The sequence below is a fragment of the Nitrosospira sp. Nsp18 genome, assembly GCF_900103145.1.
Lineage (GTDB): Bacteria > Pseudomonadota > Gammaproteobacteria > Burkholderiales > Nitrosomonadaceae > Nitrosospira.
Window position 1 is genome coordinate 57672 of the sequence record NZ_FMWY01000010.1, and the last position, 53130, is coordinate 110801.

Annotated in this window: 43 protein-coding genes (1 of these 43 cut by a window edge); 7 read left to right on the forward strand and 36 right to left on the reverse strand. The window is 52.4% G+C overall.

Annotated elements, in window-relative coordinates; all coding sequences use genetic code 11:
• The 19 genes from ftsA (BLS94_RS06520) to BLS94_RS06605 all read right to left on the reverse strand — a co-directional run.
• A protein-coding gene (gene ftsA, locus BLS94_RS06520) for a cell division protein FtsA (protein ID WP_090958732.1) crosses the window boundary here: on the reverse strand, positions 1–794 show its 5' portion. It extends 445 nt beyond the left edge of the window; the window shows 794 of its 1239 coding nt (coding positions 1–794); its start codon is at positions 792–794; its stop codon lies off the left edge, out of view.
• A 75-nt stretch (positions 795–869) separates the two neighbouring features.
• A complete protein-coding gene (locus BLS94_RS14840) occupies positions 870–1019 on the reverse strand; it encodes a cell division protein FtsQ/DivIB (protein WP_176767808.1) in 150 nt (49 codons plus the stop codon).
• Positions 1016–2209, reverse strand: coding sequence for a cell division protein FtsA (gene ftsA, locus BLS94_RS06525; protein ID WP_090958735.1), 1194 nt, complete (start codon positions 2207–2209; stop codon positions 1016–1018). Before ftsA (BLS94_RS06525) ends, BLS94_RS14840 begins: the two co-directional genes overlap by 4 nt.
• 75 nt (positions 2210–2284) lie before the next feature.
• Positions 2285–2980, reverse strand: coding sequence for a cell division protein FtsQ/DivIB (locus BLS94_RS06530; RefSeq protein ID WP_090958738.1), 696 nt, complete (start codon positions 2978–2980; stop codon positions 2285–2287).
• The gene (locus tag BLS94_RS06535) at positions 2970–3890 is read right to left on the reverse strand and encodes a D-alanine--D-alanine ligase (RefSeq protein WP_090958741.1); all 921 of its coding nucleotides are present in this window, start codon (positions 3888–3890) and stop codon (positions 2970–2972) included. Before BLS94_RS06535 ends, BLS94_RS06530 begins: the two co-directional genes overlap by 11 nt.
• Positions 3880–4920, reverse strand: a complete 1041-nt coding sequence (gene murB, locus BLS94_RS06540) for a UDP-N-acetylmuramate dehydrogenase (RefSeq protein ID WP_072767800.1) — start codon at positions 4918–4920, stop codon at positions 3880–3882. The genes BLS94_RS06535 and murB overlap by 11 nt, the downstream gene beginning before the upstream one ends.
• A gap of 47 nt (positions 4921–4967) precedes the next feature.
• Entirely contained in the window at positions 4968–6422 is a 1455-nt protein-coding gene (gene murC, locus BLS94_RS06545; protein WP_090958744.1) for a UDP-N-acetylmuramate--L-alanine ligase, read from the reverse strand.
• Positions 6423–6460: 38 nt separating this feature from the next.
• Complete coding sequence (gene murG, locus BLS94_RS06550; RefSeq protein WP_256325309.1) at positions 6461–7540, reverse strand: undecaprenyldiphospho-muramoylpentapeptide beta-N-acetylglucosaminyltransferase; 1080 nt, start codon at positions 7538–7540, stop codon at positions 6461–6463.
• Positions 7541–7631: 91 nt separating this feature from the next.
• On the reverse strand, positions 7632–8795 hold the full coding sequence (ftsW, locus tag BLS94_RS06555) for a putative lipid II flippase FtsW (protein WP_090958750.1): 1164 nt from the start codon (positions 8793–8795) through the stop codon (positions 7632–7634).
• Positions 8795–10225, reverse strand: coding sequence for a UDP-N-acetylmuramoyl-L-alanine--D-glutamate ligase (murD, locus tag BLS94_RS06560; protein ID WP_176767813.1), 1431 nt, complete (start codon positions 10223–10225; stop codon positions 8795–8797). The genes ftsW and murD overlap by 1 nt, the downstream gene beginning before the upstream one ends.
• Before the next feature lie 11 nt (positions 10226–10236).
• Positions 10237–11322, reverse strand: a complete 1086-nt coding sequence (mraY, locus tag BLS94_RS06565) for a phospho-N-acetylmuramoyl-pentapeptide-transferase (protein WP_072767796.1) — start codon at positions 11320–11322, stop codon at positions 10237–10239.
• Positions 11323–11428: 106 nt separating this feature from the next.
• Complete coding sequence (gene murF / locus BLS94_RS06570; protein WP_176767809.1) at positions 11429–12805, reverse strand: UDP-N-acetylmuramoyl-tripeptide--D-alanyl-D-alanine ligase; 1377 nt, start codon at positions 12803–12805, stop codon at positions 11429–11431.
• Positions 12802–14373 (reverse strand): UDP-N-acetylmuramoyl-L-alanyl-D-glutamate--2,6-diaminopimelate ligase, encoded by a 1572-nt coding sequence (locus BLS94_RS06575; protein WP_090958756.1) that lies wholly within the window; start codon positions 14371–14373, stop codon positions 12802–12804. Before BLS94_RS06575 ends, murF begins: the two co-directional genes overlap by 4 nt.
• Positions 14370–16100 carry a peptidoglycan D,D-transpeptidase FtsI family protein gene (locus tag BLS94_RS06580; RefSeq protein WP_090958759.1) on the reverse strand — a complete coding sequence of 577 codons (1731 nt, stop codon included), beginning with the start codon at positions 16098–16100 and terminating at the stop codon, positions 14370–14372. The genes BLS94_RS06575 and BLS94_RS06580 overlap by 4 nt, the downstream gene beginning before the upstream one ends.
• Positions 16097–16402, reverse strand: coding sequence for a cell division protein FtsL (gene ftsL, locus BLS94_RS06585; protein WP_090958762.1), 306 nt, complete (start codon positions 16400–16402; stop codon positions 16097–16099). Before ftsL ends, BLS94_RS06580 begins: the two co-directional genes overlap by 4 nt.
• 41 nt (positions 16403–16443) lie before the next feature.
• Positions 16444–17379: a 16S rRNA (cytosine(1402)-N(4))-methyltransferase RsmH gene (rsmH, locus tag BLS94_RS06590; protein WP_090958765.1), complete on the reverse strand. Its 936-nt coding sequence runs from the start codon at positions 17377–17379 to the stop codon at positions 16444–16446.
• 19 nt (positions 17380–17398) lie between these two features.
• Complete coding sequence (mraZ, locus tag BLS94_RS06595) at positions 17399–17842, reverse strand: division/cell wall cluster transcriptional repressor MraZ (protein WP_072767790.1); 444 nt, start codon at positions 17840–17842, stop codon at positions 17399–17401.
• 430 nt (positions 17843–18272) lie between these two features.
• Complete coding sequence (locus BLS94_RS06600; protein ID WP_256325310.1) at positions 18273–20564, reverse strand: RelA/SpoT family protein; 2292 nt, start codon at positions 20562–20564, stop codon at positions 18273–18275.
• A 56-nt stretch (positions 20565–20620) separates the two neighbouring features.
• Positions 20621–23017 carry a DNA internalization-related competence protein ComEC/Rec2 gene (locus BLS94_RS06605; RefSeq protein ID WP_090958771.1) on the reverse strand — a complete coding sequence of 799 codons (2397 nt, stop codon included), beginning with the start codon at positions 23015–23017 and terminating at the stop codon, positions 20621–20623.
• Between the two features lie 884 nt (positions 23018–23901).
• Here BLS94_RS06605 and BLS94_RS06610 point away from each other — a divergent pair.
• Positions 23902–24648: an N-acyl amino acid synthase FeeM domain-containing protein gene (locus BLS94_RS06610; RefSeq protein ID WP_072767787.1), complete on the forward strand. Its 747-nt coding sequence runs from the start codon at positions 23902–23904 to the stop codon at positions 24646–24648.
• A gap of 589 nt (positions 24649–25237) precedes the next feature.
• Positions 25238–26212 (forward strand): EDSAP-1 family PEP-CTERM protein, encoded by a 975-nt coding sequence (locus BLS94_RS06615; RefSeq protein ID WP_090958775.1) that lies wholly within the window; start codon positions 25238–25240, stop codon positions 26210–26212.
• 88 nt (positions 26213–26300) lie between these two features.
• Here the strand turns inward: BLS94_RS06615 and BLS94_RS06620 are convergent, their stop codons facing one another.
• The 4 genes from BLS94_RS06620 to BLS94_RS06640 form a co-directional block, all read right to left on the reverse strand.
• Complete coding sequence (locus tag BLS94_RS06620) at positions 26301–27092, reverse strand: class I SAM-dependent methyltransferase (RefSeq protein ID WP_176767810.1); 792 nt, start codon at positions 27090–27092, stop codon at positions 26301–26303.
• A 494-nt stretch (positions 27093–27586) separates the two neighbouring features.
• On the reverse strand, positions 27587–28630 hold the full coding sequence (locus tag BLS94_RS06630) for a methyltransferase (protein WP_176767811.1): 1044 nt from the start codon (positions 28628–28630) through the stop codon (positions 27587–27589).
• A 382-nt stretch (positions 28631–29012) separates the two neighbouring features.
• The gene (locus BLS94_RS06635; protein ID WP_090958784.1) at positions 29013–30689 is read right to left on the reverse strand and encodes an FAD-binding oxidoreductase; all 1677 of its coding nucleotides are present in this window, start codon (positions 30687–30689) and stop codon (positions 29013–29015) included.
• Between the two features lie 187 nt (positions 30690–30876).
• Complete coding sequence (locus BLS94_RS06640) at positions 30877–31092, reverse strand: hypothetical protein (RefSeq protein WP_090958787.1); 216 nt, start codon at positions 31090–31092, stop codon at positions 30877–30879.
• Between the two features lie 290 nt (positions 31093–31382).
• Here BLS94_RS06640 and BLS94_RS06645 point away from each other — a divergent pair, with 290 nt between their 5' ends.
• A complete protein-coding gene (locus BLS94_RS06645) occupies positions 31383–31961 on the forward strand; it encodes a DUF2062 domain-containing protein (RefSeq protein ID WP_090958791.1) in 579 nt (192 codons plus the stop codon).
• Positions 31962–32031: 70 nt separating this feature from the next.
• Here the strand turns inward: BLS94_RS06645 and lolD are convergent, their stop codons facing one another.
• The 3 genes from lolD to BLS94_RS06660 form a co-directional block, all read right to left on the reverse strand.
• Positions 32032–32709 (reverse strand): lipoprotein-releasing ABC transporter ATP-binding protein LolD, encoded by a 678-nt coding sequence (lolD, locus tag BLS94_RS06650; protein WP_090958795.1) that lies wholly within the window; start codon positions 32707–32709, stop codon positions 32032–32034.
• The gene (locus BLS94_RS06655) at positions 32702–33949 is read right to left on the reverse strand and encodes a lipoprotein-releasing ABC transporter permease subunit (protein ID WP_072767779.1); all 1248 of its coding nucleotides are present in this window, start codon (positions 33947–33949) and stop codon (positions 32702–32704) included. Before BLS94_RS06655 ends, lolD begins: the two co-directional genes overlap by 8 nt.
• 171 nt (positions 33950–34120) lie before the next feature.
• Complete coding sequence (locus tag BLS94_RS06660) at positions 34121–36256, reverse strand: TonB-dependent receptor (RefSeq protein WP_256325311.1); 2136 nt, start codon at positions 36254–36256, stop codon at positions 34121–34123.
• Positions 36257–36371: 115 nt separating this feature from the next.
• Here BLS94_RS06660 and BLS94_RS14845 point away from each other — a divergent pair, with 115 nt between their 5' ends.
• Positions 36372–36680, forward strand: a complete 309-nt coding sequence (locus BLS94_RS14845; protein WP_176767812.1) for a hypothetical protein — start codon at positions 36372–36374, stop codon at positions 36678–36680.
• Between the two features lie 102 nt (positions 36681–36782).
• Here the strand turns inward: BLS94_RS14845 and BLS94_RS06670 are convergent, their stop codons facing one another.
• On the reverse strand, positions 36783–37148 hold the full coding sequence (locus BLS94_RS06670; RefSeq protein ID WP_256325312.1) for a Fur family transcriptional regulator: 366 nt from the start codon (positions 37146–37148) through the stop codon (positions 36783–36785).
• Positions 37149–37348: 200 nt separating this feature from the next.
• Here BLS94_RS06670 and BLS94_RS06675 point away from each other — a divergent pair, with 200 nt between their 5' ends.
• From BLS94_RS06675 to BLS94_RS06685, 3 genes are all read left to right on the forward strand, one after another.
• Positions 37349–38698 carry a right-handed parallel beta-helix repeat-containing protein gene (locus BLS94_RS06675; RefSeq protein WP_256325313.1) on the forward strand — a complete coding sequence of 450 codons (1350 nt, stop codon included), beginning with the start codon at positions 37349–37351 and terminating at the stop codon, positions 38696–38698.
• Positions 38699–38752: 54 nt separating this feature from the next.
• Entirely contained in the window at positions 38753–40960 is a 2208-nt protein-coding gene (locus BLS94_RS06680) for a VanZ family protein (RefSeq protein ID WP_090958803.1), read from the forward strand.
• Positions 40961–41099: 139 nt separating this feature from the next.
• Entirely contained in the window at positions 41100–41690 is a 591-nt protein-coding gene (locus tag BLS94_RS06685; RefSeq protein WP_090958806.1) for an arsenate reductase/protein-tyrosine-phosphatase family protein, read from the forward strand.
• On the opposite strand, the gene BLS94_RS06690 is transcribed toward BLS94_RS06685, so the two are convergent.
• The 9 genes from BLS94_RS06690 to BLS94_RS06730 all read right to left on the reverse strand — a co-directional run.
• On the reverse strand, positions 41674–42903 hold the full coding sequence (locus BLS94_RS06690) for a carboxylate--amine ligase (protein WP_090958809.1): 1230 nt from the start codon (positions 42901–42903) through the stop codon (positions 41674–41676). The genes BLS94_RS06685 and BLS94_RS06690 overlap by 17 nt on opposite strands.
• 46 nt (positions 42904–42949) lie before the next feature.
• A complete protein-coding gene (locus BLS94_RS06695; protein ID WP_090958812.1) occupies positions 42950–44230 on the reverse strand; it encodes an acyltransferase family protein in 1281 nt (426 codons plus the stop codon).
• A gap of 42 nt (positions 44231–44272) precedes the next feature.
• On the reverse strand, positions 44273–45235 hold the full coding sequence (locus BLS94_RS06700; protein WP_090958815.1) for a polysaccharide deacetylase family protein: 963 nt from the start codon (positions 45233–45235) through the stop codon (positions 44273–44275).
• A gap of 205 nt (positions 45236–45440) precedes the next feature.
• Positions 45441–47354, reverse strand: a complete 1914-nt coding sequence (locus BLS94_RS06705) for an XrtA/PEP-CTERM system amidotransferase (protein ID WP_090958818.1) — start codon at positions 47352–47354, stop codon at positions 45441–45443.
• Positions 47355–47363: 9 nt separating this feature from the next.
• On the reverse strand, positions 47364–48578 hold the full coding sequence (locus tag BLS94_RS06710; protein ID WP_090958823.1) for a TIGR03088 family PEP-CTERM/XrtA system glycosyltransferase: 1215 nt from the start codon (positions 48576–48578) through the stop codon (positions 47364–47366).
• Positions 48562–50151: an exosortase A gene (gene xrtA, locus BLS94_RS06715; protein WP_090958826.1), complete on the reverse strand. Its 1590-nt coding sequence runs from the start codon at positions 50149–50151 to the stop codon at positions 48562–48564. The genes BLS94_RS06710 and xrtA overlap by 17 nt, the downstream gene beginning before the upstream one ends.
• A gap of 57 nt (positions 50152–50208) precedes the next feature.
• The gene (locus BLS94_RS06720; RefSeq protein WP_090958830.1) at positions 50209–51414 is read right to left on the reverse strand and encodes a TIGR03087 family PEP-CTERM/XrtA system glycosyltransferase; all 1206 of its coding nucleotides are present in this window, start codon (positions 51412–51414) and stop codon (positions 50209–50211) included.
• Positions 51415–51418: 4 nt separating this feature from the next.
• On the reverse strand, positions 51419–52504 hold the full coding sequence (locus tag BLS94_RS06725) for a FemAB family XrtA/PEP-CTERM system-associated protein (RefSeq protein ID WP_072767766.1): 1086 nt from the start codon (positions 52502–52504) through the stop codon (positions 51419–51421).
• Positions 52505–52508: 4 nt separating this feature from the next.
• The coding region (locus BLS94_RS06730) for an XrtA system polysaccharide deacetylase (RefSeq protein WP_143021658.1) at positions 52509–53130 on the reverse strand (622 nt) is incomplete at its 5' end.

Consider the following 53130-nt stretch of genomic DNA (forward strand, 5'->3'; position numbering starts at 1 on the left):
GCGCAACCGTAGCGGCACTTGATGTCTTCGGCATCCTTGGTAGGGGTGCGGAGCGCCATCGCAATATCATTCGTGATCTGGTCTCCGGCAATTGGAATCACCGCGGTATGGCGAATGGCGCCATGTGTGAATACCGCGATGTCGGTTGTACCCCCGCCGATATCCACCAGGCAGACGCCCAGATCTTTTTCGTCTTCCGATAGCACGGCCATGGCCGAGGCCAGCGGTTGCAGCACCAGGTCACGCACCTCCAGCCCGCAGCGCCGCACACACTTCATGATATTCTGTGCCGCGGATACCGCCCCGGTCACGATATGCACTCTGACCTCCAGCCGTATACCGCTCATGCCGATGGGCTCGCGCACATCCTCCTGGCCATCTATGATGAACTCCTGATTGAGTACGTGGAGAACTTGCTGGTCGTTAAGGATATTCACTGCCTTCGCGGTTTCCATCACACGTTCCACATCCAGTCGCGACACTTCCTTATCCTTGATGGCCACCATCCCATGCGAATTGAAACTTTTGATATGGCTACCGGCAATGCCGGTATAAACTTCCCGAATCCTGCAGTCGGCCATCAACTCGGCTTCTTCCAATGCCCGCTGAATCGCGTTGACGGTGGTCTCGATGTTCACTACGACCCCTTTCTTCAGGCCCCGTGAAGGATGACTGCCCATACCGATAACTTCATACCCGCCTTCGGGTTTCACCTCTGCGACAATAGCCACAATCTTCGATGTGCCGATATCGAGCCCCACAATCAGATTTTTTGTTTCGTTGCTTCTATTCATCTATCTTAAAAGCCCTAAATCTGCCAGCATTTCCATCAAATCAAATCCATTTTGTTTCAGCATCGCACCACGTGCTTAGCGGACAGCAAAGCCGCTCGGATAACGCAGGTCAACGTAAGTCAATTGCCGATCTAACCGGGCAATGGTGGTGTCGTGCACCTGCACGTAACGCTCCAGCCGCACCCCCATTTGCTCGCGTCCGAGCGCCAGTACGGTCCCATTCACGAGTTGCCCTGCGGCCGTATGTGCTGGTGTCGCTGGAGCTGTTCCATGCCGGCCAGTATCAAGCCAATGCCGGTAGAAGAGCATCGCGGCGTAAGCACCACTTCTTCCAGGCTGCCGCGATAGTGCGGAAGGCCTAGCCGTACCGGCATATGGAATATCTCTTCGCCGAGCTCGACCATACCTTGAAGGGAGCTGCTGCCGCCGGTAATGACGATACCGGATGACAGCAGTTCCTCGAAGCCACTGCGGCGCAGCTCAGCCTGTACCAGCGAATAGAGCTCTTCCACGCGAGGCTCGATGACTTCCGCTAGTGTTTGCCTGGAAAGCTGGCGTGCTCCACGGTCGCCTACGCCTGTCACTTCCACCATTTCGTGCGGGTCGGCCATACCGCGCAAGGCGCAACCGTAGCGGCACTTGATGTCTTCGGCATCCTTCGTAGGGGTGCGGAGTGCCATCGCGATATCATTCGTGATCTGGTCTCCGGCAATCGGAATCACCGCGGTATGGCGAATGGCGCCGTGTGTGAATACCGCGATGTCGGTTGTACCCCCGCCGATATCCACCAGGCAGACGCCCAAATCTTTTTCGTCTTCCGACAGGACCGCCATGGCCGAGGCCAGGGGCTGCAACACCAGATCACGCACCTCCAACCCGCAGCGCCGCACGCACTTCATGATATTCTGTGCCGCGGATACCGCACCGGTGACGATGTGCACTCTGACTTCCAGCCGTATGCCACTCATACCGATGGGCTCGCGCACGTCCTCCTGCCCATCTATGATGAATTCCTGGTTGAGTACATGTAGAACCTGCTGGTCGTTAAGGATATTCACTGCCTTGGCGGTTTCCATTACACGTTCCACGTCGAGCCGCGACACTTCCTTGTCCTTGATAGCCACCATCCCGTGCGAATTGAAACTCTTGATGTGACTACCGGCAATGCCGGTATAAACCTCCCGAATCCTGCAGTCGGCCATCAATTCCGCTTCTTCCAGCGCACGCTGAATCGCATTGACCGTGGTCTCGATGTTCACTACGACCCCTTTCTTCAGACCCCGTGAGGGATGGCTGCCCATGCCGATAACTTCATATCCGCCTTCGGGTTTCACCTCTGCGACAATAGCCACGATTTTCGATGTGCCGATATCGAGCCCCACGATCAGATTTTTTGTTTCGTTGCTTCTATTCATCTATCTTACTAGCCCTAAATCTGCCGGCATTTCCATCAAATCAAATCTATTTTGTTTCAACGTCGCAGCGCTTGCTTAGCGAACAGCAAAACCGCTCGGATAACGCAGGTCAACGTAAGTCAATTGCTGATTTAATTGCACCGTGCTGTGGTCGTGCACCTGTACGTAACGCTTCAGCCGCACGCCCACCTGCTCGCGCCCGAGCTCCAGTATGGTCCCGTTGTCCAGGTGAACCCGCCAGGCCCGACGGTCGGAAAGGCTCATCCGTGCGATGTTCTGATGCAGCGGCTGCAGCATTTTTTTAAACACCGTGTACTGTCTGGCCATTTCGTTTGAGCTTTCCTCCGGGCCTTCGAATTCAGGCAATGGTTCATCGGACGCAGCATTGAATATTTCCCCTTGAAAATTGACCAGTGCGCTGCTACCCCAGCGCGCCAGGGCTATATGTTCCTCTAGCGTTACCTCCAGGCCATGCGGCCAGATGCGGCGCACACTGGCGGTCCGTACCCAAGGCAGCTTGACGAAAGCTTTACGGGTCGCTTCCAGATCAACTGTAAAAAAATTTCCCGCGACAGCGTTGCGGACTACCCCATCGATCTGTTCTCGCGTCACGTGCTTCAGGCCGCCGTCATTGCCGCCAAGGCTCACCTCCTTCAACGGAAACAAGGGCGAATTGATCGTCAATTGAGTGATCAGGTAACTCACTATCAGCGCAGCCAGCGCAAACAGCCAATTCGCCAGCGAGGTGAGCGCCTGATGGTTATCCCACATGGGCCAGTTCCAGTATCCGCAGGACCAGATCGTCAAATGAAATTCCGACGGCTTTCGCTGCCATGGGTACAAGGCTGTGTGCGGTCATCCCAGGCGATGTGTTGGTTTCAAGAAAATATAGCTGGTGCGATGCATCCAGAATGGCGTCTACCCTTCCCCATCCCTCACAACCCAGAATCTTGTGTGCTTGCAATGCCTGTGCCTGAATCGCCTCCTCCTGAGCAGCGGATAAGCCGCTCGGGCAAAAATACCGGGTAGTATCGGACATATACTTGGCCTCATAATCGTACAAGCCGCTTTCCGCCTGAATGCGGACCAAGGGTAACGTCATCTCTCCGAGGATAGCGATGGTAAGCTCCATGCCTTCGATAAATTGCTCCGCCAGCACAGTAGTATCGTGCTCCGCCGCCAGCTGCAGTGCTGCCGGCAAGTCCGTTGCCTTGATCACCTTGCTCAAGCCGAGGGTCGACCCTTCTCGCGATGGCTTGACAATCAGCGGCAGCCCGAGCTCTCTGGAAACCAGATCAAAATCTGTTTGTTCATTAAGCACGACATAGCGGGGCGTGTTGATTCCAGCAGCTTGCCAAAGCAATTTGGTGCGCCATTTATCCATCGCCAACGCGCTCGCCAGGACACCGCTACCGGTATAAGGCAATCCCATCAGCTCCAGCGCGCCTTGGACGGTACCGTCTTCGCCGTAGCGCCCATGCAGGGCAATATGGACCCGGCTGAACCCCTGGTGCAGAAGCGCCTCCATTGGCTGTTCGGAGGGATCAAACGGATGTGCGTCAACACCTTGGCGCCGTAATGCCTCCAGCACGGCTTTGCCGCTCTGGAGCGAAATCTCGCGTTCAGCGGAACGGCCGCCCAGAAGAACAGCAACTTTCCCAAAATTATGGTTACTCACCATTTTGATCTTCCTTGACAGAATAATGAGTCGCGAAATCGGGAATCCCGCTGCGTTCGCTTACAGCACCGATAATTCGTACTTCTTGCACCAGCTCGACGCCAGTCTGCTCTTTTACCGTGTTACGCACCCGGTCTATCACCGCTTCGATATCCGCCGCTACGGCAGTGCCGGTGTTTACGATGAAGTTTGCGTGCGTCGACGAAACCATCGCGCCCCCAATACGAAAACCTTTCAGTCCGCATGACTCGATCAGTCGCGCGGCCCAGTCGCCCGGTGGATTACGAAACACTGATCCGGCATTGGGCAGATTCAAAGGCTGGCTATTGATTCGTCTTGTCAGTAATTCCTTGATCTTTTGCCGCGATACTGCCTCTTTCTCTGCCGACAATTGGAACCAGCCGCCTGTGAACCATTCCTCATCCGGGAAACTCCCCGATTTGTGCTCGCCCTGTTCCCCATCATTAATCCCAGGCTTCATGGCAACGTGCCGATAACTGATCTCGTAGTCTCCAGGCAGGCGTGCTTGCAATCGCCCGGCACGACCCAGTGTTTGAACCTTGTATACAATTTCCCAGGTCTCGGCACCGTAGCACCCAGCATTCATCGCCATCGCCCCGCCGACAGTACCGGGTATACCGGCTAAAAACTCTGCGCCGGCCAAACTGTGCAAGGCTGCAAACCGCGCCACTTTTGCGCAGGCTACGCCCGCGCCGGCGTATATCAGTGGGTCGCCTTTATCCCGCTGCTCCAGCCGCAGGTCGTTAAGCCGGCCATGCAACACCACTACGGTTCCCCGCACTCCTCCATCACGCACCAGAAGATTGCTGCCGAGCCCTATCACATGCACTGGCTCATCCTGCGGCAAGCCGCGCAAGAACTGCGCGAGATCAGCCAGATCTGCCGGCAGATACACGCGCTCCGCCACGCCCCCGGTACGCCATGAAGTATATTTTTTCATTGGCTGATTCACGCGCATCTCGCCCCGAAGTGCACTGGAGCCATGGTTCAAATTAATTTCCGACATATCCATTCGTGAAACCTGCGCATATTCATGTGCGACGAAAAGTGGCCTGATTTTTATCCTTCTCCTTCCACCGCCAGGTCGGCCTCCTGCTCAGCCGTCCATTGGTTCCTTGCAAGGTCAGGGGCCACCCTGCCCACCGATCCCGCTCCCATCACGAGTATCACGTCATTGTCCTGCACCACGCTATGAATGGCGGAAGGCAGCTCGTCCACGGCCTCGATAAAAATCGGTTCCACCTTGCCTAGGACCCTCAACGCGCGCGCGAGCGACTTGCTATCCGCCGCTATGAGCGCGGCTTCGCCCGCAGGATAGACTTCTGTCAACAGCAGCACATCGACGGTCGATAACACTTTAACGAAATCCTCGAACAGATCGCGCGTGCGCGTATAGCGGTGCGGCTGAAACGCCAGCACCAGCCTGCGGCCAGGAAATGCGCCGCGCGCAGCCGCGATGGTGGCTGCCATCTCGACGGGATGATGACCATAGTCGTCGACAAGCGTAAAGCTGCCGGCCCCCGCGTTTCCGTTGCCGGTCAGTTTGATTTCGCCATAACGTTGAAAACGCCGGTCTACGCCCCTGAAGCCGGCCAATGCCCCGATTATGGCAGCGTCCGGCAAACCCACTTCATTGCATACCGCGATTGCTGCAAGCGCATTCTGCACGTTATGCAATCCTGGGAGGTTAAGCATGCATTTGAGCTTGCGCGTCTTGCCGTTTGTTCCTACGAGCGCGGTAAAATGCATCCGACCTTCACTATGGCGGATATCGGAAGCACGAACTTGTGCGTTATCCGATAAGCCGTAAGTTGTAATGGGCTTGGTAATGGCAGCCATGATTTCGCGCACGCTTGCGTCATCCACGCACAATACCGCCATACCGTAAAAAGGCAGGTGTTCGATAAATTCCACGAATGCCTGCTTGAGCTTGTTGAAATCGTGACCGTAAGTCTCCATGTGATCGACATCTATATTGGTCACCACCGCCAGCACAGGCTGCAAATAAAGAAAGGAGGCATCGGATTCGTCGGCCTCGACCACGATGAATTCACCACGGCCCAGCTTCGCGTGGGACCCTGCCGCTTCCAGCCTGCCGCCGATAACGAATGTCGGGTCCATGCCCGCTTCGGCAAAAATGCTGGCAATCAGGCTGGTGGTAGTGGTCTTTCCATGGGTGCCCGCAATCGCGATCCCCTGGCGTAATCTCAGCAATTCCGCCAGCATGATGGCACGAGGAACCACCGGTACATTACTTTCTCGCGCTGCCAGAACTTCCGGGTTGTCCGCCATTATTGCCGTCGAAGTCACCACCGCATCAGCGGATGCCACATGACTTCTCGCATGGCCGACATGAACGACGGCACCCAGTTTTCTCAGGCGCCGAGTGGTTGCGCTGGCGGACAAATCCGAGCCGCTCACCTGATACCCCAGATTAAGCAACACTTCAGCGATTCCGCTCATACCCGAACCGCCGATGCCCACAAAATGGACATGCTTGACCTTATGCCTCATGATGGAAATACAGTAGTTTTATTCATTTCCTGACGCTTTCATTTTTGTGCTTTTATCATTCCCATGCATGCTTCCGCCACTAATCTGGTCGCATCCGGGTTTGCCAGTTCACGGGCTTTCATGGCCATTTCCATGAGTTTTTCGCGGCTGAATCCCATCAATAATTCGGCCAGGCCTTGCGGCGTCAAATCATCTTGCGGCACCAATACCGCCGCATTCCTGTCACTCAGAAATTTCGCATTGCATGTCTGATGATCGTCCACCGCGTAAGGAAATGGCACCAGAATGCTTGCAACACCCGCCGCACTCAATTCAGCGATAGTAAGCGCCCCGGCACGACAGATCACCAGGTCGCTATCGGCGTAGCGGACCGACATGTCGTCAATGAATGTGACCAACTCACCCTCCACCTCCGCCTCGGCATAGTTTTTTTTTAGCCCGTCCAGATGCCTTGCACCTGCCTGGTGCGTTACCAGCGGGCGCAACTTCTCGGGAATCCGCTTCAACGCCTGTGGCACGACACTATTCAGCGCTTGCGCACCCAGGCTGCCGCCAACCACCAGTAACTTCATTGGCCCGTCGCGCATGGCGTATCTTTTTTCCGGCGCTTCCAGCCGGCTAATTTCTTTACGAACAGGATTACCGAAAAATGCTACTTTTTTGCTTTTTTTGATCGCATCCGGAAAACCCAGCAGCACTCTGTCAGCAAGTTTCGCCAATATCCTGTTAGCGAGGCCGGGAATGGAATTCTGTTCGTGTATCAGCAGTGGCTTATCCAGCAATGAGGCCATCATGCCGCCGGGAAAGGCCGGATAGCCGCCCATACCCAGCACTACGTCCGGGCGCACCCGAAGTATCACTTTGGCGCTTTGCCAAAATGCGATCAACAGGCGCAGCGGTAACGTCAGCCAGGTTCGGACGCTCTTCCCGCGAAGGCCCGAAAAACGAATAGTTTCCAGGTGATACCCTTGCCGCGGCGCCAGCGTGGTTTCCATTCCACCTTCGGTTCCCAGCCACACCACACGCCATCCCGCGGTCTTCATATGCTCCGCGACCGCCAACCCTGGAAATACATGTCCGCCCGTTCCGCCGGCCATAATAAGAATGGTATGGATCAAGTCAGCTCCCGTTATCAGGAACCGCTCCATAAGCCCATGCTGGCCTCATGCAACAATTCTTCAGGTTTACGATTCGGGTTTTCGTCCGCTTTCATACTGTATAACCCTTCATCAACTGCCGATTTTCCCAGTCCACCCGCAGCAGGACCGCCAGCGTAATGCAACTGACGACAACACTGCTGCCGCCAAAACTCATCAGCGGCAGCGTTAATCCCTTGGTCGGCAGCACACCCATGTTCACACCCATGTTGATGAATGCCTGCACGCCCAGCCATACGCCAATACCTTGCGCCACCAGGGCCGGAAAGTGCCGCTCTCTCATCGCTGCCTGGCGGCCGATAATGAAGGCGCGTATTATCAGCCACGCAAACAGCGCCACTACCGTCACGACCCCGATAAAACCAAGTTCCTCCGCGATCACCGCAAGCAAAAAATCGGTATGCGCTTCAGGCAGATAAAAAAGCTTCTCGACGCTGCCACCCAGGCCGACACCCAGCCATTCACCCCGCCCGAACGCAATCAGGGCATGGCTCAACTGATATCCTTTTCCATAGGGATCGTCCCATGGGTCCATGAATCCAAAGAAACGCTGCATGCGATAAGGCTCGATCCAGACGAGCGCCAACAGGGCGACTATCAAAAAACCAATTAACCCGGTGAACAGCTTCAGGTTTATTCCTCCCAGGAACAATATCGCCATCATGATGGCGGTAATAACGACGAATGCGCCGAAATCAGGCTCGAGCAGCAGCAGCGTACCTATAACGAGCGTAACGATCAGCATGGGCAGAAAACCTTTACGAAAACTCCCGAGGTAAACCGCCTTGCGAACGGTATAGTTGGCGACATAAAACACCATGAACAGCTTCATGAACTCCGACGGTTGAAAATTCACGACCGCCAGCGATATCCACCGTCGGCTGCCATTGACTTCGTGGCCTATGCCGGGAATCAGCACCAGCAGCAGCAGCACTGCTCCGAGCAGAAACAGGTGGAAGGAATATTTCTGCCACATCTGCATCGGCACCTGAAATGCGATTAAACCCGCCAGCAAACCCACCACCAGATAAACACCATGCCGAACAAGGAAATAGGCAGGGTAGCCATCGGTGCCCCGCCCTGCCTCGGCGATCGAGATGGAAGCGGAATACACCATTACCAGCCCCAGGCCCAGCAATAATATGCCCGACCAGATCAAGGACTGATCAAAGTGGGGTAGTGCTTCCTGGTTCCCGATATGGCTCCGATAGATCATCAGCGAGTGACGTGATTATTCATGACTGGAGTCCTGGCCTGCACTCGTCTCACCGCCGCAATGAACGCCTCGGCGCGATGCGCGTAATTCTTGAACATATCGAAGCTGGCACATGCGGGCGACATCAATACCGCATCGCCTTCCTGCGCCAGCCAAAAACTTTTTTGTACCGCCTCTTCCATTGTCGATGCATGATGCAACGGCACGCCGCAATGATTTATGGCGCTCGCGATTTTGCCTGCATCCCGTCCGATCAGCACCACAGCCCGCGCATGTTCCGTTATCGGCCTTGCCAAAAGTGTGAAATCCTGTCCTTTGCCAACGCCACCGGCTATCAAAACGACGCTTTGCGTCATGCCGGTCAGCGCTGCGGCTGTCGCGCCGACATTGGTACCCTTCGAGTCATCGTAGAAAGTGATACCACCATGGGTTCCAACGTTCTCCATTCGATGCGGCAAGCCCCGAAATTCACGCAAGGCCTGCAGTAATGGCTCAAACGGCAACGCAACGGCACGGCACAGCGCTAGCGCAGCCATCGCATTCGCCGCATTGTGCAAACCATGAACGCCAAGATCACTGGTTTTCATCAAGCGCGTGGCTCCCTGCACCAGCCATGAATTGCCGTCTTCACGCAGCAGGCCGAAATCGCTGTGGCCGACGGGTAAATCCAAGCCGAAAGTTATATTCTTACGGCCCCTCAGCGCCATTTCACGCACCATGGAATCGTCACGATTCAATATTTGCATCCCTGCATCGTCGCCTTGGTCAACGGCAGCATCCCGAAATATTCTCGCCTTCGCCGCGGCGTATTCCCGCATTCCATCGTAACGATCAAGATGGTCTTCACTTAAATTCAGCACAGTGGCCGCATCAGGGCCGAGATTTTGCATGGTTTCCAACTGAAAACTGGAAACCTCCAATATCCAGGCTCGAGGCAGTCGTCCTGAATCTACCCGCCGCATCAGTGCATCAAGCACAGCGGGGCCGATGTTTCCCGCCACCTCGACATCCCACCCGGCTTTTTTCACCATTGCCCCCACCATGGCCGTTACCGTTGTCTTGCCGTTGGAGCCGGTAATAGCCACTATTGTTGGCCTTGAAGCACTTAGCGACCTGATTGCCAACGCAAAAAGTTCCATGTCCCCCATCACCGGCACGCCGTTCTTCATTGCCTGCTGCACAAGCTTTTCAGTCAGAGATACGCCGGGGCTGATAGCGATCAGGTCGATATCGGCAAACGCCTCGGCTGTAAATGCCCCGGTAAACATAAGGGCATGAGGCAGAGCCTGTTTTAAATCTTCCGTACAAGGGGGAACTGTGCGGCTGTCAGCCACGCGAACGATTGCTCCCGTGCGAGACAGCCACTTGGCCATGGAGAGTCCGGTCTCGCCCATCCCAAGCACCAGTACGGTTTTATTTCTCAAATTCATCAATTTATGGGTCATCTCAACTTCAGCGTGGACAAGCCAAACAACACCAGCATCATGGTGATAATCCAGAACCGAACCACTACCTGATTTTCTTTCCAGCCCTTCAATTCGTAGTGATGATGCAGCGGCGCCATACGAAAAATACGTTTCCCGACCAGCTTGAACGAGGCCACCTGCAGCATGACTGACAAGGTTTCCACCACAAATACGCCGCCCATAATGACCAGCACGATCTCCTGGCGTACTATCACGGTCACGATTCCGAGTGCGGCGCCAAGGGCAAGCGCGCCGACGTCCCCCATGAATACTTCTGCCGGGTAGGCGTTGAACCAGAGAAAGGCGAGCCCGGCACCCGCCAGCGCACCACAGAAGACAGCCAGCTCGCCCGCATGGGGGATATGAGGAATACCCAGATATTTCGCAAATACCGCGTGCCCCGCCACATAGGCAAAAATCGCCAGGGCGCTGCTGATCATGACGGTAGGCATAATGGCGAGGCCGTCAAGACCGTCGGTCAGGTTCACCGCGTTGCTGGTACCCACTATGACGAAATAGGCAAGCGCGACAAAGCCGGTAACACCAAGCGGTATCGCCACTTGCTTGAAGAATGGGACGATCATGGTTGTCTGTGCAGGCAACTCGGCCGTTAACGCGAGATACAACGCCACCAGAATCGCTATTGCCGATTGCCAGAAGAGCTTGGCTTTGGCGGAGAGTCCTTTTGGATTGCGATATACCACCTTGCGATAATCATCTATCCAGCCGATGATGCCGAAACCCAGCGTGGTGATGAGCACCACCCATACGTAACGATTGCTCAGATCCGCCCACAGTAACGTTGAAAAGGCAATCGATACCAATATCAGAGCGCCACCCATCGTGGGCGTGCCCGCTTTGACAAGATGGGTCTGAGGCCCGTCGCTGCGCACCGATTGCCCGATTTTGTAAGCAGTCAGCTTACGTATCATGGCGGGGCCTACGATGAATGAGATCGCAAGAGAGGTAAGCGCCGCGAGAACCGTGCGCAATGTGATGTACTGGAATACGTTGAATGCACGGATGTCCTTCGCCAGCCATTGAGCGAGTTCTAGCAGCATCGCGCCCACCACAACAGAATATTGTTCGAGACTCGTGGAAAGACCAATTGGCCCAGCCTGCTCATGATTTCAAGATAACCAAAATTTATGGCGCACACGTCAGGAGTCATAACTCGATACTCTTGACCACACGCTCCATTTGCATGAAGCGCGACCCCTTTATCAGTAGCGTAACGCCAGGCTTCAGCAGGCTTTCCACCTCCGCCAGTAATTCCTCGATATCCGTAAAATGCCGGCCGCCCGAACCAAATTTTTTTGCGGCATGAACGCTCAACTCGCCCAGAGCCAATAATTTATCAATCCCGGCCATTTTTGCCTCTGTACCAATGCGTTCATGGAAATCCCTCGCGCTACCGCCGAGTTCACCCATATCACCCAAAACCAGGATCTTTGTCCCGACAGCTTTTGCCAGCACCGCCAAAGCGGCCCGTACCGAATCGGGGTTGGCATTATAGCTATCGTCTATCAATGTTGCCTCGCACCGGCCGTGTTTTTTCTGCATGCGTCCCTTCACGCCGTGGAATGCGCTTAGTCCCGACGCTATTGCTTCCGCGTCAATACCCAGGGCTACCGCAACCGCTGCCGCTGCAAGCGCGTTTCGCACGTTATGCTCGCCTGGGACTTGTAATTGCACCTCTTTAACCCCGTCAGGCAGGACCAACGCCACGCTGCTGCCGAAAAGATCAGGGCGATAGCGCGCGCCCACTTTTGGCCTGTCCGCAAGGCCGAAATCGATGACTCTTCTATTGCCGGCGAGTTTGCGCCAGAGCGGAGCGTTCGGATCATCAGTGTTGATGACAGCTATTCCGTCCTGATCGAGCCCCTCGAAAATTTCGCCTTTTGCCCGTGCCACTGCTTCCACCGAACCCAGTCCCTCGACATGCGCCGCCCCTGCATTGGTGATCAGCGCGACGGTGGGTTTTACCAGACCGGTCAAATATGAGATCTCGCCGGAATGATTCATTCCCATCTCAATCACCGCATAGCCATGCCGCTCGCGCATCCGCAAGAGCATCAGGGGCACGCCGATATCATTGTTAAGATTGCCCTCCGTCGCCAGTACCGTATCCGGGTCATTCATCTGCCCGTCCCGCTCGGCCACCCGTCGTAAAATCGATGCGATCATTTCCTTTACCGTGGTCTTGCCATTGCTGCCGGTCACCGCAACCATCGGTATCCTGAAACGCTCGCGCCAGTATGCTGCGAGTCGCCCTAATGCCAGACGGGTATTCTCCACACGTATCAGAGGAATTCCCGGTTCCCCGACTCCAGGTTTAGCCTCTTGGCAGATCATTGCCGCCGCGGCGCCTTCGTCCCTCACCGCGGCAATAAAATCATGGCCATTAAAATTTGGCCCTACCAGCGCGACGAACAAATCGCCGCGCCCTACTGTACGACTATCGGTGCTGATTCCGGTAAAGCAGGCGTCTCCGCCAGACTGCTTACCGTTCAAAGCGCTGGCTGCGTCATGTACGGTCATCATGCTTGTACCCGTGCCCTTTCCATCAGTGCCCGCCTGGCGATCTCGACATCGCTGAATGGAAATTTTTGCCCATCTATTTCCTGGTAGGCTTCATGTCCCTTCCCCGCGATTAATATGACGTCACCCTTTTTCGCATAATGAATCGCTTGGAAAATAGCCTTTGCCCTATCCTTTTCAATGTGATGGTTAATGCCTGCCCCCGCCACGATCTCGCTGATGATGACGTTCGGGTCTTCCTGCCGTGGATTGTCATTTGTGATGATGACCTCGTCAGCCAGCTGTGTCGTCACTTCGCCCAGTAGAGGCCGCTTGCCACGGTCGCGTTCGCCACCACAGCCAAACACGCAGATCAATTTTAGGTTTCGGGCATCTGCTCCAGTACTCGATGCGGGACCGGAATGAAGAATTTCACGCAGAGCGGTCAATACTTTTTCCATAGCGTCAGGCGTATGGGCGTAATCCACGACGACAAGAGGCTGATCGCCTCCGCCTATTTGCTGCATTCTCCCCGCGACAGGGCGGATTTCCCGCAAAGCTCGCGCTGCGTCGGCCAAGCTGATGCCGCTGGCCAGCAAAGTAGCGAGTACTCCCAATAAATTTGAAGCATTGAAGCGTCCTGCCACTTCAGTTTCAAGTTCCAGATGTTCGGCTTCAAATTCAATATCAAACGCCAGGCCTCGAGGGCTTGCCTTGAGATTGTATCCTCGCAATATCCTGAATTTCGTCGTGTCCCGAGTTCGGGTTGCTGCTTCCGTGAACCCATATCCTATTATTTGCGTGTCCGTTTCCATTAGGTGATTTGACAAGTCAGCACCAAACGCATCATCAAGATTCAGTACGGCATACCTGAGCCCGGGCCAGCGAAATAACCGCGCCTTGGCGGCAGCATATGCTTCCATGCTGCCGTGGTAATCGAGATGGTCGCGCGAGAGATTCGTAAACAAGGCGACTGAGAATGTCGAGCCGTTGATGCGCTCCTGCATAATCCCGTGCGATGACACCTCCATTGCCAGGCAACAGGCGCCACGCTGTAATAGATCCGCCATGTTCTGCTGCAAAAACACCGCATCCGGCGTGGTGTTGGCGGTAAGCTCCAGTGCGTCACAAAAACCGGTTCCCAAGGTGCCGATAACCGCGGTTTTCTTGCCCAGCGCAGTCAGCGCCTGAGCAATCCAATGGCTGCAGGAGGTCTTGCCATTCGTTCCTGTGATACCGATGAGCCACAATTTTTGCGACGGGTGATCATATACATGGTCGGCAATAATGCCCACCTTGGTTCGCAGCCCTGGGATCGGCAAATTTGGCGCTTTCCATACAGAATCCCATACAAAGCCTTCAGGTTCCCACAATACCGCATTGGCTCCTGCGGCGATGGCCTGGCGAATGAAGTTTCTGCCGTCGCTCCTTTCTCCGGCATAGGCCAGAAATGTATCGCCCTGTTTCACCGTGCGGCTATCGGTGGCAAGACTGCTGATTTTGACGCTCAAATCCTTAAAAATACGAAAATCAAAATGCACCGGTGATCTTTCCGAAAACTTGCGGCCTCTAACGTCAAGACTTGAACTCATACATCACCATTCAATCCTGGCGCTGCGGTGAGAGACATTACCTTATCCTTATCCACAGGTGCATCATGCGGTACATTCAGCATACGCAGCGTGCCATCCATAAGCCGGCTAAACACGGGTGCCGCTACTACGCCGCCAAAATATTGGCCAGCGGAAGGCTCATCCAGCATTACCGCGATAACGAATCGGGGACTGGAAGCCGGCGCATAACCCACGAATGTCGATAGGTAACGGTTTTTTGCATAACCGTTACCTTCCAGCTTATGTGCGGTACCCGTTTTCCCAGCTACCCTGTAACCGCTCACCTGAGCTTGCGGCGCGGTCCCTCCTGGTTGCGCTACCATTTCCAGCATGCGGCTCACAGCCAAGGCAGTGTCGCGCGATATGACGCGTTTGCCCGGCGAGGGTGACTCCAGCCTCAATAGCGAAATCGGCTTCAATTCTCCTTCCGCGGAGAACAGCGTATAAGCGCGTGCCAATTGCAGCAGGCTCACCGCGATGCCGTGGCCGTATGACATAGTTGCCTGTTCGATGGGGCGCCATGTACGGTAGGGGCGTAGCTTACCGCCGGCTTCCCCGGGAAACCCAGAGCCGGTTGACGTACCAAACCCCGCATCGTTCAACATTCCCCACAACGTTTGTGGCGGCAGCGACAGGGCAATCTTTGCGGAACCGACATTACTGGACTTCTGGATCACTTGCGTGACCGTCAACGCGTCTTCCTTATGCGAGTCTCGTATTGTCGCCTTACCTATGGAAAATGTACCGGGCGCTGTTTCAAAAATGGTGTCGGGCTTGATTCCGCCTGCCTCCAGCGCTGCCGCTATGGTGAACGGCTTCAGCGTCGAGCCCGGCTCGAATACGTCAGTAAAGGCTCTATTACGAGCGCGCCAGCCGTTCATGCTTGTCCGGTTGTTAGGGTTATACGCCGGCAGGTTGACCAGCGCCAGCACCTCGCCCGTCTGCGCATCCAATACTACGACTCCCCCTGCCTTGGCCTTATGCGTTTCCATCGCCTGCTTCAATTCACGGTAAGCGAGATATTGGATTTTACTGTCTATCGACAGGGCAACATCCTGTCCTGACCTGGGCGCCCGGATACTTTTCACATCCTCGACGACTCGTCCTTTGCGATCCTTGATTACGCGGCGGCTTCCAGGTTTGCCCGCAAGCTCTTCCTGCCATGCCAGCTCCAAGCCCTCCTGCCCCTTGTCATCCACGTCAGTGAAACCGAGCACGTGCGCGGTCAACTCGCCCGTTGGGTAATATCGCCGGAACTCGCGTTTTAGAAATATGCCGGGCATGTCAAGCTCGACTATCCTGGCGGCGACCTCGGGTGACAAGTGCCGCTTCAAGTATACGAAGTCGCGCTGTGGCCCATCGATGCGGCGGCGAATTTCCTTGATATCCACGTCGATCAGGTTGGCCAGTTTTACCAGTTGTTCGGGTGTGGCGTGCATGTCCTGAGGACTCGACCATACCGATTCAACGGGTGTGCTGATTGCGAGCGGTTTGCCATGCCGGTCCGTAATCATGCCGCGGTGTGCGCTCATTTCAAGTACGCGGCCATAGCGTGACTCGCCTTTCTGTTGCAGGAATCCGTTGTTCATTCCCTGCAGATAAGCAGCGCGCCCCGCCAATGCCGCCAACCCAAGCAGCAGCAATGCCAGCAACAGGCGCGAGCGCCCCACAGGCAGTACGAGATATATTGTGTGATCGAACTTCATGGTTCCGGTGCTTCCAAGAGATCGGCTCGACTTAAGGGAATCCCAAACGGAACAACCCGGATGCGAGATGCATCGGGCATACGCATGTGCAATTGCCCGGTAGCGATTTTTTCAACGCGCGTATGCATTGCCCAAGTGCTCTGCTCAAGCTGAAGCTGGTCCCATTCCACCGCTAGCTGTTGTGCCAATTCCTGCTCTTTTTCGAGTTCTACAAAAAGCTTGCGCGCTTTGTGCTGTGAGGTCACAACACTCAACGCGCAGGCGATGAGAATTAAGGTCAACAAAATATTTAGTCTGGCCACATCAGTCTCTCATTAACCGGGAACGGCGTTGCGGCTGTTCCCTATGTCGTATTTGTTCGCTCCGCCACGCGCATTATTGCGCTCCTCGCCCTGGGATTGCTGGCTATTTCCTTCGTATCCGGACGTATCGCCTTGCCTATCAAACGCAATTTCTGGCGACTCAAAAGCTGCACTTCCTTTTCACGTAGCGGTAATTCCTTCGGCAGCCTGTCCGAATCTGCCAATTCACGCATAAAACGTTTCACTGTCCGGTCTTCCAGCGAGTGAAAACTGATCACGACCAGCCGGCCGCCGGCGTTCAGCATCTCCACGCATTTCGGCAGGGCAAGCGACAGCTTCTCAAGCTCCTGATTGAGGTAAATCCGTATAGCCTGAAAAGTGCGCGTCGCCGGATTCTGCTTATCTTCCCGCCCGCGCGAGCGTACGGTCGACGCCACGATCGAAGCAAGCTGATGTGTAGTGACGATGGGCTGCCGACCTCTAGCCGCAACAATCGCTCTTGCAACCTGTTTAGCAAACCGCTCTTCGCCATAGTTCCTGATCACCTCTTCCAAATGGATTTCGGGAGCGGAAGCAAGCCACTCCGCGGCCGTCGGTCCTTGGCTTGTGTCCATGCGCATATCGAGCGGACCATCCAGGCGAAAACTGAAGCCGCGACAAGCCTCTTCAAGCTGCGGCGAAGATATTCCCAGATCCAGCAATATCCCGTCCACCCGATCCACATCCAACTGCCGCAAGACCTCCTGCATCCTCGAAAAGCTCTCGTGAATTATATGGAAACGCTCATCTTCAAGAGCCTGCCCAACTTCAAATGCGGACGGATCCTGATCGAACGCTATCAGCCTTCCATTTTTTCCTAAACGCTCCAGTATCAGCCGGCTATGCCCACCACGGCCGAAGGTTCCATCCACGTATATTCCGTCCGGCTTGACGGCCAAAGCGTCCACCGCCTCATGCAGCAAAACTGCGGTATGCATATACTTATCAACCACAGCATTAGAGCGAAAAACCATCGAGCTCGGGCGGAATGCCATCTTTGAAAACGAGCGCACTCTCGATTTGGAGGTTCCATTTTTCATCGTCCCACAACTCGAATTTAGCGCCCTGCCCCACCAAAACCACGTCTTTATTTAAACCAGCAAACTGACGCAAGGGAGGCGGCACCAAAATGCGGCCTGCACCATCCATCTCCACGTCACTGGCGTTGCCAACGAGAAGACGTTGCAAGCTACGCGTTTGTGGATTGAAGCTGGAAAGACTGTTGAGTTTTTGCTCTATCGGTTCCCACACGGGCTGGGGATAAACCAGCAAACAACTGGAAGGATCAGCGGTGATAACCAAGCGACCGGCGCAAAGAGATATCAGACCTTCGCGGTATTTCACGGGCACCGCAAGTCTACCTTTGTTATCCAGGCTGATAGGTGTCCCACCGCGAAACATTTTGCCCCTTTATTTGCCGGAAGAAATACGGAAATTTTCTCCACTTTTACCCACTTTTGCCCACTGTAATTAAAACGATAGGCAAAGTCAAGGAAAAGAATAGGGTTTTTTGCGGTAGTGGCAGAGGCGTGGATCGGGAAGCGCCTGAAAAACCTGGCAGGCAAATATATAAATAAAATCAGATAATTAAGAGGATCAATTTGATATATGCAGCAAGCGTCATTGCGAACGCCATCGACTTACATAACAATTTTAAGGAATTGTCCCTCTGGAGAAGCCGTAAGGTGCGCAGTCATATGAGCACATGGAATCGAGCTGAATTGCTTACCGACTCCTTAGTCTACTTGACCACGAAGCATTCAACTGGACGGCATGAAAGCGACGCACGCATGAATAATTCGATATGGCGGCCGGGCTCTGGCGTTACGCTCTATTTCCGCCAGACAGATATCACCCCTCGAACATTCTGTATCAACCCAAGGACACGGTTAAGCTGCGTCAGGCCGCTGATTTTCACGGTAAATTGCATCGCTGCGATATCCCGGCTTTGGGTTCGGGTGGCGGTGACATCGATTTTCTCGCGCAGCAGGATATTGGAGATATCACGCAACAAGCCTTGCCTGTCCTGCGCCTCGACCTCGATATCGACCTCATAGCGCTCACCTTTCGATATATCGTCCGATACATCCCAGTCCGCCGCAATGATGCGCTTGGCACTTTCTTCGCTTAGGCGGGACAAACTGGCGCACTTCCGACGGTGTATCGTAATGCCGCGTCCGCGGGTGACAAATCCAATGATGGGATCGGGCGGAGCAGGCTTGCAACATTTTGCCAACACAGTGAGCAATTTACCTACACCCGCAACAAGGATGCCACCGCCGGATGGTGCAACGGTCTTGCTACCCTCCGGCAACGCCAGGTCCGGGACGGCTATTCCGGTCCCGCCGCTTAGAAACGCAGCCAGTTGGCGGCTACTGATATCGCCCCGGGCAACAGCGGCCAGAAATCCATCAAGTTTGGGAAACTTGAACTCACCGGCCAGCTTGTCCAGCGATAGCGCTGTCATACCGTAGCGCTGCAGTTCCTTTTCCACGAGCGCACGGCCTTGCGCCAGGGAAGTCTCGCGCTCCAGGTAACCAAACCACTGCCTGACCTTCGATCGTGCCCGATGGCTTTTCAGATAACCCAGGACAGGATTGAGCCAGTCACGGCTTGGCCCCCCCTGCTTACCCGAAATGATTTCCACTTTTTGCGCATTTTGCAGTGGATAATCAAGCGGCACCATGACACCATCGATTTTTGCGCCACGGCAGCGGTGGCCGAGATCGGTGTGCACATGGTAGGCAAAATCCACTGGCGTCGCGCCCTTGGGCAAGGCAATGACCCGGCCCTGCGGCGTCAATACATAGACAGAGTCCTCGAACAGCGCGACTTTAAAATGCTCGGCCAGTTCTCCTGCGTCCTCAACATCATTCTTCCATTCCAGTATCTGCCTCAACCAGGCAATTTTTTCTTCATACCTGGCGTCACGCTTCGCCCCTTCCTTGTAGCGCCAATGCGCGGCAACACCCATCTCGGAATGCCTATGCATCTCGTGCGTTCGGATTTGAACCTCAACCACCTTATTCTCCGGACCAATGACGGCGGTATGCAGAGACCGATAATCGTTGCCTTTTGGCCGGGCGATATAATCGTCGAATTCCATCGGGATGGGTATCCAAAGATTATGCACCACGCCCAGCGCGGCATAGCAGTCCTTCACATCGTCCACAAGAATCCGTACGGCGCGAGCATCGTGGATTTCCTTGAAGTCCACACCTTTGCGTTTCATTTTTTTGTGGATGCTGTATATATGCTTTGGGCGGCCCGTAACCTCAGCCTTGATTCCCGTCCGCTGCAATTCGTTCTGCAGGTTATCCACCATCAGGGCAATATACTGTTCCCGAATGCGGCGCGTATCCTCAAGCAATGTGGCGATTTTTTTATAGCGTTCCGGCTCAATGATCCGAAATGAAAAATCTTCCAACTCCCACTTCACCTGCCACAATCCCAGCCGGTTCGCCAGCGGCGCGAATATATCCATCGTCTCGTGCGCAATCTCCGCGCCTGCCGGAACGTTATTCGCAGCGATATATCGCATCGTTTGCACGCGATCTGCAAGGGCAATGATGACGACACGAATGTCCTCCACCATCGCCAATAGCATTTTGCGTAATGCCTCGACTTGCGCATTGCGGTCTCCCGCAGTCGAGGCGCCCCCTGGCCCCAGCGTTCGGATCCGGCCCATCCGTGCCACCCCTTCCACAAGGTGGGCTATGGTGGGATTGAATGCCGCATGCAATTTTTCCTCGTATCCATCCAGATAATCCGGCACCGCATGAAGTATTCCGGCGGCCAGCGTATCGCTATCGACCCGTAATGATGCCAGGATCAATGCTGCACCCTGTATGTGCTGAGTAACCAGCTCGCCGGTAGACAGGTATTTGTCTTTATAAAGTGAATGGCAAAAATCCAGTGCATGCCCAAGTATTTCGATTTCACCCGGGGAAAACATGGTTGCGGTGGCTTCTGGCCAGCAAAACCCATCCCAACCTCCGCTGCCCGAAGAAAGCGTTGCGGAAGAAGAAGCCGGAGAAATCCCTGAATCTCTATCTGTTAGCTCATCGCGCATTTTTCGGTTTTTGCAGTTGTCCGGGAACGGGTTTAAAGGAATATCGTCCACGAAGGTGGAATCCGGAGATATTACCCTGCTTGATAGCAGCGCAATAATGCATTAAGTCAATATTGCGGGATATCTTGCCAGTAGCGGCGCCGCAGCATGCGCGAAGTTTCCACAGCGAAACCATTATCCGCAAAGCGCAGCAGTATCGCGCCATCGGCATCACTGCGCAGCAGTCTGCTTCCAAGTGACCGGTAGCGCTCCATCACTTCATCTTTTGGGTGCCCGAAGCGGTTGCGATAGCCTACGGTGAATATTACCAGCCTGGGATTCACCTGGCGTATAAACCCCTCCGTTGAAGAGGTTTTGCTGCCGTGGTGGGGTGCGATGAGCACCGTCGAGGAGAGCGCGTCGCCGTCCCGGGCGAGTAACTGATACTCGGATTTTTTCTCGATGTCGGCTGGCAGCAGTACGCTGCCGTGGGCGGTGGTGATCTTTAGCACACAGCTCAATGCGTTGGTTTTGGGCTTGGGCTCACTGTAATTCTGCTCCAGCGGATGGAGCATATCGAAGCGAATCCCATCCCACTGCCACGATTGCCCGGCACGACATCGGTATCCCGAGGAAGCGGCTCGCTGTATCGGGTGGTCGTCTCTCAAAGACGAGACCAGCCATTCCACCGGCACCGCTTCCAGCACCGACAATGCGCCGCCGCTGTGGTCCGTGTCGGCATGCGTCACGATCATGCCGTCAAGCTGCTTTATACCTTCGCCCCGGAGGAAAGGGACGATGGTGCGGCTTCCGCTATCCGCCTCGGCGCTGAACCCCGGACCCGTATCGTAGAGTAGCGCGTGGTTTTCCGTGCGCGCCACTACCGCGAGTCCCTGACCGACATCCAGCACCGTCAGCCATAATTCCCCCGATGCCGGTTTAGGAGGAAGGACCAGAAATAGCGGCAGCAGCGCTATCATCCCCAGCCAGCGGGCGGGAAAACCTGTGGTAAGTCCCAGCCCCAGTCTCCCCGGCAGCAACATCCAGAAAATTCCGGCCACGCCGGTTGCCACCGCCCAGGCAGGCGGCGCATGCTGGCTCCAGACCGCCTGGGGTACATCGCTCATCCACCGCATTGCCTCCATGCAAACGCTTAATACCCAGTGCGCGGGCAACAGCATGAAGTCGAGCGGCGGGAATGTAGCCAGCAGTGTTAAAGGAACCACCACCAGACTCACCAGCGGGATCGCTACTGCATTGGCGATCGGCGAAACCAGCGATATCTGTTGGAACATGGCCAGAAGGAGGGGTATCAGACCGAGCGTTATTGCCCACTGAATCCGAGCCCAGCCGGATAACCAGTGCATCTTGCCGATGCGCCCGGCCGACGTCAGCATGATGACCGCTATTGCGCCAAACGATAACCAGAAGCCAGCAGAAAGTACCGCCAATGGATCAAGGAGTATTACCGCCAGCAATGCCCAGGCCAGTACTGCGGTCGCGGAGGTAAAGCGGCCCAGCCATAAAGCAATGGCCACTACCCCGAGCATATACACTGTACGCTGCGCCGGTACAGCGAAGCCTGCAAGCAGCGCGTACCCTAGCGCTGCCGCCAGCCCCGCGACGACCGCCGCCTTGCGCGCCGGCAGCCACAGCGTTAAATGGTGGCTTCTGCGCCATAGCCAATACACCAACGCAAAGATGAGACCGGATACCATGGTAACGTGCAGCCCGGATATACTCATGAGATGATTTACACCGGTCCGGGTAAATACTTGCCACTGTTCGCGCGGAATGGCCCGCTGATCGCCAACCGCCAGTGCCACAAGAACGCCGGTATAAGCATGGTCGGGCGATGCCTGGATGAAACGCTCGCGAATCTCCTGGCGCAGACGTTCAACCTGGTAAGCCGGACGATCGACCATTTCATCCAGGCGCATATTCTCGCCATCTTTGCGCACGTAACCCGTGGCGCGGAGATTCCGCTCCAGAGCCCACTGCTCAAAGTCGAAGCCGTGGGGGTTGACACTGCCATGCGGGCGCTTGAGCCGGGCTGTGATGCGCCAACGCTCGCCGGCGTTGATCAGCGGCGGCGCGGCCTCTATGGCCGTCACCTGCTTTCCCCGCTCCTTATACCAGGCGAGCGAAATGCGCGCGGGGACGACCGCCTCTTCGGTCAGTACGCGCTCCACTTCGAAAGCAAAACGGACGCTGTTCTCATTGACTTGCGGCAGTTCCGCAACTACCCCGATCAACTGGATATCGCGCCCTTCCCATTCATGCGGGAGCACATCGGCCAAGCGCGACTGGGCGAAAACAGCCGCCCAGAAAAATCCCGCGCTCAAGAAAATAGCAGCAAACAGTACTTTGCCAACGGCTGTAAAAACGGGCTCGTGGGAACGGCAGAGCAGGAATGCCGACGCCGCACCAGGCAATAGTGCCCACGCCCATGAAATTTCCGGCAGCGAGGCCTGCTGCTGCAGCAACACCACCCCGAGCGCAAACGCAAGGATGCCGACTTGCATTAAAGGTTTGTGCCGCTATTGAAACCCATACTGACGTGTGAAGTTTGCAGACATATAGAAGAGATGCTCTGCGGTAAATAACAGGAGCTTCAAGCTAAAATTAAAATCGACTAGCTGGAGGTTGGGGCTTTGAAGGCATATCAATAGCTGACGTAGGTAAAACTGCTAGTGAATATTTACCCATGTAGAGAATTGCTGCTAGCCCAACATAGCAGGGCAAGGGTTCCAGGTTCTAGGAGCGCCAAAGAGCCACACTCCCCAGGTGTGGATGATATAAATGCTAACCCATGTACCTCAATGAACGGGGGCGACTCCAATCTCTGCTATTCGTCCTCTATAGATTTACGCGAAGGAGCTATGCTTCGCGGCGGGACCCTGAAAAAAATACCGCTTATATCGAAGGCTGGCGTATCGAAACTAGCGTCTCCGATAGCTTTGACTTCCCTCAGCACCGCGCCATTCTGCTCCATGGTGAAACATTTCTCCGTCATGCAAAACCCCAGCCATTAAAGATAAGTTTCGCTGAAAGCCAGCATCGTCCCTGGCTCACTTTTGGGAGCCGGGTATCTTTCTTACCAAGGATATAAACGTCATCCGTTCATTTTTCGATGGTGAGTTAACTGAGGCACGAACACATCGTTTGTCTCCAAATGACGACAAAAAAAAGCATTATAAATCAGACAGAGATAAATAATTGACAAATTTTGCCCAATATTGGAGACAGTTCTTCCTTTTGCTTATAAGGTATCTTATTGATAATTAGTAATTAATATATATGGTACAAAAATTGCTTTTGCTTCGGACTAGATTCTTCATCACATCCATATACGGTCATGCATACTATACAAACATCTTATCCCTTAAGCCCTAAAACGCCTATCTTCATGCCTCAAGACGAAGAAACAATTATTTCTTTTAGCTCATCATCTCCCCAGCTAAGAGAAATGTGCATTCAGGAGTCAAGTTCAGATGTTAATCCTGATCATGTGATCGACCAGCAGGTATTTAATATCCGGATGGTAAATTCGGAAGGTAGACGGGAAGCAGCTTCCCTGTTGATCCGTAAACGGTATGGTTGGAGAGGCTATTCTATTGATCCTTTCTCGGATAATGAGCCAAATCGGATCATATTAGTCGCTGACACTGAAGGAAAAACCGTTGCTACCATGACGCTTTGCCTTGACGCAGACATCGGCTTGCCGGCGGATGAAAACTTTCGTGACAAGCTCGACGAACTTCGCTTGCTAAGACGTAGATTATCTGAGCCATCCAGATTGGCAATTGAAGATAACATTCCCAAACGAGTTTTTGCCTCGCTGATCCATATTTCTTATATCTACGCGCATAACATCTTTGGTTTTACTGACTGGGTGATTGAAGTCAATCCCCGACATGCTATGTTTTACAAAAAAATGCTTGGGTTTCAACTCTTCGGAGAAAAAAGAGTTTGTACGCGAGTTAATGCGCCTGCAGTATTACTCAGGCTGAAGCTTGAGTATATGTCTGAGCAAATCCGTAAATTTGGCGGGTTAATGGAACAGCGCGGGCAGGAAAAATCATTTTATCCATATTTTTTCTCGCCACGGGATGAGCTAGGTATCACTGGCAGGCTCAAAACGGGAAGAACCTGATACGACCGGATCGGTACGGGGTATGTTCCAAAGTACCCAAGTTCAAGTTGCACCCAAATTGCCCAGACTGGATGACAGCAGTTTTTCCTAAGGAATCAAATAAAACAGCACATTCTGTCGAGATTCTTTACAGATGCCTATATGCATTATAGGTCTGGTTTCAGGTTTTTTCCTCTCCAGCTAAGCTGCTGAGATCTTCGGTCCCATCTGTTTTTTCCACCTCCTCGCCAATTTAACGCTGCCAAACAAGCATTTGTCTACCAAAAATAGGCGACAGGCAGCGACGTCGAGTCTTTTGCAAAATGGCTTACGATCCTTTAGCGGATGTTGTCCACCGGTTTCAAGCTGCTGCACTCACAAAGCTGCAATGATGGGCATAAGACTCCAATTGAATGTCGTATATTTTTACACTTTCGTGGAATTAATTTTACATTTCTTTTTAACCATTTGATGCTAAAAGATATAATGTTATTGGTATGAAAATTGCGTGAGAGAGGTAAAAGAAAAGCAGCAATAAGCTGATACTTAAAGTACACAAGAGGGTTGACATTTAAAAAGTTATTAGTCTTCTTACCGTGGAGTGTCAATCATGATCATGAATCTTTTTAAAAAAAACATCATAACCGTAGCCGTTGCCACGACCTTGAGTTTGGGAATCGCGTCGAATTCCCATGCAGGTGCACTGTCGTTTTCTCAGTTGTCGGTCAACGGCCTTACGATAAGCAATTCGGGGGGCACTCAGTATGATATTTCTGACTTTGCCTCAATCGATATTGGGAACCTTGGTTCTGACACCGCATCGTTAAATGGCGCGGCTTCTACCAGTCATACTCTAGGCCCAATTCCGGGCAATGTTGCGCTTCCGCAGGCGTGCCAAGGCGCGGGTTGCCCGGCTGATAATACTTTTACCCCGCAAGTCGCTATAACCACACCAAACCCGGTTGTTCCAGTACCAGGGATACAATTTGCGCGGGGCGATATGGATTTGAACGGCGCTATCATTACAGGTACGCCAGTCGGAAGTTCGGCAAGCTCCGGTCAAGTCTCAGAAATCGAACTCAATCAAACTGGGGATGGCAATGGAAGTACAACCGCTGGTACCGGCACTCAATTCATGTTTCAGTTGGCCAGTGCCGATTCGTTGACGTTTAATGCTAGCGCATTGGGGCTAACACAGGTTGCGCTAGCGGCAGATGCCATTAGCGGACTTTCTACTTCGGGGTTCTCTTTTTCTATAAGCATTAGAGATATTGGTACTATAGCGGTGCCGACCAATGACCTGATTTATACTTTCCAACCAGCCGAGCTCAACGCTAACTCCAGTCTCTCTATAGCGTCCCCGGGCTCGGTTGAATATAGTTTAGCTCCCACGCTCTTTTCTGCGTTAGGGGGCAACGTCTCACCGGTGCTGAATAGTACCGACAGGTATATTCTGACAATCGATTCTCATACTCAGGCCGGCGCCAGGGTCGTGGAGGGGGTTGTCCCCGAGCCAGCATCCATAGCGCTGCTGGGGGCTGGCTTGCTTGGGATGGCAATGGTACGCCGAGGTCGCAAGGCATAAACCATCGGTGGAGCACGTTTTCCGGGGGGATTCTTTCCCCCCGATTTTCTTCAGTCGTACACCGGTTCTCTTTTTGCGCGTTTCATCATTACGCCAATAAAGTCGATTTTAGCCCGCCAAGCTTGAACAAACTGATTAGATCTTTTAGGTCGCGTTGCTGGGGAATAGGCAGGGCACGCCGCAGCTTAGCCAATTTCTGCGTCAACGCCGGCTCTACTTGCCCACGTTTGGGACTCTTTATCGTTACCATGAGGGGTATTAAGAACGTCGAATAAAGGCAGGCGCGCCCCGCTAGATACTTTGCGCTCAGGCGCTGGAAATCAGCCAAATGAAAGGCTGCCCTTAAAGAATTGAGATAGTCGATTGTGAAGAGTTCGGGTTGTCGCTCCCGGTGCTGGTACGCAAAATGTTGCATGGACTTTTCCGAATTCAAATGTCCGAAATCGGACAGATAAATACCGCCATCCGGTTTTACGATGCGGGCAACTTCTGAAAACGTGGATTCCAGATCATGGACCGTTGGTAAATGATGCAGGGATAGCGTGGAAAATACCGTACCTATGCTTTTGTCATGGAACTGACTCAAATCGGTAATATCACCAATTTTTAGATCAACATTCTTTAGGCCAAGCTCTTTAATATGGTCCTTAGCCTCCTTAAGCATTCCCTCTGACAGATCGATACCGATAAATTGCGAATTCGGATTCATCTGAGCCACCATGCCCAACTGGGTAGCTGGGCCACACGCTAGATCCAAAACTGTCTCACCGGGGCAAATGACTTCACAGATGTGAGCGCAATGAAAAAGATAGGTTGGGGCAACAATCGCAGCCTCGCGTCCAGCGCGTACGAAGGCACTTACCTTGTCAGGGTCATCCATTACCAGATCCGGTTCGGGAATACGCGAACTCGATTCCCCGGTAGTGAGTTCACGTATTAGCGTGCCAACGATTCCGGCAGTAGACATAAAGTCTCCATGATCAAAAATAATAAAAATTAATAAATATCGTGCGTAACATTAATGCTGAGAGGATTATTTTCCTCCTCCAACCATCTTGGCGCAGCAAAGTCACCTGCTATCGCCGCCGGCGCCACGTTGGCTTCGAATACCGCTGAGTGCGTCCTCTCGCTTTTTTTGCCATTTTCTGCTCCGTATCAAAGCCCCGCAGCCACTTATAGACTTGTTCAAATTCCCGGCGCGACTTCTATCAGTTTCTATCAATGCATGGGCTTTCATCAATGCGCTATCGCGGTTTTCGCGCACTTCCATTTCCATCAATTCAAACTCGTTTGCATCTGCTTACCCTTCGTTGTCTCGTCTCCAATTCTGATTCATTCCCGTCTAATCAGTTCAGTTGTGCAGAGATCCTTACTCTATTTCGTACCAATCAATATGCCATGATTAAGCGGTAACTCATCATATTTTTGAATTTTTAAGAAACCCGCTGCTTTAAGCCAAGCTTCATAATTGGCCCACGAATAAAGCATGCCCTCACCAGTGGCAATCGCTTGGAAATAGGGTGAGCCAAGGGCAGTGCTTATTGGGCCGCTATCATCATCATTTCCCATCATGTTAAAAATTATAATACTTCCCCCTTCTGGCAAGGCTTCGTAAGCCTTTTTTAATAATCGCAAATTAGTTTCAGGTGACCAGATAGTAAGTATGTGAGAATATAAAATCGCATCAATATTCTTTGGAAAAGGATCACTAAGAAAATTACCTGTGTAGGTTTTTATGCGTTCCAACAGACCTTCTTTTTCTACTTGTTGCATTGCAATTTTGCATACTGAATCAGAATCGAAGATGCTGACATTCATATCAGGATAGTTGTTACAAAGAAAAATTGCATTTGTCCCATCGCCACCACCGGCATCAACCAAGTGGTGTATATTTTTCAGCGCCTCTAAATCGCATAAACAGAAATTGGCTTGGTGTGACAAAGCGCTCATCGCCTTCTGAAAAACTTCTTCTTTAAAAGGATCATTGACAAGACGTTCATAAAGGGTGTTGCCCTTTCCAGGGAAACGCCTTAGACCGATATTGTCGTTTTTCCTAAGCGAGTCTACAAAATCTACAAGTCCTTCGTAAACAATATAACGCTGCCAACCCAAAACAGGTGCAAATGAATCTGGTTTATTGGTGACGAGCATTTGTTCAGTCAATCGCGCATTGGTATATTGGTTATTTTTTTTCTTAATGACTTTCAAAGCTGTTAAGCCCGTCAGTAATATTCGAGTAGGCTGCGGCTGCAAATTAAGATGATTGGCAATATCATCAAATGAACTTTGTAATTCTTTGGATAAAAAGTCGTAAAGTCCAAGTTCAACACCTGCCCACAGTAGCTGAAAAGCGGTATGTCCTGTAGAAATTAGAAAAAATGAATCGAGATCTAGTTCATCTGAAGGTTTAGGAGACATTTGTAGATTCCTTTTTAAGGATGTGATTGGGCGAGGTGCTTCCGCTGGACAACATCCATTAATAAACATATCCGATCCATGCTCTAAGCGACCAGTTGATACGGATTCCATTAGCAGGATTTCCCAACGCATAGCAGCCAAGGGACTTGAGTTTATCTATTATATGACCGGTGACCACAAATGCCATCGCAAGCTTCTTCGCAAAGGAGGACTAAACTTGTTAAATATTGGTGACATTTAATCACGGGACACGTTATCGGTTTAAGATGAATGTCATAGAAACTTACTATAGTCAAGTCTGGCAAGATGATTATACCAAAGGGATATTTCTTGTTTTCTTCATTACAAAGGCTTCCCCATCAAGTAGATAGTTCTTTTCTTGTTAGGTCATATTATTGTAAGAAGCATTGCGGGGTGCTCGTTCCGGCTGGTAACGCCCTGGCGCAATAATTTCCTGAGGATCGAGAGCCATTTTTATGGCTCTAGTAGTACTCCAAAAGTTGTCGGAACCTTGGTCAAGGTCCGCCATGGATTGGATACCCACGCGATAAGGAATATAGCCGGCTTCCATAACAGATTGGAACAATGCACGATAGCATGCTTGCGCCCGTTCAGTTTCAGCGATTTCCTCCTTGTCATAAGCTATCGTAATCACAGTCCCTAGAGCGCGTTCATTAAACATGCTAAAAGTAATGAAGAGGTCAAACCTGTGTTGTTCGAATATAGGCTCAATGATGGCGTACAGTCGCAGCACGTCTTCCCCCCGCATAGGGATAACCGGAGAAAGCCATAAAAATCCGCAATTGTCCGCAGCCGGATCGGCATTCCTGGGAAAATTTGAGGGTAGACCAGCGCGCCTACGCCAGTAAGCACCCGCGAGAAATCTCCCATTAGGAATGCCTCTGTTCATGTCAAAAAGAGCGTTGCCAACTTGAATCTTGGTTTTTAGACGCGACGCTAGCGCTGAATTGCCCAACATGCGTGCAATCATCGCGCCAAATGCGAGTCTTCGCTGGGTGAGAAAAACAGGTGTAGCTCCTGTGCCCTTGAGTGCATTTCTGAGGATTTTACGCGTAGTGGAAACCTGCCGTGGTGTGCCATAGAGCGCGCCGGATACGGTCCAAGCTCCCACTCCTGCTTCGATGCGGAGCGCTTTTCGCAAATCCGCAGGCAGAGGAATATTGCCCCGCGCGGATTCCAGGGGATAGGATCGACCCCCCGAGATCAATCTAAGGTCATTACCGATATGAACATTACTTCGCAGCGTGCCATCCATACGCAATGGACGTAGCGCATCAACGACTGGTTGAATATTTTCATGATTCTCGATAAAACAAAGAAAGTGATTGATGCATTTTGATGCGGGCATTAACCACATTCCTAACCGGGTTATGATACCAAGGTTCGATTGCGTGAACAACCCATCCAGATAAGGACCGACACCGTAGGGAAACAAGTAAGTGGTCTTGGCTTGCGGGTAATGCCCGAAGCCCGTTTGAAGGACTTGTCCATTTGCGAGCACAATTTGCAAGCCAGCCACGGTTTGGAAGCGATTGCCATAAGGAGAATGCCCGAAGCCACGTTCAAGGATATTGCCAACGAGACTGGTATCAGGACCGGCGCCGGTGCAGTCCATCCACAATGGGATCTTGCGGTCCAGTAAATACATCGAAAGTTGCTCCTGAGTAACGCCAGGCTCGATCACAGCAAAAGCCAGGGTCTGGTCGACTTCAATAATTCGATCCATTCGGCCTAGGTCAACAATGACCTGTCCATCCGTAACGGCGCAGGCGTCTCCATAGCCCCAATTCTTTCCCCGACTGATGGGATAAAGAGGGATACAAAAAAAACTCGCAATTTTTACGATCGTGACAACATCTTCGGTAGAGCGAGGGCGTAGAACAGCCAAAGGTTGGGTACCGCATGATGAAGTACTTCGGGCATAAACAGCTAGCGTTTCCGCATCGTTAAGCACGTACTCCACGCCCAGAAGTTCAACCCATTGCTGAATTGCCGTTTCAAGGCGATGCAGGTTGGATACATCGGTATAAGTTGTCATAACTCATGATTACTTTTAATAGCGTTTCTGCCTTGTGCGACTGCGATAAGTACTATTTTAGGTTCACGATCAGACGGTGGTTTTGCTTGAGCCATAGTGGAAAATATTTATTTATTAAGCATACATTATAGATTATTTTGTTTTCTAGAAATAGCACTACCCCGATCAACTGGATATCGCGCCCTTCCTATGCGTGCGGGAGCACATCGGTCAAGCGCGACTGGGCGAAAACAGCCGCCCAGAAAAACCCCATACCCAGCAAGACGCCAGCAAATAACACCTTGCCCGTAATGGTAAAAATGTGGGTCCGGCAGCGCGAAGCAGGAGCGCGAACACCCCGCCAGGCAGGAGCGTCCATGCCCATCGAACATTCGGCAGTTCCGCCTGCTGTTGCAGCAGCCATACTCCAAGGGCAAATGCCAGAATACATGCTCGCATCAGTGATTTTCACGATTAAAATCGTATGATAAGAAGGAATGCTGAACCACTGACAAAGGTAATACCGGGCAAGATCGACCGCGACTTCAAGCTATAACAATAGATGTCGGTTTGTTGAGCGCACGCGTGTCGCGAAAAGACGCGCAGCGGGCGTCTTGTTTTGCTTTAAGCTGGACGGACTTCTGGTCAGGATCGTCTCTTGATGACAAGTTATTATGTTTGCATGGCTCGCCGGTATTTCCGTACACTCATGCCATGGTTCGAAAATTCTTCAAAAAATACCTGCCTTCTCACGAGACCATTCGGCAGAACCGATTTGTCGGACTATTCGGAGAAAAGTTGCATCATCACAACCTGTGGCATCTGCATCGACGTTCAGTTGCAGGTGGCGTCGCAGTTGGATTGTTCACCGGCCTGATTCCCGGCAGCAATCCGATACAATTCTTTTTTGCCGCTTTGTTTGCCATCATTTTCAAGGTTAATCTCCCGGTGGCTGTGGTTACCACGCTCTATTCCAACCCCTTCACTATCCTGCCCATCTATATGGCTGCATATGCCATTGGCGCGTTCTTTACGGGTAACGGTAACGAAAACATGCCTCAAACAGAGCTGCACCTGATGGATAAAAGCATTAGCGAGTGGGCACCGGCACTGATGGACTGGGTGGTCTCGCTCGGAAAGCCTCTACTCCTGGGTATGTTCCTGCTGGCGCTGTTGCTCTCTCTCGCAGGCTACCTCCTGGTGCGCGGAGGATGGCGGCTATACACTATTCATGAATGGCGCAAGCGGGCAAAACGACGTGCGGCTATAAATCGCACCGACCACATGGAATAAATAAATGATGATGAATATTCATCGCCATTCAGGCAGCGATAGCGAGATATTGAAGCGGTACGTGGCCGTGTTATTCGGCTAATATCCCATCCTCCAGGTGCAGCGTCCTGCCCGCCTTCCTGGCCAATTCCGGATCGTGGGTGACAATGACAAGGCTCGCGCCCATGTTGTGATTAAGATCCATCATCAGGTCGAAAACACCCGCCGCGGTGCGCCGGTCGAGATTACCGGTAGGCTCATCCGCAAGAACACAGGCCGGCCGGGTGACCAGCGCGCGCGCCACCGCCGCACGCTGGCGCTCACCACCCGAAAGCGCTCCGGGGGTATGGGAAAGACGATGGCCCAAGCCCACCTGCGCCAAGACTTTCGCCGCATTCTCATATGCTTCAGCATTTCTCATGCGTCGAATGAGCAACGGCATGGCGACATTCTCCAGCGCGCTGAATTCGGGCAGTAAATGATGAAACTGATAAATGAAACCGAGCGATCTATTTCGTAACCGGCATCTTTCTTCTTCATCGATGGCGGCAATTTCCTGCCCCATGATGCGTATGTCGCCTCCCGTGGGCGCGTCCAACCCCCCCAACAGATGTAGCAGTGTACTTTTTCCGGAACCCGACGTGCCGACGATCGCAACTGTTTCTCCCGCTTTCACATTCAGGTCTATTCCCAAAAGTACCGGCACTTCAAGTTTGCCTTGATAATAACTTTTGCGCAGATTGCGGCAGGCAATAATCGTTTTATTCATACCGCAGCGCTTCTGCGGGGTTGACCCTGGAAGCTCGATAGCTCGGATACAGCGTCGCCAGCAATGTCAACACAAACGATACCGCAGCGACGGTTATCACGTCGGCGAAGTGCAGGTCCGACGGAATCTCGCTGATGTAATATACCTCCCGCGAAAGGAATTGCACACTGAACAGGCGCTCGATAGTCGCTATCACCGCCTCTACGTTATAGGCCAGCAGCACGCCGCCGATCACGCCCAATGTCGTGCCGAGGATACCGATCAACGTACCCTGAACAATGAAAACCTTCATTATGCTTCGCGGGCTGGCGCCCAGCGTGCGTAGTATCGCAATATCAGACTGTTTGTCGGTTACGGCCATGACCAGGGTAGAAACGATATTAAAAGCCGCAACCGCGATGATGAGGGCGAGAATAAGCGACAGCATGCGCTTCTCAATCTGGATTGCACGGAAATAATTGGCATGCTGACGGCTCCAATCGGTGATATGAACATCCGCGGAAATCAGTGGTACAAGCTCTCGCGCTACTTGCGGCGCCTGGAACAGATCATCCAGCTTCAGCCGTACACCCGATACCTGATCCTCCTCCATGCGATACAGCTTTTGTGCGTCCGCCAAATGGATCAGTACCAAACCTGAGTCATACTCGAAATGTCCTGCTTCGAAGATACCGACAATTGTGAACTGCTTGAGGCGCGGCAATATGCCTGCCGGCGTGACCTGTCCCTGCGGCGAAATCAGGACAATTTTGTCACCCGTGAATACCCCCAAGGCGCGCGACAATTCCCGGCCGATGACAATACCAAATCTTCCCGGCACAAGATCTTCAAGCTTGCCGTCTATCATCATCCGCCCCAAGTCCGCTACGCGGTCCTCCATGTCGGGAAAAACACCTCTAACCACAACGCCACTTACAATCTGGTCGAACGAAACCATGCCTTGCGCGCTGACATAAGGTGCGGCAGCTTCTACCTCCGGATGCTTAAGTGCCTCATCGGCGACCTTGCGCCAGTCGGTCAACGTGCCGTTGATGCCGCTCACCTGAATGTGGGACGCCACACCAAGGATGCGGGTCCGGACTTCTTTCTGAAAACCATTCATGACCGACATGACGGTAATAAGGGCTGTCATGCCGAGCGTGATACCCATCAGGGAGATCAGGGAAATGAAAGAGATGAAGTGATTTCGGCGTTTGGCGCGGGTGTAGCGCAAACCAATAAAAAGTTCGTACGAAGACACGGATCAACATACCGAAGATGGGGTAACCTGATAGTTTGCCACATTACGGCATGTCTTAATAGATAAACGCATATCGCAGTGATGGTATCGGCAAATTTTTTTACCTGAAATAGCCCTCCAGGGCTTCAACCAGAGTTGGGCTCGGGTATAGTTTTTTTTGCAATGCAGCGCCTAGAATTCGCCTCTCAAGCCCACCACCAGCGATCTCCCCGGCAGGGGCGCGAAATCCTTTAAAAAAGAGGTATGCACGCGCATCTCCTCATTAAGCAAGTTCTTGCCCTGGATGAAGATTTTGATACCGTTTGATTTCGTTTTCTTGATCCGGTACGTTACCTCGACATTCACCAGGGTGTATCCGGGAGTACTGGTTTCAAGCTCCGCGCGGTGGTTTTGACGCATCACTCGCGTCGCGCTTACGTTCGCCGTCAAGGGCCCGCTCCTGTGGTTGAATTCCAGTCCAAACCGGGGTGGGGTGATACGGGGTACGTTGCCTCCATTATTCAGTTTTCCACGCACATAATCTGCAAACAGCCGCAAATCGATAGTGTCGGGTTTCAATGTAAAGATAGCTTCTGCTTCAGCGCCATAAAATCTCGCGCCGGTCTGCGCAAAATTCTGTATCAGAAAATCGCCATTGGGATCCAGCGCCCCGGTATCGTCGGCGCGATCCGCCACCCCATCACCATTGACGTCGGCATTGCGAACAAAAATGTAATTGTCAATCCAGTTATGGAAAACATTGACCTTCCATTTCACTATGCCGGCGGTCTTGCGTAGCGCAAGATCGATATTGTTGGTTGTCTCACTGGACAAGGTGCTGTCACCGGTCTGGAATGTGGCCGTGCCACGGTGAGCCCCGTGCATATACAGTTCCTCGGTAGACGGAGCACGCTGCCCCCGCGTGCCAGTCAGGCCTAAACCATAGCCATCCATGAATTTCCACAAGGTGCCCGCAGAGACGTTATAGAGGTTGAATGCACGCGACGGATTGATATTGTTCTGCGGATCCTGCGTCGCGCGCTCGATCCGGCCGCCGAGTTCCAGCCGCCAACGATCCCAGTTCCGCTCTTCGACCAGGAATAGGCCGGCAGAATTGGATTTTGTAACCGGCACTACGGCTTCCTCGCCCAAGGCGGAAAAATTTCGATCCTGGAATTGGAAACCGAGTGCACCCTGCCACTTTGCTATCGGTGCATGCAAAAGCTCGGCGCGGCTTTCCAACCCCTGGTTTCTAAACCGGGTCGCAATTTCGCCGGTGTTCTCTATTTCATTATGCTTGTAATCGTTGTAGCCTACTCGTACCTTAAGCCGGTCAAAGCCACGCACCGGCTCATTCAGTTCACCCGACATATCATAACGGGTCTGCTTGAGATCGATCTTTGAGCCTTCAGGGCTGGGTATGCCGTATTTGCTCTCCAGGTGCGAGACAGATATACCCAAAAATCCTTTCTCGCCAATGTAAGAACCACCCGCATAACCACTTGCCGAATTGACTGCGCTGTTTTCAACCATTCCCTTTTTACTGTTCGGGTCGCTTTCATCCGCTCGTCCGGGAATGTGATAATCATCGGTTTTGCGCCTGAACCCTCCTACGCTCCAGGATACCTTCCCAACGCTGCCGGATGCGTTTAAAGCGCCGCTACGTTCCACTGTTGCGGTATTGCCGCGAATCTCGACATCACCCTTGAGAGATTTAAACAGTTGACTGGGGATCCGGCCGTTTACAACATTAACCACGCCGCCGGATGCTCCGCTGCCATAGAGCAGTGTAGCCGGACCTCGCAGTATCTCGATTTGGGAGGCGTTGAACGATTCAACCGTTACTGCATGGTCCGGACTGATGGTTGAGAGATCGAGCGTACCGATACCGTTCTCCAGTACTCGAATGCGAGGGCCGTCAAGACCGCGAATGATCGGACGGCCTGCGCCCGGACCGAAGGAAGAGGATGCCACACCCAACTCGCGTGAAAGCGTATCGCCCAGGCTCGCTTCCCGCTTGCGGCGCAAATCGTCACCCTTCAATACTGAAACGGGCTGAGCCATATCGAGCTCACTCCGATTGTCAAAAGGGGTCGCAGTCACAACGACCGGCTGCAATACCTTGTCCTGGCTGTGCTGCTGAGCCTGGGCGCATGCCATGCTGAATATGGCAAGCACTGCCATAGTAACAATTAATCTCGATAATTCCTGCGCACTATGCAGAAGTGCGTCCAAACCACAACTTGAACAGTTCATGCTGACTTTCTGAAAACGGAAACCTGGGATTTCAATCACCCCAGTTACGCCGCGCGCCAATTCGGTTGGCATCGTCGACTGCCGCCAGTCTCGATGAGCAGGAGATGGGCGTGACGTAAATGGATCGGCAAACGTCAAAATGACGAGTACCGTTCGAGATCAACTATTAAAAAGGGGAAAATTAAGCTTGCGGTGGCCCGCGGGTGAAATAAGGGAAAGAGAAACTCTGGAGGATAGGCCTCGATACCAGGTACGGCAGAGGCTGGCGCCTCTTCTGGTCAAAGAAGAAAACGGGCAGGACAACAGCAATACTGAACCCTGTCAGCGCCAGGCAGTCAAGACAGATCTTGTCTCCGTCGACACCATCGTCGGGATCGAGCTTGCGCTCTTCCTGCCCATCATCGGCATAAGTGTTGCCGATGTGATCGGCGTCACCGACGTGAGTAAGGGCATGGGCCGCCTGAAGGACCGGGACGACCGACAACGCCACCACTAAAATCAAAAATAATATCTTACGCAAAATCATCTGATAGCATTACGCCAATACCTGCCGCGCTGGATATTCAGACTGATGCTTGATGCACAGAAGAAAATCCCGTCATGCGCACTCGGCACATAATCCTTTGACCCTTAATTCAATTTCCCGGGATTGATAACCAGCGGGCAATGGAGAATCATACTCGGCCTTCATATCATCAAGACAAACCACCCTGGTACAGCGCATGCATTCAAAATGCGCATGCTGGTGATAGGTTGTTGGACTATTTGCACGAAAATGCCATATTCGGTCGTCGCCCACCACTTTATGCACGAAACATTTTTCGTTCAACCATTCGAGTACGCGATAGAGCGTCACCCGGTTCAGTCTGGGCTTGTCAGATAAACGCTTTTCAATTTCGTGATGCGTGACAGCCCGTTGTTCCGCAAGCAGAATGGCGAGAACCTGGATTCTGCCAGTTGTCACGCGTTCTCCGCAACGGCGGATCATCTCTTCTGCTTGTTTCTGCGGGTTAAACATAACGTTAGTATTGCAACATAGTTGCATTTAATATAACTGAATAATTGTGTACGCGCAATCACCGTTTGGTGATACTGTCAAAGATGAAATGCATCGTTTGATAAACTGGCGTCTGCGGCTCCCCGAACTCACTAATATCCATGTAAATGATCAAATCAGGTCGTATTTTTTGGTTTTACTTTATCCTGGTGCTCGCCAGCATTATCGTCGGACTAGCGTCTGCTTCCGCAGGCGCAACCTATATAGCCAATCCGGATAATTATCTCGCCAGATTGAAAATACTGGAACCAGGCACTTACTTGCGGTTGCTGCCGGGAGAATATAAGAACGGTCTGCCGATACACTATCTACGCGGCACCGCACAAGCACCGATTACGATTTCGGGGCCGGAAAGAGGCCCGCGCGCGGTTTTTGTGGCGCGACCTGGGCATAACACGATCAGCATCATCAATTCGAGCTACATCTCTATTCGTAATCTGGATCTCGATGGCCGCCGCCTGCCGGTTGATGGCGTGAAATGCGAAGGGCATGCGGACTGGGCACACCACATTACCCTTGAGGGGTTACGCGTGCTCGGCCACGGCAATAATCAGCAAACGGTAGGTATTTCCACCAAATGCCCGGCCTGGGGCTGGATAATTCGCAACAATGTGATCGAGGGCGCCGGGACCGGCCTCTATCTCGGAAACTCGGATGGACGCGCGCCATTCATTGCCGGGTTGATCGAGCACAATCTGGTAATTGATACGCTCGGTTATAACTTGCAGATCAAACATCAGCAATCTCGCCCAATATTGCCGGAGATACCGAATGGACGCAACGCAACGATCATTCGCCACAATGTCTTCAGCAAGGCGAAGGGAGGATCGTCCCAGAAGATGGCGAGGCCCAATGTACTGATTGGGCACTGGCCGCTTATGGGATCGGGTGCAGATGATCGTTATCTCGTCTATGGCAATTTTTTCTATCAGAATCCGCATGAATCGCTGTTCCAGGGGGAAGGCAATATCGCGTTGTACAATAATTTGTTCGTAAATCATTTTGGCGATGCGATACGGATTCAACCGCATAACGATACGGCACGCGTAATAAGTGTGTTCTACAATACGGTGATAGCCAACGGGTCGGGCATAACACTTTCACGACGCGAGCACGATCCAGCCTATCCACAACTCGTCACTGCCAATATGGTGTTCGCCAGCTCACGAATACACGATGCTTTCCTGGAAGGGAATCTAACTGGCGAACTCAACGAGGCCTCGGATTTTCTTACTCGGCCGTTTGCGCCTTTAGGCGAAATGAACTTGGCACCGGCAGACGGCAACGTACGGAAGCATGCGGAAGGCAATGTGCGTTTCGATATATATCCGGATGCCGGCCTGGATTTCGATGGCGATTTACGTGGCAAAGACGGGATAGGCGCTTATGCGCTTGGCAAAGCCAAGCCCCGCTGGGCCCCAATGCTGGAAATCAAGCCAGCGCCCCTTAAGCAATAATGGAGTGTCATCCGTTGCGCTCAGTTTAATTTTATCCCGCTATCGCTAGGAAAAATGCGCGTTCTGTCCGTTATCGTCGTATTGATTGCCTATGGATCGCTATATCCCGGCGATATTTCCGAACCTGGCGCGGGTGCTGTAAAGCAATTCCTTACCGATTGGAATTTATTGACTTCCCGGGGGGATATGCTGGGTAATGTTGCACTGTTTTTTCCACTGGGAATGGCAGGAATATTATTTACCCGAAAAAGATCTGATAGCAGGATCGGTGTCGCCACGCTACTCTTTCTGGCGCTGATATATTCCTTCGGCCTGCAGTTAGCTCAGGTTTGGCTTCCGTCTCGCTCCGCAGCGCTGGCGGATGTGGCATGGAATATGGTAGGTACGGCAGCAGGCATAGCGACAGCACATCTGATAGCAACGCGTTCATCTGCGAGGGGACAGCCACTGGATGTCCCCTCGCTCGTACCTCTGGTGGTATTGGTACTATGGCTGCTCACCGAATTGTTGCCGCTGGTGCCATCGCTGGACATACAAAAATTCAAGGATGCACTAAAGCCGCTTTTCCTCGTATTCAGCTTTTCTTTCCCGGCAACCACGATGCATGCAGCCGGTATAGTTGTCGCAGGCAATGCTTTCACGGCATTGGGGCAACGGGCGGCCTGGTGGCTGGGGGCCTCGATCCTGCTGCTCTGGGCCGGTAAAGTCGTTATCGTGAATTTGACACTGGACGCATCGCTTCTCCTGGGGACCCTGGCAGGTTATGGCGGATATTTGATCGCGTTGCGCGCCGGGCTCAAAATGCCGTTTGAAGTGGCATTCTGGCTGCTGCTGGCAGCGTGGAACATCAACGCGCTAACACCTTTTTCTCCCGCTCCGGGCGGAACCTTCAATGGCATTCCTTTTGCCACGATGCTCGGGGGTTCAATGGAAGTAAATGTTCGAGTGCTGGTCCAGTCATTATTTACATATACAGCCATGCTATGGCTCATACAGAAAATGGGGGTCAGCATCAAGGGAGCAGCGTTTGGTCTGGCCATATGGTCAAGCTTGCTTGAGTTGATACAGATGGGGTTGCTTGGTCGCACAGCGGATGTGACAGAGCCAATTCTGCTATTGGGCATTGGCTGGGCGCTATCCGCTGCACAAGGTTCGATCCCGCAACCACATCCACAACCAAGTGGTGCCAGGGACGCTGTGCATGCCGGAAAACAGCATGGCGCAACACTCACAAGCTCGCGCGATGCCTGGTGGATGTTGCAGGGGTTTATTCTGTTATGTTTCGCGGGCTCGATCTGGGGCGTGCTGCGCATGCCGGGCATACCGTATAATCTGCGTGAAATGTTCCTTGGCGATGCTCACTTTTTTTTCTTGCTCGTGTTTGCGGGCGCATTGTTATGGGTGGGCGCCGGCGCAGTATGGGCCAGCAGAAAAATCGGGACCAGCAACCTGCCCTTCCTCAGCTTTCCGATTTGGGCACTTTTAGTGAGTCTCATTAGCCTGATGCTGCTAGCTACGAGTGTTACTCAGGAAAGTATCGATGATATTGTGGGATCCAATAACTTATATTGGTTCGTCGTCAACTGGGACATTTGGGGTAGCGGTTGGCGGGAATTCTTTCTCTTGGCAGGCCCGGATGTGATTGGGTTACTCGAACGGTTGGGACGCTATACTGCGCTGTATGGCCCGCTGTTAATTTTTTTGGTGCTAATTTTTGTTTCCTTTGATCTGCACGAGCATGGGTCACTGCGTGTGCCTCATGCTATTTTACTGATCGCAAGTGCTCTGCCATGGCTATGGCTGGCTAAATCTGTCACTTTTGACTGGTCTTCCACGGATAATCTGAATGAGCTCATAATGCGTGACGGTCCAATGGGGTGGGGAGGCGGCGGTTACCTTTATGCTCTGCTTGGGCTGGTTTGCTTTAACGCGGTATCACTAGGGCGTGGAATGTGCAGTTTTCAGCATCTCCCCATAGTGATTATTGGTTCCATTGCTGGGCTGCCAGTGGGATGGTGGCTGCTGAGCATGGGTTTGGAGCCGAACGTGGAGAAATACGGATTTACATTCTCTGGCATACAATTCTTGCTCGGACCGGATCGTGAGCATTTACTGTCAAATCTGGAATTGTTCGTGCGCTGGTGCGCAGTTCAGCTTGGATTCATAATCGTAGTGGCGCTCGGAATTCGCATTGGTATGCTAAATCCCTACCAGACCCGGAATGCTTCAATTGCTGATGCTTCGCAACACAGGCCTTATTAATAAGGCCTGTGATCGTTCAATATTTACCCGGTCTAATGGGTTGGACTGTTATCTGACAGCATTAGCAACAACTTCATTAGCAACAACTTCAATACATCATGATGGGAAAATATTATATTCATAGAAAGCGGACAATGTAATGCGGCAATTTCTTGCCCCAATCAATCGGCGCTTCGGAACCTATCGTGGTCTTATTCGTCTTGGACTCGCTCATGCCGAGCACAGGAGCGGGCGGTTACGCCCTTTTATGCGCCATGATCTGGGTCATGTGAACCGCTTGGTGTTCGTCTGCCAGGGAAATATATGCCGCAGTTCGTTTGCGGATCACCTGGCGCGCTCACTCGGCATTCCCAGCGTATCCTTCGGTCTGGCTACAACAACGGGTATGCGTGCCGATCCCACAGCGATGAAGACCTCCCTTCAGTTTGGTGTAAATCTGAAGTCGCACCAGGTTACCGATATCGGTAATTTTCAATTCCATGCGGGCGATTTATTACTGGCGATGGAAATCAGGCAAGCACGCAAGCTAATTTCCTTATCGCTTCCTGATGAAGTACACGTCGGTCTGCTGGGAAGTTGGAGTAAACCGCGACGTCTCCACATACATGATCCTTTTTCACTTTCCGATGACTACTTCGTTACCTGTTTCCAGGTAATCGAGACGGCTGTGAAACAGTTGTGTGCTGAATATGCGGCGGCAAAGGGTATGGAGATCAAAGTTGACGTCTAACCACACTGCGCACGCGCGAAACCAAGGAGAGAGCAATATCCACGAAGAATGGCATGGGATCCCTGAATGAGAATACATAATAACGAACCCCAGGACGCAAAAACTCCAGGATAAAGCGTCCGAGCTCCCGCCAACGTCCAAAATGCAACGAACGGTCTTGAATCAGATGCGGTTGAAATAGTATTCGTAATAACCGCTTGGTTTCCGGAATCATAAAACGGCAACGCAAATCATCACGTGATTTTGGAATACCAGGATGTTCGTCGTTACCGTGCACCGCGTAAGTCAGCCAGCCGAATGCGGCGCCACAGTGGTAAGCCAACGGTAAACTCCCCCAGAAACGTCCGTTTATTTCCATTAGCGCGGCTTGACCCGTGAGAGGATCGAAACGATACTCAACCATTCCCACCCCTTCCCAGCCAATGGATCTGAGGAGGGCAATCGATTTCTCCATCAGCACCCGGTGTTCGGTAAGCGGCACTGCTTCGCAGGTAGAAGAAAAGCCTCCTTCCGGCGGCCATTCGGAAACGCGGCGATGCTGGAATGTGAGCAGAGCATTACCTTTATGCATAAATACGAACTGACCTAATCCGTAGCCTGGGCAATATTCCTGAACTAACGGAAACTCGCCAATTGCTATGTATGGCGTGAGCACCGCATGAAGATCCGCGGGGTTATGGCAATAGATCATCTTCTCCAGTTTGAGCCCGGCTGCACTCAATTTTGCGGCGACCGCGTTTGGATCGCGCCACTTCAGGACAACCGGAAAATACAAGCGCGGCATTATCGTATCCCAATCATCCATACTGCGAAGCTTGAAAGATTTGGGCACCTGGATGCCCAACGGCTCAGCCATGACGTAGGTCTTTGTTTTGTCGAGCACCCATGCCATATTCTCTGCCGTCGGTATCAGAAGACGTATTTCTCCAAATAGCGAGCGGTGGTTATTCAACAGCGCAATATCGCCTTCCGAAATTGCCATCACATGGCAGGGTTTAAGTGCATGAGCAAGCGCCACAACCTGGCGCGCCACGCCTTCGCGTGAAGACTTGCGAAAATGGGCTTGCGTCAGGTAACGGGAGTACAGCCCAAGCGCTGCACGGTCATGGGCGATACCGTGTACCTCGACACCGTGTTGCGCGAGCTCGCGCACAATCGCAAGGCCAATCGGAGTATCGATGCCAAGTAGCAGCACACGCGACTGGGCCTTCATTATGTGAAAGATCCCATAATAAAAGAATGCGTCATCATTCAATGCATCAGGCGGGCAGCGCTTTCAGAATCAGCGGCAGGATTCGTCGCTGCCACACCGGGCTGCGCTCAATGCTGGCGATGCGTGCCTGGATCCACTTGCGTAGTGGAAAGCGCTGTTTCTCCAGGATTGTCCCGATAACGATAATACTCATACAAGTTGTTGCCATGATCGCCAAATAGAATGCATAGCCTTGTGATGGCCAGTTTATAAGGGATGCCGAAAACAACAATAACGGTTGATGCAGGATATACAATGAAAACGTGAAATCTGAAATCCGGCGAATTGTTCCCGAACCTTTCAACATCGAACTGGATACCCGATCCGCGATGCGGCGCGCGCCAATAAAGTTGATGAACATGATTGCACCAAGCAGATAATCGCCGATAAAAAACTTCGAGAAGGCAAGTTGTTTATGCCAATGGTCGCCCATAGCTTGCAATAGCCAACGCGACAGAACTTCGGTGAGCTGAAAGTGACTGTACAAGCCAAATAAAATCACCGACAGCAAGAAAAATGCCCAGCCCACCCATATCGGGAGAAGATATGGCGCCTTCCACCGGTAAATAACCACCCCGATAACCCACAACGGTAGCAATAACAAAATCTTGGGACCGACAAAGATACACACGGCAGCGATGAGGACCGTTCGCCGACGTCCATTGAGATGTACATATAGCGAAAACAAAACGTAGTACCACATTTCATAACAAAGCGACCAATAGGGAACATTCGAGAAAGACATGATGGACACCCACGCTTCGTTTGTGAATAGCCAACTCGAAACCAGCCTGATGTACCAATAATCGTGGGTGGTCGCTCCCTCATAAAATCGAGGCGCCAAACGCTCTCCGATGGTATCAAGAATAATTGTAAGCAGAATTGCCGGGATCGCCAGCGAATAAATCCGTGCCAAGCGGCTCGCCCAATAAGCGATTGGTGCGCGTTCCTTGGTATCGGATACGTATGCAATTACATAACCGGAGAGTACAAAAAAAACGATTACTGCCTCGTGACCGTAACTTGAGAAGGGAATCCACTCTTTCGTGAATAGGGGATTCCGAGAATGATAGATGACGACCAGGCAAGCGGCCATGAAGCGCATCACATCCAGATAAGTAGAGAAAGCCGCGGTCATGATCAACAGATAACAGGTCAGGGAAAGGACTTTAAAATCTGCATGAGCGGCAGATGCCAAAGGATCGGGACGGGCATGAATATCTCGTGCGTGCGTAACACCGGTAGCCGGTACACCTTTCACCCATCCGAAAATACGACTTATTGCCAAGCTGAAGCTGCATAGGTCCCTGTTGATGACGCCATACCTGCTTCAACGAAGCCCCCGCCGCACACCTTGTTCCAGCATCCTAAGTCCGGTTTTCCAGATCGGCGAGGTAAGCGGCGCCGGCTGCGAAAACACCGTAGTAGGGGTCAAATCATTAAACCCGCGGACATTAAAGCAATCCCGATGGCGATCCAGAAATGAGCAGAGCTTGCGAAAGCGGGCTACTACGATATCATCCGGCCGGCTCATACTACTATTAAGCAACTCGAAGTTATGGGAGAGGATAACAAAAGCCTTCCGTCCGGCTTCCAGTGCTTGCCAGAGCAAGCCCTCCATCTCCCGATAGGAACATGCGGTCACCTGCACATGCCGCAGTGAATGCATACCCCCATCAAAAACCGTCATGGGATACTCGAAAACCCCTTCACACTCAACCGGCTCGACAAGCGTAACATCTGGCTTAACCCCGCTATCCAGCCCCAACATGCTGGCGTTGTAGCTGCTATCGAAAGCAATGCGATTTGCGGCAAGGGCACGAAGCGAATCCCTGTTGAAGCCGAAGCCCCCCGCGCGAAACGCGTTAACGCACTGCCCACCAGTCGATTCAATTAACTTCGCGCCTGCATGAATCAAAATTGTCTGTTCTTTTAAAGAAAAATATCGCAGGAACTGCTTTTTGCCCGTTATATTGTCGAGCAAGGGCTCGCTGGACTCGTCAACCCATTCAGTATGCAGGTGAAGCTGTATTTCATGACCTCGTTCCCGAACAAGGCCGACAACTTCGGCTAATGGGTCCAGGCCAAAGCGGGTCGAGAAAAGGGGCTCAACAAAAAATACGCCGGTCAGACCATGTTCCTGTAACTGATGCAGTTGATGCGGTAAACCGTAATTACCCCTTGGCGTAGGCCCGTAAATATATCGCTGAAAGGCGGCGGGGAATTTGGCATCAATGTCGTCCCAACCATCACACCAAACTTCTACGTCAACGGTGAGAAATACGTCCATCATCTTGTCGCACCTTCCAGGATTTTTGCTCCGCCAGCAGGAGAAACGCGGCCATTAGCGCTAACGGCTCAACGAAATGATCAGATCGCCTTACGTCAGAAATAAATGAGAGGCCGGCGATGCTATTTTCCACGTAATCACATGATCCAGGGATTGTGGAATTTGCCGAGCTTCTGCCATGGAACGTCATACCACCCTGAGGTCATTCTTAGGCACGCCGGGGTTGCTCTGTATCGAGCACATTACGCAAAAACGATTCGAACATCAGCAGTGACCAGAGCGAAGCACTATAATCGCGCCGTCCCGATTGATGCTGCTCAAGCATTTCCTTTAGAAACGCCTTATTGAAGAACCCCGTGTCGGCCAAAGTCGGGCCCATTAATGCATCGTTTAGTCTTTGGCGTAGCGGGCCGCGAAACCAGCTTGCCAGCGGTACCGAAAATCCCATTTTGTCCCTGTAAAGGATGTCATCGGAAAGGTAGGGTTCCAGCGCTTTCTTGAACACGTATTTGCCTTCCTGGCCGCGCAGCTTAAGCGAGACTGGAAGGCCGGATATCCACTCGACCAGCTTATGATCCAGCAGCGGGACGCGTACTTCCAGCGCATGCGCCATGCTCGCCCGATCCACCTTGGTAAGGATATCGCCAACGAGGTAAGTCTTCATATCCAGGTATTGCACAAGGGAAAGGGGATCCTGTACAGGGCATTTTCCCGCATGCGTGCGTAGCACTTCCACTGCATCATATCCCTGGAGATTGCGTTTGAAAGAAGCACTGAACAGGCGTTGGCGCATTCGATCCTTCATGATGGAAACACCGTGGAAGTATCCTTCGACGGAGTCGCGGGCGAGCGCTTCAAATGTGGATTTTGCACGTAAAACCTTGGGTGCCCAATCAGCTTTGGGGTAGGCATTTCCCAGCAGGCCGAACAAGGGTTTACGAAATCCGAGCGGCAACATGGATCTCATCCGTTCCTCATAAAGGTGCCAACGGTAGCGGCGATAGCCGGCAAGATTTTCATCGCCGCCGTCTCCTGACAACGCAACTGTGACACGTTTTCTGGCCAGCTCGCAAACCCGATAGGTAGGCATTGCCGAACTGTCGGCGAATGGCTCGTCATACAGAGAGGCCAGCTTGTCTATAAGGTCGAAATCGTCTGCGTCTACCTGCTCTGTATTATGCTGAGTGTGGTAACGATCGGCCACTTTTTGCGCATATTGGGATTCATTGAATGCGGGGTCGCCAAAGGAGATGGAGCACGTATTAACCGGTTCTTCGCTCAGGTTGGCCATCATCGCCACCACCGCGCTGGAGTCGACGCCACCCGACAGGAAAGCGCCCAGAGGAACTTCAGTCATAAGGTGGATCTTTACTGATTCACGCAACCGGACAATAAGCTCTTCCTGCGCCTCTTGCACATCGGTACATCCATTCGGAGTGAACGGTATCTCCCAGTACTGGCTCGGGCGCAGCGTGCTCTGGCCTCGATGAAGCTTCAGTGTATGAGCTGGCGGCAGTTTAAGACTTTGCGTGAATATGGTTTTTGGTTCAGGAACATAACCATAAGCAAAATAATCTTCGATGGCGTGGGGATCCATGTCCCGGCGAAAATCCGGGTGCGCAAGCAGAGCCTTTAGCTCGGAAGCGAAAAGGAATGTGCCATCGTTCAGCAGACTATAATAGAGCGGCTTGATACCAAGCCGGTCGCGCGCAAGAAACAGCACCTCGCGATTACGATCCCACAAACCGAAGGCAAACATGCCGCGAAACCGATCTACGCAACGTTCACCCCACTCTTCCCAGGCATGGACAATGACTTCCGTATCACAATGGGTGCGAAAATCATGTCCCAGAACGGCAAGTTCCTTGGCGAGTTCCTGAAAATTATAGATTTCACCGTTGAAAACGACGACAACGGAACCGTCTTCGTTAAAAAGCGGCTGCTGTCCGCTGGAAACATCCATTATTGAAAGGCGGCGGTGGCCAAGACCTATCCCTGCCTCTGTATATAGTTGCCCTTCATCCGGCCCACGGTGAACCTGCGTCTGATTCATGCGCCCGAGCAATTGCCGGTCGATTTCTCTCTGGCCTCGTGTATCAAACAGTCCGACGATTCCACACATGCTTTTTCCTTAATCCGAGCGCAGGCGTAATGCCTCGTCATAGACCCGCAGATAGCCCTGGGTCATGGCATCCATGCTGAAGCTTGTCTCAATTTGTTGCCGGGCTGCTTTGCCGTGATTGGCAATCAAATCCGGGTTTCGATAGTATTTTAATATCGCTTCCATCATAGCGGCCGGCTCATCTGGCGAAATGAGCATCCCTGTAACACCCTCCCTCACAAGCTCCACATTGCCACCAACGCGAGTTGCTACCGTCGGCAAGCCGGTGGACATGGCTTCCAATATCGTATTCGAAATGCCCTCGCCCAAAGAAGGCAGCACAAACAGGTCCATCGCCCGCATCAACTCCGGAATGTCGGCTCGTTCGCCTGGAAGCCAGGCGAGGGTTTCTGCTCCGGCTTCGCGCAACATCCCGATGCATTCCGACCGCGAATTTCCGTCACCCACGATCAGAAGCCGAAGTCTTTCCCGAGCGGCGGGCATTTCTTGCAACAGCATCAGGAAAGCCCGAACCAGACTGGGAAAATTTTTTACGTCGCTCATTCTACCGACACTACCAATGACAAAGGTATTCTCCGTAAAAAATCCTTCCCGCAGCTCCGGGAAATTTTCCGCTCGGGAGTCTTTGCGATTGCGCGGATGAAAACGCAAACTGTCGACTCCATTGTAGATCTGGTTGATGCGATCCGGCGTGGCCCCCACGGTGTTGGCGAGCCAATTCTCCAGATCTCTGCTGACAGCGATGAAATGACTCACAAAAGGTCGAATTACTTTTCTCAGAAGGTTGTATTTACGGTTCTTCCCATACAAATCAAACATATCCCGGCCGTGTTCGCCATGCACTCGTGCCTGCGTGCCCGCGAACGCCGCGATCACCTGGCCCTCCAGCGTGCCGAGATTGCGAGTATGTACAATATCCGGTTTCAATCGCTTGAAGGTTTTGAAGAGATTGATATAAACGCTGAAATCGTTCCCCTCGCGCTTATTCAACGCCACGATTTCCACATTCTCGGTCATAATCCGCTGGCTAAAATCGGAGTAGCCCTTCAAACAAACGATGGCATGTCGGTAACGCTGGGGCGGAATATGATTGATCAGGTTCACAAGCCCGTTTTCCAGGCCCCCGACACCCAAGTGGTAAATTACATGGACAATAAGCGGAGGCTGCTCAGCACCGCCAGCGGATTTTTTCCCATCGCTGCGGCCGCTAGCGACTGTCTGCATTCTGGAGCGCCTCAGTTATAGCAGGCAACATATCGTCGAGAAAACCCTGAAGTACTGGAACCGCTTCCTCTCGAGTATCTTCATAACGGGTAGCGATAATAACCTCAGCCCCATCAGCGCCCCTTTGCAAAAGCTTGTTCCTCGCCAAGATAAATTTAGCCAGGTAGGGATTTGCCGTACTCTCCCCGCGCAGCCAATACCATCGCCATATCAACAGCTGTGTTGAGGAAGATCGCAATTGACTCTGGTTGACGAGTTCGTGCCGGGACCCCAACGCTATGCTGCGCGTTTCCTGCTTGATGTTGTGCCAACCTGGATCAGCTTCCGATACCAGCGTATTTTGGGAGTTGATCAGTTCTGAATCCTGTGTTTGATTACGGTAATAACTGATATAAAGATCTACCGACATTCCGTCTTTCTGATAACTCTGCGACAATTGAGTTACGGCGCCGACGTATTCCGGCCTCCAGTCAGAGGTTCGGCTTGAACTGATCCGCCACTTTCCCGGGATATCCGGAATATCAATTCCTGGCTCTGTGCCAGGGGAAGAAGCGCGCTCCAGGTGCCCGGCATATAGCGGCCAGATGAAGGCCACCGCAAGGACTGCACCGGCGGCGGAAACTGTATTTTTTAGCGGAATTTTCCCGTTGGCATGACGTCCGGTTTCTATTTCTGTAGTGGGCCCGGCACTGTCGTTAGCATATGTATTGTCATCCTCCCGCCAGAAAGAGCCGATCCAGAATAATAACAACATCACGAAACCGAAGAAAACCCAACCGTAGATTAGATGGTCGACCCCTACAGCCAGTTGCATATCGCTCAGATGGCCGGTCATTACAATCATATAAGCGCGGATGCCGTTCGCAACGATGGGGACGATCAGCGAGAGGGCAATGAATATCAGGCGCCGCTTCAGGCTATGATATGTAAGATACGCGTAAAGGGTACCCAATGTAAACGATGCGATCAGGTACCGTATGCCGCTGCATGCCTCCACCACGGACCAATTTCCGCTCGGTATGGAAAAAAAACTGCCCTCGCGGTACACCGGTATGCCGGTCAATTGAAGCGCCTTTACGGTAAAGTCGGCGGTAAAGTCTATGAGTGGCGGGATCAGCGCTTCCCCAAATGGAACCGCAAGCGCGAGATAAGCCAACGGAAAGGCAAGCGCCCAGACCATTCGGCGCCCCAGAATTGCCCAAACTGCGGCTGGAATCATTGCTATCAACAAAAACTGCTTAAATACCTGAACGCTGGCAAGCGTTGCCAGTAGCCAACTGAAACCCAGGCTTGCAAGCACCAGCAGAGCAAGCGGACTTGGCTGGCATAGCGCCTCACTAAGGTGCTTGCGCTGACCCCATATCAGGTAAGCGCTGAAGGGAAAGATCAGGAAGCCATGTGCGAATGTCTCGGATCGCATCCAGATTGAAATCATGGACCCGGTAGTCTCATGATAGCCAGCCAAAATTCCGGTAATGGTCGCGAGCGTCAATAGCGCGGCTGCCTTCAGCTTTTGCTGATCTGGCGCCACTATGGAATCATGCTCAACTTGTTTCGGCGTATGCGCACTCATGCCATTCCATTTCCCGCAGCTCGAATATTGTTTTGCAAGATATGCAAATGGCCCTTGTTAAATTGTCTGCGGCTGGGACAAGAGCGCATCGATTCGCCCCAGATTTTTTTCCCAATTATAATCTGCTAGAACACGAGCCCTGGCGGCGCGGCCAATGGTACAGCTCGGCCCGTTCTGCAGGAGTTTGATAATTCGGTTAATGAAATCACTTTCATCGTTAGCAACTACCATATCCCTATCAGGGCGCGCATTGATCCCCTCTATGGCTTGCGGAGAGGCAACAACCGTTTTTCCCATAGCCATTGCCTCCAGGACTTTATTCTGAATCCCGCGTGCGATACGCAGCGGCGCCACTGCCATGGATGCATGGGCAAGGTAGGGCCTGATGTCGGGCACTGACCCGGTAACGATGATGCCGGGAAGATCGGCTAAAGCCATTACCGCCGCTGATGGACGGGCGCCAACGATATAAAACTCGACCTTGGGCAATTGCAGACGGATAGCGGAAAAAATATTGCTTGCAAACCACCGAACGGCATCAATATTGGCCCAGTAATCCATGGCGCCAGTGAAGACAAGGGTGTCTATACCTGCCAAATAAGGATTAGGGTAGATATTGTGCGGGGAGAAATAATCAGCGTCGACCCCGTTATTAAAGTAGGTAACCTTTGCCGCAACCTCGGGCGCAAGACGTTTAAATAGATCGGCCTCGGTCTCGGAAACGAAGGTCGCACTATCGAAGAGCCTGGCGACCTGCTTTTCATTATCGAGCAGCAATTTCGACTCACGCCGATATATCCAGCTCATCGGCCAGGTAGTGGTCGCCGCATATTGCATCCATTTGTCCGAATCGATATCTACAAAATCCATTACCCGGCGGATATTCATAGCATGGCTGACGTATTGAGCCATGGCTGCCGAGAAAACCAGAATGGTTCCGATAGGCCTTGTTGCAAGCAAATTGCTGACCCATGCCTGCAAGCGCTTATCGTGATAATAGGGCAAGGTGAGTGGCTGCCCCGAAAGCAGACCAGTCAGGCTACGAATTCGTGCTGACCTCGGGTTGAGATCGAGGAAACACGTTTCCCCGCACATATCCCTGACTCTCTCAAGATACTTATGGTCCATCTCATCATCAATAAAAGTGCCGAGATGGATGCGATAGCGCTGGCTGAGATGCTTGAGCAAATGAAAGGACCGAATTTTGTCCCCCTTGTCAGGCGGGTAGGGAAAGCGATGGACAAGATAAAGCAGCTCCTGCACTGATCTAGCCCAGATTCTTTACTATGTAAGGCCCGACGAAATTGGCAACGGAAATGGGGAGTTTCCGCCAAGCCTTGATGAAAAGCTGATATTTGGGATTAAGCGGATTATGATCAGGCATCGCCTCGGACCGGTGTAGCTGGTATTCGTAGTAAAGCGGTTGCGGCTCAAATCCCCAATTCTTCTTGAAATCGAAAGACCCGGTGTTATGTTTACTGCGCCCGAAATCGAAGATTTTATAGCCTCTTTCACAAGCACGCCGCATCAGCTCCCAGTACATAAAGTCGTTGCCGGCCAAATCCCGTGCTTCGCTGGTTCCCCCTCCATAATAAGGCGAGACCTCGTCACGAAAATAAAAACTCATCACGCCGCTGACGGTGTGCCCTTCCTTGATGATGATCATAAGTTCGCAGTCATCCGTGAAAACCTCTTTGAGTATGCGAAAATATTTTTTCGAGAAAACGGGGGTGCCAAGGCGGTGAAGGCTTGCCGAATAGGCTGAAAAAAAACGCTCGATATCCTCATCTACGACACTTTCCAGCCCGGCCTTGATACCCTTGCGCACCATTGCGCGCTGCTTGCGTGGAATTTCCCGCATGTTCTGCTCTATTTCCGGCGAAATTTCCTTTCGAAAGGTCGCATAGAGATCCTTGGTGGGCCAGTCCGAATGCCGCATTTTCAAATTCCGGTATTCCAGATAGTCCACTCGCAGCCGTGAAGCAAGCGCCTGGGCAGCTCGGTCAAGCACTTCCCGGCCGGGCTCGGAAATTGCGGCAATACCGCCGTAGACACAAAATGGCAGGGAGCTCAGGGAATGACCAAAAAGGTGGCTCTTGACCTCTGCCAGCGGCAGCACACCTTGAATTTCGCCCTCTGACTCAGCATAAAGAAACCAGGTTTTATGCCCAAATGCACGCTGAATAACGGCTTGCCAGCCTGCACGATGAAAAAAGGTGGCCTCGGGACAGGCCGATACAAATTTATCCCATTTCTTTTCTTCTTGCGGCTGCAGCAAGTGCACAGACGGCGCTTCAGTCTGAAGGGGGCGGATTTGTTGTTCCTCCCGAAAAGCGTCGACGATGCAACTCATACGTTTAACCCAGGAAAATCCGATCTACGCGATCCCACTCGAAATCGCGGGTGAGGGCTTTGACACGATCTTCCATTCGATGGAGATTATAATAGTGGCGGAAGCGGGTTTTCATACTGATACCCTTCTGGCGCGGCTGCTGATGATCTATCTCCCATGGGTGGAAATAAAAGATCGCGGATTGGTGCTCGATGTGATTCAGTCTCTGCAGGAACCATTTTGAAACCGGATAGGGCCAAAGCCGGAAATAGCCGCCCCCACCTGCGGGGATGTTCCGCTTGAATAAGCGCATCGTGGTGATAGGCAATTCGAGTAATCGGTTATTGCTGCGGGGATAATAGGCGAAACGGGGCGCATCCGGCATGCCGTAGTGGTCGTGTTTGATCGGGTAAATACTTGAACTGTAGCGATAGCCTGCTTCTGCAAGCAGATCCAGCGCCCATTGATTATGGCTGCCGATGGAAAAGCTCGGCGCTCGGTAGCCAAGCACCGCCTGTCCACCGATATCCTCGAGAATGGCTTTGCTTTGAATAGTCGTCCCTGAAATACGTCCGCAAGCCTTACAGATATTAACGTTGAGGGGTATACAAGGTCTGAGGAAATTGCCAGAATTGGCGTTATTTCCC

Bases quoted from the DNA above. Each gene is read 5' to 3' on its own strand.
- ftsA (WP_090958735.1), bottom strand. From the start codon at position 2,209: ATGAATAGAAGCAACGAAACAAAAAATCTGATCGTGGGGCTCGATATC.
- BLS94_RS06530 (WP_090958738.1), bottom strand. From the start codon at position 2,980: ATGTGGGATAACCATCAGGCGCTCACCTCGCTGGCGAATTGGCTGTTT.
- BLS94_RS06535 (WP_090958741.1), bottom strand. From the start codon at position 3,890: ATGGTGAGTAACCATAATTTTGGGAAAGTTGCTGTTCTTCTGGGCGGC.
- murB (WP_072767800.1), bottom strand. From the start codon at position 4,920: ATGGATATGTCGGAAATTAATTTGAACCATGGCTCCAGTGCACTTCGG.
- murC (WP_090958744.1), bottom strand. From the start codon at position 6,422: ATGAGGCATAAGGTCAAGCATGTCCATTTTGTGGGCATCGGCGGTTCG.
- ftsW (WP_090958750.1), bottom strand. From the start codon at position 8,795: ATGATCTATCGGAGCCATATCGGGAACCAGGAAGCACTACCCCACTTT.
- murD (WP_176767813.1), bottom strand. From the start codon at position 10,225: ATGAATTTGAGAAATAAAACCGTACTGGTGCTTGGGATGGGCGAGACC.
- mraY (WP_072767796.1), bottom strand. From the start codon at position 11,322: ATGCTGCTAGAACTCGCTCAATGGCTGGCGAAGGACATCCGTGCATTC.
- murF (WP_176767809.1), bottom strand. From the start codon at position 12,805: ATGATGACCGTACATGACGCAGCCAGCGCTTTGAACGGTAAGCAGTCT.
- BLS94_RS06575 (WP_090958756.1), bottom strand. From the start codon at position 14,373: ATGAGTTCAAGTCTTGACGTTAGAGGCCGCAAGTTTTCGGAAAGATCA.
- BLS94_RS06580 (WP_090958759.1), bottom strand. From the start codon at position 16,100: ATGAAGTTCGATCACACAATATATCTCGTACTGCCTGTGGGGCGCTCG.
- rsmH (WP_090958765.1), bottom strand. From the start codon at position 17,379: ATGCATACCGCAGTTTTGCTGCATGAGGCGGTGGACGCTTTGGCCGTC.
- mraZ (WP_072767790.1), bottom strand. From the start codon at position 17,842: ATGTTTCGCGGTGGGACACCTATCAGCCTGGATAACAAAGGTAGACTT.
- BLS94_RS06605 (WP_090958771.1), bottom strand. From the start codon at position 23,017: ATGCAAGTCGGCATCCTTGCGTTTGCGCTCGGGGTGGTGTTGCTGCAG.
- BLS94_RS06610 (WP_072767787.1), top strand. From the start codon at position 23,902: ATGCCTCAAGACGAAGAAACAATTATTTCTTTTAGCTCATCATCTCCC.
- BLS94_RS06615 (WP_090958775.1), top strand. From the start codon at position 25,238: ATGATCATGAATCTTTTTAAAAAAAACATCATAACCGTAGCCGTTGCC.
- BLS94_RS06620 (WP_176767810.1), bottom strand. From the start codon at position 27,092: ATGGATGACCCTGACAAGGTAAGTGCCTTCGTACGCGCTGGACGCGAG.
- BLS94_RS06630 (WP_176767811.1), bottom strand. From the start codon at position 28,630: ATGTCTCCTAAACCTTCAGATGAACTAGATCTCGATTCATTTTTTCTA.
- BLS94_RS06635 (WP_090958784.1), bottom strand. From the start codon at position 30,689: ATGACAACTTATACCGATGTATCCAACCTGCATCGCCTTGAAACGGCA.
- BLS94_RS06640 (WP_090958787.1), bottom strand. From the start codon at position 31,092: ATGGCTGCTGCAACAGCAGGCGGAACTGCCGAATGTTCGATGGGCATG.
- BLS94_RS06645 (WP_090958791.1), top strand. From the start codon at position 31,383: ATGGTTCGAAAATTCTTCAAAAAATACCTGCCTTCTCACGAGACCATT.
- lolD (WP_090958795.1), bottom strand. From the start codon at position 32,709: ATGAATAAAACGATTATTGCCTGCCGCAATCTGCGCAAAAGTTATTAT.
- BLS94_RS06660 (WP_256325311.1), bottom strand. From the start codon at position 36,256: ATGCCAACCGAATTGGCGCGCGGCGTAACTGGGGTGATTGAAATCCCA.
- BLS94_RS06675 (WP_256325313.1), top strand. From the start codon at position 37,349: ATGATCAAATCAGGTCGTATTTTTTGGTTTTACTTTATCCTGGTGCTC.
- BLS94_RS06680 (WP_090958803.1), top strand. From the start codon at position 38,753: ATGCGCGTTCTGTCCGTTATCGTCGTATTGATTGCCTATGGATCGCTA.
- BLS94_RS06685 (WP_090958806.1), top strand. From the start codon at position 41,100: ATGCGGCAATTTCTTGCCCCAATCAATCGGCGCTTCGGAACCTATCGT.
- BLS94_RS06690 (WP_090958809.1), bottom strand. From the start codon at position 42,903: ATGAAGGCCCAGTCGCGTGTGCTGCTACTTGGCATCGATACTCCGATT.
- BLS94_RS06700 (WP_090958815.1), bottom strand. From the start codon at position 45,235: ATGATGGACGTATTTCTCACCGTTGACGTAGAAGTTTGGTGTGATGGT.
- BLS94_RS06705 (WP_090958818.1), bottom strand. From the start codon at position 47,354: ATGTGTGGAATCGTCGGACTGTTTGATACACGAGGCCAGAGAGAAATC.
- BLS94_RS06710 (WP_090958823.1), bottom strand. From the start codon at position 48,578: ATGCAGACAGTCGCTAGCGGCCGCAGCGATGGGAAAAAATCCGCTGGC.
- xrtA (WP_090958826.1), bottom strand. From the start codon at position 50,151: ATGAGTGCGCATACGCCGAAACAAGTTGAGCATGATTCCATAGTGGCG.
- BLS94_RS06725 (WP_072767766.1), bottom strand. From the start codon at position 52,504: ATGAGTTGCATCGTCGACGCTTTTCGGGAGGAACAACAAATCCGCCCC.